Below are 48,632 nucleotides of genomic sequence, written 5' to 3'. Positions count from 1 at the left end.
GCTCGGTCAAGGCTCGTAGTTCCTGTCATTGATGAATGCGTCAAGAACATCCATCACAACAGGGCTACGGGCCCCTTCTGTCTAAAGACACGACCCGTCATTCACCACGAACCTTGGAGAGCCTGCTTACGATTGCGGCGATATAACCCAGAACCCCCACTATTAGTGGCAGCCACCCGGGGGTCCATTCGCGCATCCCGAATCCAACTGCTACCCCGAGGGCAATGCAGGCGAAAAGGCCATATATCCAAGGCTTTATCGATTTTGACGAAGTGTTGACTTGAGAAATTGATATGACTGGAGCGTATCTAAATTAACCACCGGGCAGTGATTTCCGCTGCTTGATGACGGCGTTTCGCGACCAGTATAAGGCGGCCGCTAGCCCGCCCACACCGTCCTGCAGTCGAGGGGACACAGCCTTGATGCTGGTGGCTTTGCTGGCTCTTCACAATCCGGGGTGTAGTCGATGTGTGAGCGCGGTGGGCGCGTTGGTGGCCGGATAGGGGTCGAGGCCTTCCGATGATGGAAGTTCTCACACCGCCCATCCGGAAGACCTCGACGTGTCCAACGCTACCTTCGTATCCCCTGACCTGACCACGTTCGCCCGCCTCGATGAACTGGGATTGGAGGCCGTTGGGCAGCGGCTTGAACCGGATCGGCCAACCTGTTCTTCCAACTCGTCTCGTCCCGCTACGAACACGCCTCCCTGGTCCTCACCAGCAACCTGGCCTTCAGCAAAGCGCATTTGTTCGTTTGAACATGTGTCAGGTGGTGCCGACACCAACCGTCCCCGCGGGCAACTGACTGGCCACCAACGGGATATTTCCGAGGCCGCATGTGGGCACCTTTTCATGGCCTTTGACAGCCGTGTCTGGCGCGGTAGATTACACCGTTACAGCACCGTGGTGCACGGCCCGACGATTCGAAAAGGCAGGCCTGGATTGGCGAACAAGGAGCAGATCCCTGACGAGCGCCTCTTGAGCAGTGAGGAGCTCGCCGAGTACCGGCGGATCAAGAGTTCCTGGGAAACTTACCGAGGCGGTGCGAAATGGGGGCTCATCTCTGCTGCCTGTGCCTTCGGCTTGTTTCTCGGGTGGCTGAGCAGCCAAGCTTTCAAAAGCGGAGACGAAGCCGGCTCAAACACTTTCGGGGCCATCGGCATGACCTTGTTCCTTGGTGCGATCCCGTATGGTCTGCTGCTCAACCTCATCGCCGACATCCGAAGGGGGCGAACGAATCGTGCAAACGCCGAGGAGTACCTGCGCAGCATCGACTACGGCCGACGCACTCTTCCGGAGCCGAAACGTACGGTCGACGACAGTGATGGTTCCTACAGCCCGCACTGGCACGTCCGTGGGTACGACCACTCGAGGCATGCCGGCATGTTCTCGTCATCCGACCGGTCGACGATGAATGAGTACGGGATGGACGCGGACACCTACATCTCAAACGTCCTGGAGAACGACCGAGACTAGTAGATCGTCGCTGCTAATGCTCGGGGTATAGGTGGCGGAGGTTGGTGCGCGCGTCACTGGTGGTGAAGTGGCTCTTCACAGACGAGGGTGCAGTCGGGGTCTGAATCCGCCGGCTTCCAGCAGGCTGCGGGCGATGTAGTTGGTCAGGTTCCGGAAGCCCAGGGCCGAGCCGCGGAGGTGCTCGAGCCGGCCGTTAATGGCTTCAGTGGGGCCGTTGGAGGCGCCGGGCCGGTTGAAGTAGGCCAGAATGTCGGCGGCCCGCTTCTTCAACGTGCGTCCCAGGACGGTGACCTCCCGCAGCGCGGAGGGGACGCCTTGGCCGACCGAGGCGATGAGCTTGTTCATCAGGTCCTTGCCCGTCGCGCGGTCGGGTTCGCGGTAGGCGCGGACGATGCGTTGGTAGACGCTCCAGGTGGCCTGGACCTCGACGGAAAGCCTTCAGGACAGTCTCCGACGGGGTCACCGGCGGGGTGCGCAGGTACTTGGCGACCGCGGTGTAAGAGACGGTGATACCTCGCTTTTCTGCTTCCAACGCAATACGGCGGGAGGACCAGCATTCGGTATTGGCGTCCTGCAGCAAAGCGGCCAGAGTTCGCTGGCCCCCGCCCGAAACCGGCGTGTATTCCAAAACGTCAGTCGTCATTTCAGACCACCCCTCCTAACCGAACCCCACGTAGTCCACATTCTGCCTGATCCCCGGGTTGACTCCTCCCCTTCGCTTAATTCGAATATGTGTTCTATTTTTAACCCATGGATCGGGAAGCGCTGGCGAAGCTGGCGGCCCGTTACACCAGGCGGGCCGAGCCAGTGTCGTTGACCCCGGAAGAACTGGACCTCGAGCACTGCAAGGTGACCCGCGTTGTGCCCGGCGTGCCGGTGTGGGCGTGGATCCGGTTTCCAGGATCGGCCGAGCTCGTGGCCGGGGAGGCGTTCGGTTGGACGTCTCGGGCGGTGCAGGTCACGTGGACGGACGCAGGGGTGCGTCGGGTGACCTGGGTGTGGGCGTCCGCGGTGCGGCGGCGGAACGATCAGGTACGGAACAAGGCTTTGGGAGACAGGACGGCGAAGGGCAATGACAGCGGTACAGGAACAAACAGGCCAAAGAACGCTCAATGAGCCGGTCGAGATCCGGTTCACGCCCCATGGGGTGCCGCTGGCGGTGCGCTGGCGGGGCCGGCTGTGGCCGGTAGCGGCCGAGCCGGTGCATTGGTTCAGCCGGTGGAACTGGTGGGAATCGAACCTGCGTGCCGGGAAGGGGCAGGGCAACATCGTTGACATCGAATATTGGCGGCTGCAGGTACAGGCCACCTCAACCTCGCCGCTGCGAACCTTGGAAGTCCGCAAACATCCGGGCTGGGATGGCTGGCATCTGGTTCATGTCTCTGACGCGACCTAAGCCGCACAGGGCGGCGGGTGCCCGCTCTTCGGGTTGTTTCTCACAGGCGCAGGCACCGGGCGGGAGGCTTGCGGGCCCTGCAGTCGAGCAGGCTCTGGCGACTGATCTCGAGAGCCCGCGCTAAGGACCGGCGGCCTCGTACCACCGCTCAAGCATCGCGACTTCCTCATCGTCCACAGAGCGCATCTCACCGCGCTTGATGTCAGCTTCAATCCGCTGCCAGAATTCCATGAACGCAGCCTAGTAGCGCAAGCGACGCGGCGCGATGCTTCCCGGCAATCAGCAGTATTGTCCATGCCCCCTTATAGGCTAGTGACGCCATTCATACTTAAGGGGGAACAATGACCATGCCGCAGGGCGGCCCGCCTTCGGTGCCAGCTGGCTGGTACATCGCACCAGAACATCCCGGCATGCAGCGCTGGTGGGATGGCACGACTTGGACGGAACACACACGTCCACTCCCCCAACCTGGCTTCATACCACCGGTCAAGAAGCGTTCGGCCCGCAAAACAGTCGCCATCGTCATTGGTTCCGTGGCTGGAGCCATGCTGGTAATGGCAATCGGTCTAGGAATCCTGCTATCCATCGTCTCCACCTCGCAAGCAAATCAGAGAGCTGAGGCGCAGGCTGCGGCCAGTGCAAAGGCGGAGGCCGGCAAGAAGTTCGCGGAGGCAGTTGATTCCTCAGCGGCAAAGGCGCAAGCCAAACTGGACCAAGCCATGGCGGAGGAAGTTAGAGCCATGGAAGCCAAGGACTGGACGAGCATGGGCAACCATCTCTACTACGCCGAAGTCGATGAGGTCGCTTGCGGCACCTACCACCAGTGCGCTGAGTTCGTCGTCACGACCCAGCACGTGAACGGCTGTCCGAACGGAATCTATTTCCAAGTTTCGTTCCAGACGTCAGACGGCTTGTCCGTTGGAACTGACTCGCAGATCACTGCGCCACTAAAGCAAGGCGATCAGGCGACGTTCACGCTCTATGACAGATCGGATTCCGCCGATGTCTTCGAAGTCGTTAAGATGAACTGTCGCTGATGCTCGCTCAGTTCCTGCCTGGCTTCAGAGACTTCAGGACACCGCTAGTCACGGGTTATCTGTGGCTAGCAGTCGTTTGGATTGTGACCGGTATGCAGATCCCGGACAAAACGAAAACGACCGGCATCATGGGTCTGATCAACTGGCTGAGTGGCTACACCTCGTCTGCGGCGGTGCTGGCGGTCCTAAGCTTCGTGGCTTACGTCGTCGGAATACTGCTAACTATCGACGCTAACCGCGCCACTGTGTTTATGGCTCGATTTGGTCGCAAGTTGGAACTCACCGGGCCGGAAGAGCCAGTGCAAAAGTATAAAATCGTCCCTTACTTCGGTACCCGAGACCGCGACGTCACCGTTGCAAGCCGTAATCCTCTACTGAGCAAGCTTCTCGACGCTGCACTTGATCGCGCAGAGGAACAACAAGCGGCCCACTTCAACATCCGACGGCGCCTCAAACTCCCTTTCATGGATGAAGACGACTTCAGGGCGCGCCACGACGAATCCAGGCAATACCAGTCTGAAGCTGATTTTATGGCAGAACTGCGCCAAGAAGCGCTCGAAGAAGCCCGCCCTGTGTTACTGAAAATGCTCGAAGAAGAAGTACCCAAGCTGGCTACGAAGCTGCAAAAGGATAACAAGGACCTTTTTGACTCCTACGACCGCGACAGGTCGGAAGTTGAGTTTCGTCTGAGCATTGCCTTCCCGATTGCAGTGCTGTCTGTTCAGCTGTTTCTGCTCGGATCGGCCAGCGATCAGGCATTCGCCATTATCGCTCTTGTTGCAGGCCTGGTTGCTTCGCTCGTCCTACTTCGCAAAGGCTGGCGCAAAGTCATTGATTCTACCGACGTTGTGATGACAGCTCTAGAGATAGGGGCAATCAGTTCGCACACAATCAAGGAGATCGACGCTTTGGAACCCCACAAGAAGAGCAGCGCTGCTCCGCCTCAAAAAGTTGTCTGAGGTTTGTATTGATCTCGCACTGCCGAGCCAAGGTTCAGGACCCATTCGACGCTAGATGTACCCCGGTGTTTTGTCATTGGGGCCGTGTCTACGAGGAGCCGGTCACGGCCCCCCGGCGGCATCGCTGTGTCGCGCTACTTACCGATTGCTGTTTACCTGACCGGTCTGCCCGACTTCACCGGCGCCCGCACGGGTGCAACGTTCGCCCGCCGCTTCAAGACGACCACGCTCTCGGCAATAGACGATGACGACCTCGCCTCCGCTCTCCAGCCGTTCGTGTTCGACGGCTGGGAAGTGCCCGACGACATCGGCGGGGTGATCCGGGTCTACATGGAGCCGAATGCCGTGGCGGCCACACGTCAACTGAATGGCTGCATGCTCCCCCGACCACGCTGCCCGGCGCTCCGGCCCTGGGACGCCACAGATACATATCGGAACCAAGCCGCTACGCTGTAGCCATGAGCAGTAAGAGTCTGCGCGACATTCAGCGTGTGCTCGCCGGAGACGCACCCTACGATGACCTCGATGAATATGGTCAGGCAATAGTGCGGGCGGACTGGGATGAGCAGGTAACCGAACGTCTGAACCGCCTGGATCTCGCTGCCGAATTCAGGCAGTCGGGTCGCTCCTGGTCAGAGGCGGACGAGCAAGGCTCGGTCGTCGTGCGGGGAAGAAGCAAAGCGTGATGACCCCCGATCAGCGACCAGATCTGCGCGCGTACGCGGACTCGGTCCGGTTGCCCTTCCATGAGGTGGTCTCAGGACTCCGCGACATGCTCGGAGTGCGCCTGGCCGCGTACATCGGCGGCGTGAAGTCCGCGCGGTCGGTGTCCACCTGGGCAGAGGGCACAGGAACCCCAGGCGAGGTAGACCGTGAGCGGCTGCGCCACGCTTTCCACGCCGCAGCACTCCTGAGAGAGCGCTACGACGTAGCGACAGTGCAATCCTGGTTCAAGGGGATGAATCCCGCTCTGAATAACGACGCGCCGGCCCGCGTCCTACGCGAAGCCGACCTGCTAACAGGCGCCCGGGACGTGATCGCCGTGGCAAAGGCGTTCGCGCACACCGGTTGACGCGGTCTGACCTGTAGATAGACTCCGAATCGGTCATTGATGGTAGACATGCGCAGGCCCGAAGTGCTCAACAGCCAGCAAAAACGCGAGTTGACCATCGACACCATGGCCAGCTGGGCGCTGGAGGGCATGAAGCCTGACCGCGAGACCGTCGAGGACATCAACTCATACATCGACGGCCACATGACACTCCACGAATTCATTGAGAAGTCGAAGACGCTCTGATACCTGTGGACCGCGTTGAACTGTCTGCTGGCAACGGGCTCTCGCAACTCGACCGGCAGACGTACGACGCCTCGGAACCCGAAGCGGTCGGCGCGTCGGCAGTGGCGCGGACATTTCCGATCCCCCCGTCCAGGGCATAAAGACCAAGGGGCCCGCCCCTCGCTGATAAAAGTTATCAAACACCGTCCATACCTAAGGCTAACCATATAGCCTTAGGTATGTTGGAGTGATGATCACGGATAGCCGGCAGCCCGGCGCTTGGCCGGCAACCGGATACGAAGTCCTCCCGTGGGTCTGCTCGGGTGAGGAAGTAGCCTCCCGCCGGCATATGCTCCAGGCCCGCGGTGATTACCAGGCCGCCGTCCCGCCGCTCATCGCCGACGCGCAGGTTGGACTGCCCGCCGAGACGATCGCCCTAGCTGACGATGCGAGCCAGGAGCTGGCCCGGTTCGACGCCGAGGCCGGAACGATCGCTGCCCCGCTCGCGTCGATCCTGCTTCACAGCGAATCCGCCTCCAGTTCGGAGGTGGAGAACATCATCTCCAGCGCCAAGCAGGTGGCCCTCGCGGAGATCGGCCAGTCGAAGTCGGACAACGCCCGCCTGGTCGTCGCGAACGTTCGCGCCACGGCTGCTGCTATCGACATGTCCGATCGGCTGGACGAGAACTCGATCATCGCGATGCACGATGCGCTGCTGCGGGACACTGCGCCGCAATACACCGGCCATTGGCGCAACGAACAGGTATGGATCGGCGGCAGCAGCATCTCGCCGCACGCCGCAACGTTCGTGCCACCTCACCACGCGCGGGTACCAGTGCTCGTGGCCGACGTTGTCGCCTTCGCCGGACGCACCGACGTTCCAGTGCTCATCCAGGCAGCGATCGCACACGCGCAGTTCGAGACCATCCACCCCTTCCCCGACGGCAACGGCCGGACCGGACGGGCACTCCTCCAGGGCATGCTCCGCCACGGCGGCTTGACCCGCAACATCACTGTGCCCGTGTCGGCAGGACTCTTACACGACACCAACGCCTACTTCCGCGCACTGGCCGAGTACCGGGCAGGGAAAGCGGACGCCATTGTAATCACCGTGGCCGAGGCGTCTTTTGCTGCAATCCGGAACGGCCGCCGGCTGGTCGATGACATCCAGACTGTCGCGAAACGCTGGGACCACCAGGTCGTGGCCAGAAGCGACTCCTCGGTGCACCGGGTAAAGACATACCTGCTCCGCCAACCGGTCGTGAACACCAGGACCATCGCGGCAGAGCTGAGCATCAGCGAGGTCGCCGCGCAGAACGCGGTCGACCGGCTAGTCGAGGCCGGCGTGCTCACACAGAGCACCACCGGCCGCCGGAACCGTATCTGGCAGGCGTCGGAGATCCTCGCCGCACTCAATGCATTCGGTGTACGGGCCAAACGCCGCCGCGGCTGAGATCAACCGGCACGATACTCCGGACGCGCAGTCGGTGTGCACGCACGTTCCTGCGGTCCAGAACGCTACTGCCTACAGCCCTACTCCCCCGTGATGCCGCGGCTCAGCGCGCTCAGACCCCGTTCTTTCTGCTCAGCCTCGTCTCACTTCAAGGGGTCGGTTTTTACCCCCGATAATCGCACTTATCCCGACTATCGGCGCGCAGGGTCTTTTTTCGCTTTTGAGGGCCAAGAAATGGGAATCGAACGCTAACAACCGAGCAACGAGCAGCCAGGCCGACTAGGTATCACTCTGGGTTTACCCGGGAGCGCCGGCTTGGCCACTGGCCCCATTCTGGGCAGTGCCGGAACGGCGATTGCCCCTGACGAGCGGCGGCAGAGTCATCCCGGCCAGAAGCTTCACATGCGGCGAAGTCTCCCGCCCTAACTTCTTGTCCAGCGTGATCTTGAGCCGTGCAGCGCGAATTTCCTTGCGCAGTACAGAGGCAACCTCTTCTCGGTTAGTCGGGTCGTAATTTCTGCGATAGGTCACATCAGGCCCCTCCCGTTCGACCTGACGATCGGCGGCAACTTCATCCGGGGCAGCCGTTTCACCGCGAGGGAGGGTTGGTGGCCCGCTTCCTTGCCCATGCGACCTTGCCCCGGGCTCCCTGGCTCTCGCGGGGCAGCTGTCGAAGACCTGCTCCTTGTTCGTTGGGCCGCCCGTTTTGCAAAGAGCCACTTCATCGGCGCCCTGATGCCGCCTGACGATCGGTGCCAGCTTCATCCTTGACTGGCGCATCGCCTTCGAAGGGGTGTCACGACCCAGCAGTTCGTTCATAGACACTTTCAGTCGTGCAACAAGGATCTCGCGGCGCGATGTGCCGGCGGCAGCGTCCTCGTTCGTAGAGTCGCAGGTTCTGCGATCGGCCGAATCATCGCCCTGGTAATTCCGTCTCACGATCCGCGGCAGGTCCATCGCCGCCAGAAGCTTCACCTCGTCGGAAGTTGGGCGGCCCAACTCTTGGTCGAGGATAACTTTCAAACGTGCGGCTCGAATCTCGCGGCGCAGCACGTTGGACACAGTGCCCTTGCCCATCCGGCGGTACTTCGTGGACTTCTTCATGGGATTCCTCCTCGCTGGCCCATTGTTGCCGGTTTACGGGTCATGGTCCATGTTGCGCCGCACGCGACATCGGATCCGCTGCGCGAGGCGTCACGTCCAGAGCGCGGGCAGCGGTAACTCCCCTAAGAGCTACGTGGGCACGTGGCTCCAACCGGCAACGATCCGGTGACCTTTCGAGTAAGAGTACGGCTCTTCCAAGGGTTTCTGCGGGATACCAACATCTCTTCCATCGCCCTAGTCAGCGCCGTTTCTGCTGTAATCCTCTTTCATCGGCTGTCATCGATTGTGCGGAATAGACGGAGGGTCCGGCGGCAGTCTCAGGCGCGGTCGGTCAAAGACCGCGTGCCTTGTTCGCACCCATCCCAAAGGAAATGGCATGGCCGTGAGCTCAGGGAGGGGCTTCCACATACATGAGTTCATTCAAGACCCACGTGGATGCCGGCCTTCTCTCGCTCAGCCTTCCTTCGTCGTTCCCCTCTCCTGAGACTTTCAATCAACCGCTGCACGCGTCTTTCGTGAATGAGAGGATCGAACCATGACTGCTGATCCCGCTACGGCCAGCCCATCCGAGCTGCCGAAGCCGATGGGGCTGGATACGTCCATCCTCCCCCTCGGTGAACGCTCACTGCGACTCATCCTGGACCACGTCCTAGCCGTCGGCGACGAGGCCGAGACGACCTACCTGGAGGTCAAGAGCAGCTTGGACCTCAGCAACAAGGCAGGCGTGGCCAAGGTCGCGAAATTCCTCCTGGGGGCGGCCAACCGTCGACCGAAGGAGGCTGCACGCCACTTCCGCGGCTACGCGGTGATGATCATCGGCGCGCAGAAGGATGCCGCACCGGGCGTACCCCGCGGCGTCGAGCCCCACGAGCTGGAAGACCGGCTCCGACCCTACCTCGGGCCCCAGTTCCCCGCGTTCGAGTTCGGCAGGATTGGCGTCGACGGCGCCAGCGAGGTGCTGTTCGTCATCGCGCAGCCGCCCCAAGACGGACAGCCAATTTTTCCATGCCACAAGAGCTTCCAGAGCGATGACCGCCGGGACAGTCTCGAAGACGGTGCCGTTTACGTGCGAGGAACTAGCAACACCCGCCCGGCTCGGGCCGGGGAGTTGCTGGCCCTCGTCGAGCGGGCCCGCGGCGGCGGCAAGCCGCCCATCGACCTCGAGGTTACCATCCTCGGCTCTATCGGTCGTGTCGGACGGATCGATGAAGTAATGGAGAGCCTTTACAAGCACGAGGAAGAGGAGTTCAGCAAGCTGCCAGAGCCGCCGCAGAACACCTTTGCCCCCACATCCCTACGTCTGGCATCGAGCATCTTCGGCGACCCTGAGCCGACGTCGGCTGAGCGGGAGGCACGCCTGAACTCTTGGCGGAAGGCGAGGAACGCTCATATCGCGAGGGGTCGAGAGCACTTCCTCGGCGTCGCGCTGCCCGGTACAGGAATCCGCGTCGTCAGCCGCGACAGGTTCGTCGCCAAGCCCCACCTAATCGTGACGTTCCACAATTGTTCGGTGCTCGATTTCCGCGAGGCCGATGAAGCGGACTTCGAGAAGGTGGTGGAGCCGATTGTGAGGCAGCAGAGCCGCTTCGTGCTGGGACCCGACCTCTCGGATTATGGGATGCGGTCGCGTGACTATCCCGTTCGCTGGACTAACCAGAGCGATAACGTCGAAGTCACGCTCACGCCAGAGTCGTTCCGCCCCAACGTCCCGTGGACGAGCGACCTGGACGACTACGTGCTCCTAGCACGAGACCCGCGGGCGGGTTCAGTGACTGTGACTTGGATGCTCACCGAGGACGGCAACGACGAGGTCACCAAAGGGCAGTTCGAGACCACCGCTGCAGACCTTGTCGATGCTGCTGATCTACTCAATGCGGCCTTCTTCGCTGGCAGTTGAATGGAGCTGGTTCTCAGCGCACTCCTCGCTGGTCCCAGCGCTGGCCATCAGGGGAAGATGGTCTGCGCACAATCTGATCATCAGCTTCGGCTCACCCCGCCGAAGACTTCGTAGTTTCATATTCAGCGTGGGCTGCTTAATATTTCCTCAAGATTCCCCAGAGCAGCTGCGGAGGCTCATCTACATGCATATCCGCTCGTAAATCACCTTAGATAGGACCTCGACCCGCCCTCTTGCACTTGGATGCCCTGCTCATGGGCGCACGGGAGCCAAAGTAATAGTCACTGGTTTACGAGCAAAAAACGGAAATTCTCCCGGCAACGAACCATCGGAGACGGCCCAGACCCGTTATCAGCAGCGCTGGTCAAATACAGTCTTTTAGGTCTAGGTTCCTGCCATGACCATTCAGGCGGTACCGGCAACCACTGTCATTCGGCGCGCCTATCGGCTCACACTTGATCCGACACCGCGGCAGGCCCAAATGCTTTCTCATTGGGCGGGCGCGGCACGGGCAATGTACAACCACTCCATTTCGGCGAAACAGGAAAGCCATAAGCGCTGGCTCCAGGAAGTAGCTTTTGCCACGTACGGGCCAGTTGCGCTCACCGAGGAGCAGGCCCGCAAAACCATCCGGATCCCCATCCCTTCAACGCCTGATTTCAACGCCTGGCTTACCGGAACGCGGAACTTCCACCGGGAGGCCGCCGGGAAGGGGCTGCCCGTGCCTGGTCTTCGCGATGACGGACGGGAACATGAACCGTGGCTTCATGCGGTGAACCGCAGTGCGCTGGTGGGCGGGCTGAGAAACGCCGACAGGGCGTGGAACAACTGGATGGCCTCGTTTAAGGGAATTCGTGCCGGTCGGAGAGTCGGGTACCCGCGTTTCAAGAAGCGCGGTGTTGCCCGAGACTCCTTCACCATCACGCACGACCGGAAGTCACCGGGCATCCGGCTGGCCACCACCCGGCGTCTGAGGATCCCCACGTTCGGTGAAATCCGGTTCCACGACCACGCCAAGCACCTGCAGAGGAAGATCCGCAGGGGCACAGTTGAGATCACCTCCGTGACGGTCAGCCGTCACGGACACCGTTGGTACGCCAGCCTTGCCGTCGAGGAAACGATTCCCGTGCCCCGACTGTCCAAACGCAAGCGAACGGCCGGAATTATCGGCGTGGATCTTGGCGTGCACACCCTCGCCGCACTCTCGAACGGGGACCTGATAGCTAATCCGAAAATCAAGGCATCCCACGCCAGGAAACTTGCACGCCTCCAAAAAAGACTCGCCAGATCACAGAAGGGATCCCGCACTTGGAAACAGCTCGTCCACAAGATCGGCCGGCTCGCCCACCTCGAAGCACGCCAACGCGAAGGTTACGCTCACGATTTGGCCAACCGGCTCGTCAAGACCTGGGCAGGCATCGGCATTGAGGACCTCAACGTCGCGGGCATGACCCGCTCGGCCCGCGGGACCATCGAGAAGCCCGGCAGGAACGTTCACGCCAAGGCCGGGCTCAACCGGTCCATCCTCGATGTCGCCCCCGCCCAGATACGGCGCATCCTCGAGTACAAGACAGCCTGGTCCGGAACCTGTCTGGTGGTCATCGGCCGTTTTGAGCCAACAAGCAAAAAATGTTCAGCCTGCGGCGTAGAGAAAGACAAACTGCCCCGCAAGGAACGGATATTTCACTGTGATGCCTGCGGCCTGACTCTCGACAGGGATATCAACGCAGCCATCAACATCGCCGCACTAGCAGACGTCGCCACAGCAGAGCTTCCTGTGTCCATCAGACGCGGGATAGTTCACGGGAGACACGAAACGCCCGTCGAGCCGCCCCGCGCCAACCCTTTCCCGACACGGGCAGGCAACGGGCGACGAAGAAACGTTGACAGGCCCGCAAGGGTCATCTTCGCTCAGTAATGAGCGGACGTTCCACGCAGCGTCCCGGCAGGCCAGTTAGAGTCTGGACCCCGGGCAGGCGCGAAACGGCTCAAGATCCAGGTGATTGCACTGCACCATGCACCATGCATGCACGCGCGCGAGGTCGACGAGATCATCAGAACGCCGGCCGTAGTCGCGTCCCGCCCCACGCAGACGCGGCACTCCTTGTGAGAGGCCCATGGCGAGTCATCTCTGGGCGGAGTTCGAGAGGCTGTCGTTTCTGGCCCCCTTCACCCTGGGCTGGGGCGTTCGATACGTCCTCTGCGACGATCGCGGAGGAATTGCTGACCGGAACTCGGCCAGGGAATGGACAATTCTTGCCCACACCGAAGCGTAGAGTGCGCTGTGGAATGACTGTCATGAATATCGTGGACGTTTACTGACCATGGCTGGGCCACGCGCTGGACAGTCCATGCCCACCGCCGCGAAACTGACCTCGCGAAAAGGGGGGGGACCACCTACTGGCCCAACCTTGCCCAGAACGGGGGCACTGAGTTCCCAGCATTTGCCCACATAATGGTATTCCGAGGCGGGCATGACGAGGGCGTCGAAGACACGAAGGGGCCGAAGGGCTGCGTTCGACGGCACGCACATGCAGTTATGTAGTTCTGAACTAGAACTCTCCATGCACGCGTGCGTATGGGGACTTTGGTTCCTGAACTGCACAACTGCATAGACATCCTGGAAGCCACAGCAACCGAGCCACCAGAAAAGGCGTCAAGTCGTCTGCCCTGAGCTCGTGATGGCGGTCCGTCGCGGTCCTTAGCCGGTCGCGTGCCTCTTGAGCAGGGAAGGAGAGCCTTCCTACGGAAGCGAAACCTACGCGCCGAACTCGCGGTCATCCTCGTTGTGAGCAGGCTCGTCATCACCGTCCAACACCCAGAGCAAGGAATTGCGACGCCTGCGCTCCATGCGGGCCGCGGCCGACCGCCGAGCGCCGCCGGGCTGCCCGGGCATCCCGGCGTGCAGTGACGACTCTTCTCCGACAGGCCTATCGTCCAGCAGCCCGGGCGTGCATACCTGAGGTGATTGCATCTCGCCCTGGCCCTCGTCTACCGCGGCGCCTTCCCCGGCCTCCTGGGAGGCTTGAAGGGCTTTCGTCCGCTCTTGGTACCGTTTCCGCTGCTCATCGTCGGAGAGGGACTCCCAGAACTCTCTCGCCTCGCTGATTTTTCGTGGTTCGATACCAGCCTTGTACATTGCGGCGCTATCAGCCCTGTAAATGCCGTGCTGCACTAGGCCTTCGTCCACGATCACCAGGTCAAAGAGCTCGGGATCCAGAGCCTTCGTCGCTTGTTCGGCAGCCATGGATTCGGGCTGATGCGACCGTGACGAGCCCGCGGTCGTGGCCCCGCCAAAAGTACCCGGCACTTGCTCTTCCTGGTTGCCTGTCGGATTTTCCGCTTGGGCTCCGTTTGCTTCGGCGAGCCGGTTCCACCGTTGCATAACCCGCATCTGGGCCTCATGGGATTCCGGGAGTCGGTTCAGGACGTCGCCGAACGCGATCCCCTGGTCTTGAGCCCGCGCGGCGACCCAGCGGTACAGCTCATTCTCGGCGGCACGCAATCCGCGCTCTTCGCGGGCCAACCGCGCCATGGCCTCCTGCGCGGCAGCCAACTCCTCCGCCGTTGGCCAGGCCGCCGGCCGCGGGACCCCCGCCTTCACCAGCTCGGGACGCCGGGCCCGAGGTCGGCCGTGCGCCTTCGCGTCGAGCTGCTCGAGCGCGCTGCCGTGGTCGTAGTGTCCGCCCAGGGTCTGCGCGCGCACCGGTGTCGCCATGCCGGCCAGCTGATAGCTCAGCCGTGGCACCTTCGGGGACCTGCCGCGCCTCCAGCCGGGCTCGGTGACGGTGACACCGTGCCCGGCCATGACGGCCTTCCAGGCGTCGAGATCCACCGCCCGCGGATCGTTCATCGAGGCTTCGAAGGCCTGCCTGATCCGGTCGTGGTTCGAGAGCGCGCCCTCCGTGGCCATCCGGCGATCCCGCTGGCTGCGCCTCTCCTTCTTCCGCTCGGACACCGACGGCAGGCGCTGCGGCGACAGGCCGTACTCGTGGCCGTGCTCGGCGAGGAACCGGTCGGCGCGTTCACGCATCCGGTCGATGTCGGTGAGGTCACCGGCGAGCTTCCGGCCGGCGCGGTAGAGCTTCCCGTCGACCTCCATGTCCTCGTACAGCGTGGCATTGCGCGTGACGTGCACATGGAAATTACCCCCCTTGCCTTCGGCTTGCCCAACGAACGTGGCCTGTTCCCCCGGATACAGGGCTGCGTGCCTCGCGACCACGTACTCAAACGCCCGAGCGACCTGCTCCGGATCTTCCGGATTCACGGCGTCGAGTCCAAACGATGAAATCAAGTGCCTTGCCTCTGCCTGCCGGACGACTTCACCTTCGTGACGAACGTGCGTCGCCTCTTCGCCGGTCTTCGCCACGGCCCAGTACCTGCGTCCGTTCGGCCGCGTACGGCGCACATGGGTGGCGACATTGCCCGGTTCCGGCAATGCGTATGTGGCAGGCGACTTCCGCTTCGCCCCTTGGGTGCCATGTCTGCGTCGCGTGGCCGCAAACTCGCGCTCCGCTGTCTCGGGGCGGCAATTTTGCCCGGCGATGTGCAGCACCCGCTCCCCCGCCGTCTGGCCGGGTTTCGGTTTGACGGTGTAGCGGAGCAGACGCGACGCGACAGGTGTACTTCCTGCGTACTCGACCGACATCAGAGGACCTCCCGCAGCTTCACCGTTACCGTCGCATCCCGCTTTGCGTCACGTTCCATCACCGAGGCGAGTCGGTCGAGGGCGCGCTCGACTCCACGAAGCGCGTCCGGATCGACGCGGCCTCCGGAGTTTGCGACCTTAGCGATCTGGTTCCAGTTGTTTCCGAGCTTCTGGAACAGAAACGCCTGCCGCGAGTATCGGTCAGCGACCTCGCGCAACGCTTCGCGGACATCGGCGAGTACGCTCTCGTCGGCTTCGACCACGATCGGTCTGCGGGCCGCGAGCCGCTTCACCAACGACTTCTCAGCCGCATCGATCGACGCCGCATCCGACAGCGCTTCCGCGACGATTTGCACGGCCTCGCGCACGCCGTCCGACCTGCTGCCACCGAGGTGTCGCTGCACCTCGGTAAGCGCGGCAATCCCGTCGCGGTGCATCCGCACCGTGACGACCTCGCTCGCGCCCGGGCCCGATGTGCTGCGCACCTCGTCCCTCTCGCCGTCGCGTGCGCGACGGCTCACCGACGGAAGCGAGGCATCCTCCGCTGGCGCTACAGACGCCTCGCTGGTCGGGCGCCTGCTGTTCGCTCGTTCCTCGCTCACTGGGCCCTCCAAGTCGGCTGTTGCCTGCGGATCTGTGTCGTTGACTCAAGGCTGATACCCCCAGGTGACAACCGACTGGCAAGCAACCCGACCGTATACGTTCCTCGCTTCGCTCGAACGCACAGTCGGGCCGGGCAGGACTCGTCGCTGGCGCTTCTCATCCTGTCCTTTGCTTGCGAGGAGTGGGCTGTGCCCCCTCCTTCGATCCGCCCCCAGCAACGGCGGCGCCCCGCCCAACCGGGCAGCGGGCGCAAGCTTCGCAGTGGGACGAACCGCCGCATCAGCGCAGCTCCTGCGAACCGGAACTCAGCTGCCGGCCTAGCAGTGAGCGCAGCTCACTCAACCGATCGGCATCGTCAAGGTCGCCGTCGATGGCCTCGACCCTGAACTTGCGATACAAGTCTTCGATGAACTGATCGCGGTTCTTCGATCGCCGTGCCAGAAGCTTTTCCTTGAGCGACTTGGCGCGCTCCGTGGCCTCCGCGTAAAGCTCCTTCTCGGTCTTCGGCCGACGTCGCTTTGCCGAGACGGGCGAAACGCTCGAGGCTGGGTTCAGAGTCGCTAGGTGGGCTGTCTCTGAACGCTCCGGCAGCGTCCCCTGGACGTCGTAGTGTTCACTCAACATGTGATCCTCACTTTCCTGTTTCTGTAGATGGGGCTGTGGCCAAGTAGCACGATCCGCCTGCGTGCGGATGGGCGGAGCAGGCGCCTGCATTCTGTCTGTCCAAGTGGGTCACCCGACCCACGTTTGGTCCGTAGGCTCCGCTTCCCATCCGTCCCACATACTCGGGTCCTGTGTGGGTGCGGCCACGGGCACTGCGCCGCTACTTGTGGCCGGACTCGTAGAAGTGGGCCGGGCCGGCGCGGAGGGAGCCGAGTCGGGAGCAGTGGGCGAAGTAATCACCACAACGCCACCGGCGGCTTCCACTTCGAGGCCCTCACGCACCATTCCGCGGCTCTTCTTCACAGCATTGAATCCGAGTTTGTCGAGTGCACGGCCGAAGTCGGTACGTCCCAGTCTGTGCTCACGGAAAATCCCGTCGGCGATCGACCACTCGGTGTATGCGTCGTGCAATTCCTTGGTGGTAGAGCCGCCGTTGGCCGGTGTCTCCGTGCATATCGCCTCAATGAAGCGTGACACGTTGTCCTGCGCAGCGGCGTAGTCGTTCGTGGCTACCTTCACCGCATCAGGCTCGTTGAGACCGTGCTCCCAGTAGTCGGCCAGGCCTTGCACGGCCCACGTCAGGATGCCGTCGGCTTCCTCCTCCAGCTTGACCGTGAGCTGCCTGTCGCGCTCGTGGTCCGGGATGTAGACATCGAACGGAACCACGCGGACGCGCTCCATCACGGCCGGATCGTTCGCCGGGAGTGTGGGGAGGTGATTCGTCACTAGAAGAATGAGCCACGATGCGAGGAAAGTGATCGGATCCCCGTAGAGCTTCCGCGCAGTGACCGGGTCGCCGCCCGTCAGGCTCTTCAGTAGGGCCGAGGCAATCCGCGCTGTCTTCTCCGTCTCCGACAGCGCTACGAACCGTGCGCCGCGCAGGTCGAACAGTGCCGGACTTGCCCCGTTCGCGTTGGCTTTGGTCTGCTCGAATAGGGTCGACGGCGCGAAATGCGTGTAGTCGCCGAGCGCATATCCGATGGACTCGTACGTGACACCCTTGCCGTTCCGGCCGGTGCCGGTCAGGATGACCAGAATGTGCTCGAGTTGTCTGCCCACGAGGGACAGCCCGGAGAACCGCTGGACATATGCGCGCACCTCGGCGTCCGGCAGAACCCGTTCCAAGAACGTTTCCCATTTATCGCAGCCCGCCGACTTGTCATATGCCCCACGGGTGATCTTGGTGAGGCGATCCACCGGGTTGTGCGGACGTAACTCGAAGGTCTTGAGATTGAGCGTGCCGGTAGGAGTGTTCAGCATATATGGATCGGCGTCCAGCTCGGATGCTTTTACAGCGATGCCCGGCATGCTTGCGGTAAGCTCCAGTACCCCCCTCGCGCCGCTTGCGGTCTGCGACTTCACCAGATCGCCGAGTAGGTCCTTGTCGCTAATGGCGTCCGCCGCAAGACGACGGATCGTCGCCATGACAGCGTTTCTTGCCGCTTTGTCGCCGGTGTCCACAATCCAGCGGGCGCCGTCATACTCGAACCAGCCAAGTCCGGTGACATGCATCAGCTGCAACTGGGCGTCCGCGGCCAACTCGTATGCGATGCGCATCTGGAGGCGGTGCTGTTTCGCTTGAAGTCGTAGCCACTCTGCCTGCCATTCGAGTTCAATTGCTGCAAGGTTGCTTTCGACGCCATCAAACGTCTTCGCTGTCTCAGTGCCATTCCCGCTTGGATCGTTTTCTTGTTTGCTCGTCAGGACGCCCCCTCTCCCGCGCGGACCGTGCTCTCCCGAGGTCTGAGAGGAAGCAAGGGGAAAATCGGAAGTTTCTTCGGTGGGCTGTTTGGAATCACCCGACTCGTCGATCTCAACAGTTCCCATTAGCGCACCTCCTCAGAGGTGCTTGCATACTCCCGGCTGAGCAACCAGGCGTCGACGGCCTCCGGGCGGTAGCGAACGCTTCGGCCCACGCGGATGAACTTGGGACCACGGCCCTTGATGCGCCACTCGCTCAAGCTCCGCTCCGTCGTGCCAAGTCGCTCGGCCAAGGTTGCGGGAGCGACGAGCGAGTCAAGCAGCGGAGTGCTGATGGGCGGGACGAGCAGCGGAGCGCTGATGGGTGGGACCAACGAGTCAAGCAATGCCGTGCTGACGGCGGTGGATGCCGACATAAAAAATCCTCTCGAAAGCGATGCTTTCGAGAGGACCTGTAGCCGAACCCATTAGCGGTTGCTTGGCGTATCCAACTCGACAACGAGCCTTTTGACTCTGGGCCCCTTTTCATGAATTCAGGACTTACGAACATGATACACACACTCGGACACATATACTCACAATTGATCAATAGAAGGCATACCCACGGGGGCGATATGGGCACAGTCAAGGCCTACGGCACTAAAACAAAGGGCAGGCTGTACGAAGTTTGGTACACGAAACCTGACGGCACCCGCGGGCACGAACGGGGATTTAAGCTGAAGCGCGATGCCGAAGCCCACCTAGCAACTGTGGAAGTGTCGAAACTCAAAGGTGCCTACGTCAATCGCACCGACGCAAAAGCCACCATCTCGGAACTGGGCGTCCAATGGCTCGAACAGCACAAGCCCAAGATCACAGCATCGAGCTACCACTCGGTCGAAAGCGCCTGGCGCATTCACGTCAAGCCAAAGTGGGGCAGCTACGCGGTCGGGGCAATCACCAAGCGCGAAGTGCAGGTATGGCTGAACGAGCTGGGCGAGAAGCGCTCTCACACGACTGTTGCCCGCGTTCGTGACCTCCTAGCCGGCATCCTCGACCACGCCGTCGAAGACAACAGAATCACGAAGAACCCGGCGCGAGACCTCACAATCAAAAAGAAGCCAATCCCCGATGAGGTGTTTCTGTCGCATACCCAGGTCGAGGCGCTGGCCCTTACATCGCGTCACCCCGACCTTGTGCGTTTCCTTGCCTACACAGGCCTGCGGTGGGGGGAGGCGACAGCGCTGCGGGTGCGAAACGTGGCCCCAATGAAACGAAGAGTTAACATCCGCGAAGCCGTAGCCGAGGTCAATGGAAAGGCCGTTCTGGGTAGAGTCAAAAACCACGAGAGACGCACAATCGCATACCCGGATTTCCTCGACGCTGCCGTGGCGGCTGCATGCTCGGGGAAAGGACAGGAAGACCGTCTTTGGAACTCCGAGGCGGGCGGCTTCCTCCGGCCCGGCAATGCCGTTTCCGGTTGGTTCGCGGGGGCGGTGAAGCGCGCTCAGGCCGGCGATAAGACCTTCCGGCGAGTCACCCCCCATGACCTGCGGCATACGGCTGCGTCGCTCGCGATCAGCGCCGGGGCCAACGTGAAAGTCATCCAGAGGATGCTCGGGCACAAGTCGGCCAAGGTCACCTTGGACACCTACGCCGCGCTGTTCCCCGATGACCTGGACAACGTCGTGGACGCCCTCGGGCGACAACGTCATGAGCAATTACAACCCAAGCAGATTTTTGACGTAGCCGGTGACGACGGGCAGCGACAAATGGCGACGCGTCCCTAAACAATCAATGGATGTACTATCACTATCGAGTTTCAAAGCGACCATTGGAACTGTGCCCTTCGGCAGTAAATGGCGGTCTTATCGGGTGACTACTTCGCCGGACTCTCGTGTCGCCATATTGCCCGGTCCAAGTTCCGGGGCTCAACAGTGAGCTCAGTCGCCGCCAGCTGGAGGAGCTGTCGTGTTTCTGCGGTAGTAAGTCTTTTGTCATCACCCAGAGCGCGGGCTAGGTAACGCTGCACCATCACATCTGGTTTTGTTTCAGTACTGACACCTGCATTCATGATCAGGTATGACCAGGCAAGCGGGCCAAAGCCTTTGACTGATAGCCATGCCGTCCTTGCGGAGGTACTTCTGTTGGTCGCGGCGGCTCGGAGGTGTTCTGTGCTCGTTACTGCGGGGTCCAAGGCTGCGAGCCGGGCGAGTCCCTCGTAAATTCCCTCGGGTCGCAAGCGGTTTGTGCCAGGGAGCTTGCTTTCGTTGCGCAGGATGTCACGGGCAAAGTCTGCCGGGCCACCTGCGCTGTCCATGGCCTTCATCAGGTCTGTGCCACTGTCGGTGTCCGCCGTCGGGCGAGACGCACGGTAGCGGGCAAGGACCTTCGTCGCTGCGGCCGAGGTCGCGCGCAGGGAATAGGCGGAGTTCAAGGCGCAAAGCGCGAGGGAGTCGTGAAATTCCACCGGCGCACTCCACTCCGAGGGATCGCCGAGATCCTTAGCGATGGCCTTCACGAGGAGATCTAATTGAGTCATTCCCGGATCATATCTGGCACTTAATAGCGCCGGCGGGACCCTCACGCAAAAGGACCGTTTCAGAGGCAGAAAAGCTGGATGCACCGGCCAATTAGCTATCGAATAAGCCATGGATATAGTGATGCCATGAGCGGCAGTAGGGCGAGAAAACAGCGTCAATCGAAGCGTGAGCATCCTGAATACCTGAAGAGCGCCAGTGACACCCTGCGTGCGGCGGAAGCTGTCCTCGCGGTCGACCTCGGTATGGTACCTGTGACCCGAGTCAGTCAGTTCGCTGTCGGCTGGTTGCGTGCTGCAGCCTTCGAACAGAGCCGGGTCATCGCGACACTCACAGCCTCGCAAATGGGGCATGCGGCTGCTCCAAACCGGCGCGCGTTCTGGGAACTGACCATCCGGATGCTCTGGCTCGGAGACATGCCGCAGGATGATCGCGCAAAGGCGGCTGACACGATGCTTCACCACGATCGCACTAATGAAGCCAAAACCGACGAATATATGTGAAAAAACGACCTGCCGTCGAACATTGATGTCGGCGAAATGGAGGCCTTCTTCCTAGATGTCTCCGAAGACAAACTGATCAAAGAGGGAGCGAGACTCCTTACCAAAGCTGTCAAGAACGCCGGTAGGAACCTCTGGATGGTTTACCGCCTGTGGAGGGAAGACTCGAAGTGGTCTCACGCCACGGGCTTCTTAGCTGGTAGCTACGCACCAACTGGTGGTGACGACACGATGGGTTCGGGCCAGCCTCCACATGTTGACCTCAATTTGGAGGCGCATAAACTCGCCGCGATAGTGCTTACGGCTACAGTTGCCGACATTCTCAAAGCCGAAGGGGCCGCCGACGAGTTGGCTGCTGCTCCCATGGCGGCTTACTTAGGAGCGAACTGAATCTATGACCGAGAGCCCAGGTTCGAGGGCGGCAATAGTCATTGCGCTTTATCGTCCAACTGCCGGTAGAGGGTCTGGATATTATGGTCCGCACGCACAGGCAAAGAAACAGCACCATCAAAAGCTTGATGGTGGCCGCGGATGGTGGCTCGCCAGGTACCCGACAGCGTGGAGACGTTGTGCCGGGAGATTACAACGAAATCGTCGCCGTCACTGGCCCAAGGCGTTCCGGGTCGAAGCTGATCCAACTCGATGGTGATGTGCAGATTTTCGCCGACGTTCTTCCACTTCAGGGGGTACCGCGACAATGTGGAGCTGATGCTGTTGTGATGAGACGGCGAAAATCCCAAACCATGGTCAAACGGACTGCGTTTCACTATGACCGGAGGGAAGAGTTTCTTAGGGGTGACATCGTCGGCGTCCTCGGTATTCACCCCATACGCCTCTTTGAGTCTCAGGTCGAAGCGGACCGCTTCCAAGAAGGTGGACTGGCGGTTTCCCAGCTCGATAACCAGCCCCGGTAGCGCCGCCCCGGCGATTCTTCCGAGGGTCTCCTGCCATTCGGCGCGGATCTGATTTTCCCATTCGAGGGCTTGCCGCTCGAAAGCCTCCGGCGACAGCGAAGATGGGTCCAACCCCAGCAGGATCTGCGCGTTCAACCCCGCGAGAAGCGGGCCCCCCTGAGCCGCCGCTGAAGTGGTAGGTGAGAGATGCTCGGTTCTCGCTTTTTCAACGTTGCTGACGATAAATTGATTCAGCCGTTCCGGCGTCAGGTCGAGATGGTGGGCGCCTCCCTCCAACGTCACCGTGAGTTCCGGCACGGGCAGGGATTTTTTACCGGCGCGGGTCATGAGGTCGTCAATTTCAGGAGCCGTGGCTTTCCTCGTCTGCCCCTGCGCCCTGACGTAAATGTCGCCGTTGCTGAGATTAACCTTGCTTCCCTGGAAGTTAGCACGGCAAAGATAGATGGGGTCACCGTCTTGGGGAGGGTCTACCAGAATGAAAAGGACCTCCTGGCCCGGAGTGTCCGCTGGAGCGCGTTCCAGCTCCCATTGCGGGCCGCCCGGAAGTAGAAACTTGTTGATCTTCTGCTCAATGTCCAGAACTTCCGTCCCTGCGGGAACCCCTGGCAAGCCACCCTGCTCTGCCCCAATAACCATGACTGCATGACCGCCATAGTGCCGCTCCGCAGTCGCCGGAAGACGGTTGGCAGCGCCCAGTATGAACTTGGCTATCTTTGTGGTTTCTTCCTTTGATGAGAAATCCAGCTGCCGTTTGATTTCTAGGTAATGCTTCTCGGCAGTGTCGCCTCCCGCCACAATCTCCGCCAATAGAGCCTTACGCTGGCGTTCACCGTGTGGGGGCCTGCTGGTATCCAAGAGGCAATTCCTTTCTCTACGCTGCGGTGGGGCCCCGAAAGGTCTAGAGCGGGCAATCTGATTCTCGCTCACTGAGGGCTTCACAGTGTGCTTCGACAAGCAGGCGTTCACTCAGGCGGCTCAAAGGCCCATAACTCCGCCCGCGAATGACTACCCGTGGTGCATTTTGGTGCAGGAGTACCTGCGAGAAGCCGTGAGCACCTGTGAGCAAGCGGGTCAAAATCGTTGAATTTCCGGCATATTTCGCGCATCACCTTGGACGCGATTGACCAAAGAAATGGGTTCAAATCCCACCGTCACCGCCAACTGAGAAGGCTCCGGTTCCTTTGTAAACAAAGGGAACCGGGGCCTTTGCTTTGCCTTTAAGGCTTCACAGCAGTGAGCGAGGCAAGCGGCTCAGCCGGCGCCCTCGGTGGCGGTGCCCGTGGCGAGGCCGTCTTCGATGCCGCCGAGCGAGACGGTCGCGCTGATGAGCGTTTCGGTCATCTGCTCCAGCACGGTCATGTCGACGTTGTCGATGGTGTCGCAGGCCTCGTGGTAGCACTCGTCGTACTGCTCCCCGGCCTGCCCGCCGAAGGTGAGTGCCTCGGCCTCGCTCTTGGTCCCCGCATCGCCGGTGAACAGCCCGCCGGCCGGAATGCCGCCCTTTACGAACGCGTCGTAGTCCGAGTCCTCGATGAATCCGAACGGCAGCGCCTCGATCCCTTCGCCGCGCAGGATGTCCACGAAGACCTGTTCGACGGCGCCAGATCCCTCGGGCCCGGCCTCCGCCTCGCTGTCGGAATCCTCGCTGTTGAAGCCGTCGAGGTCGGAGCCGTCGCCGTCGTAGACGAACACCACGCCGTTCGGGGAGCCCACCACGTCCACGTTCAGGTACGCCACGTGCGCGGCGGCCTCCGCGCCGGAGAGCTCCTCGACGTAGTGTTCCGAGCCGTGCATTCCGTCCTCCTCGCCGCCCCAGAACGCGAACCGGATCCGGTCCCGCGGTACCGCGCCCTGCTCCGCGAGCCGCAACGCCACCTCCAGCACCGCCGCGACGCCGCTGCCGTTGTCGTTGAGGCCGGGCCCCTCCTCGACCGAATCCAGATGCGCGCCCAGCACCAGCACGTTCCCGGAACTGCCAGCGTCGGTGTCGGCCAGGATGTTGAACGCGTCCACCGGGTCGCGCCGGCCGTAGCTGAACTCCTGCCGCCGCGGCTCGTATCCCGCCGCGCGCAACTGCTGCTCAACGTATTCCGCGGATGCTTCGTAGCCCCCGGTGGCGTCGGCCCGGTTCCCGCCGTTCGCGTCCGCCGCCGCCTGCAACGCCTCCAGATGCCGTGTTAGTCCGCTGGGCTCCACCACTTCGCGCACCACCGCCGGGTCCGGCGGGGCCTCCACGACCACCGGCGACCGCGGTTCCTCCGTACAGGCGGCAAGCCCGCCGACCAGGGCCGCGCACAGCGCAACGGTGCACCACCGTGCACTGCGACGGGGATGGTCCTGGAAACGCTGCGGAACGGACTCTGCACGTTGCATGTCGACTCCCCCAATCCTGCGTACAGGACGCTGGTCGCTTCTTTGGCAGACCCGGCCGCGGCCGTCTCCGCAACGGAACCGGCGGCCGGAGCCGTTGTTACGCCATGGTGCGGATGCTGGAATCCAGCAGGGTTGCCCGCGTCACCTCCACTGTCGGGCCGGACCATAAGAACCTACTGTGGCCAAACTGTGAAAAAGCTATGGAACAGGACGGCAACGCTGGCGGAAAATGCTCACAGATGATGCCCGCCTGGCGTTGCGATCGCATCTCCCGAAGACCTGGATCGTTCCATGCCCTTGATATCGACGCCTAAAGTTGCTCATCATGTGGCTTCAGAGTGGAAAGACCGACCGACCCAGCGGGCAAAGCGAGGCAAACGGTGAAGCAGCGTCACATCTCCGACGACGGCGCCGCCGCGACCGGCCAACGGAGTGCAGATCCCAGCGATTCATCCGGGACTCTGACGATCGACCAATTACTGCTTGAGAGCCGGATCGGACTTGAGCGCGTTCATGCTTCAGATCTTGAGCGGGAGATGGCAGCGGGCGCCCTTGTTGTTGACACACGGCCGGTCGATCAGCGGGACCGCGACGGTGAACTTCCGGGTGCGGTCGTCATTGACAGAAACGTGCTCGAGTGGCGGCTCGATCCTGCCAGCCCCCACCGGCTCCCGATCGCTGGCGATCCCGCTCGGCGGATCGTCGTCGTCTGCAACGAGGGCTACAGCTCCAGCCTCGCTGCACACACCTTGCAACGGTTGGGGCTGCCCCAGGCGACCGACCTTATCGGCGGCTTCCAAGCTTGGGCAGTACTGCGCAAGCAGTCCGGCTAGGACGTGCCTGCACTGGATTCACCCGATGGAAAGGCAGCCGCAGTTGCCTCTGGTTGAAAGCCAGAGAGCCATTCAGCGGCCTCGCTTAATACACGTCCGGGATCTGATGTCGCCGCAATCACCGAATTCTTGCCCCGCCGTGAAGTGGCGATCATTCGGGCACGAAAGCCGTCATCGATCGCTTCATGCCAGACACGGATCACCAATGTTGTGACAGTAGCTGTCGCGGGAACATCGTCGTTTGCCACGGTTTGCCGCCTCTCCCCCTCATCGCCGTCGGTCACGGAGTGTTTCCGACCTGCTGATTTCGACCGTAGGCAGTCTGACTATGAGCTGGCTGTGAGAGGTCTGTGGCTTGCATCGTCCGGGGTCCCCGTAGCTGCGGTCGGCAACGACGAGATCGAGACCGGAGTCAGTTTGCCGGTTTGATGACGTAGCCGGCACCGCGGACGGTGTGGATCATTGGCGCACGGTCGACGTCGATCTTTTTGCGAAGGTAGGAAATGTACAGTTCCACCACGTTGGCCTGCCCGCCGAAATCGTAGTCCCAGACTCGGTTCAGAATCTGCGCCTTGCTCACCACTCGGCGGGGATTCTCCATGAGGAACCGGAGCAGTTCGAACTGCGTTGTGGTGAGCTGGAGGTCCTCCCCTGCGCGGATGACTTCCCGGGTATCCAGATTCATGCTGAGATCTCCGACCACCAGCGTCGAGCTATCCGCCGCGGCTGCGCCAGAGCGCTGGACGAGCCGGTGCAGCCGGAGCATCACTTCCTCCAGGCTGAACGGCTTCGTGACGTAATCGTCAGCGCCGGCGGCCAGACCTGCGATGCGGTCAGGCACCGCATCCCTGGCGGTGAGGAAAAGCGCGGGCACGTCCGGTGCGAAGGCACGGATCCGGCCGAGCGCCTCGACTCCGTCGATACCGGGCATCATGACATCGAGCACCAGGACGTCGGGGCGGCGATCGCGGGCGAGGCGGATCGCGGTGTCGCCGTCGGACGCTACGGACACATCCCAGCCGACCATCCGCAGGCCCATGCTGACTAACTCGGCGAGACTTGCTTCATCATCCACGACCAGGGCGCGTATCGGCATTCCATCCGGGTGCTGCAGCCGGGGAAGGCTGTCCGCAAAAGAGTGTGTGGGGTTCTCGTTCATGTGCATGCCTTTCACCGTCGAGGTTCCGGATGCCGGTCTGGAGCGCCGCCCTGGTCAGGGGGTATCCGGCAGGATTGTGGACCGGGGACCCGGTTCGGGACCGGGAAGACGGATGGTGAATTCGGTGTCACCCGGGCTGCTGCGCACACCAAGGTGACCACCGTGCGCAGCGACAATCGCCGCAGCAATCGACAGCCCCAGTCCGTGCGTTCCACCCGAGCGGGACGCATCCCCCCTGGTAAAGCGCGCAAAGATCCGGTCGACGAAATCCGGCGCGATGCCGGGTCCGTTGTCGGCGACGGTGACGACCGCTCCACCGCCCGGATCCTGGGACAGTGAGGTGACCACTGCGGTTCCGGGGTCGGTGTGCCGGTGCGCATTCGTCAGTAGGTTGATGAGCGTCTGCCGGAGCTGGCCCTCGTCCCCGCGCACGGTCACCGGCACTTCGGGCAGTTCCAGCCGCCAGGAATGGGCGGGCGCGGTGACCTGGGCGTCGCTGACGGATTCGATCACGAGCTGGGTCAGATCGACCTCGCTTTCCCGCGGCGGATGGCCCTCATCCAGTCGCGCCAGCAACAGCAGGTCTTCGACCAGGGACGTCATCCGTCTGGACTCGGACTCGACTCTTTCCAAGGACAGCCGGCCGTCCGGGCTGAGCGTCTCGGTGAGCCGGAGCAGCTCGGAGTAGCCCCGGATCGAGGCCAGCGGTGTCCGGAGTTCGTGGCTGGCATCGGCCACAAACTGCCGTACGTTGGTTTCGCTCTGTTGGCGTGCCGCAAGGGCGCTGCCGACATTGTCCAACATGAGGTTGAACGCCTGACCCACCCGGCCCACTTCCGTCTCCGGAAGGGCTGCGTCCGGGGGAACACGTACGGCCAGTGCAACTTCGCCCTTGTCCAGCGGGAGCTCCGAGACCTGGGTGGCGACGGCGGACAAATCCTCCAGGGGTCGCAGCGTCCGCCGGATGATGACCATGCCCAGCAGCCCCGTGGCGATCAGCCCTGCACCGGACACAATCAGGGTGGTGGCCGTCAGGGAAGCCAGGATGTTCTCCTTGCCCGCCAGGGGCAGTCCGGTGATGATGGTGCTCCCGTCTTCAGGGTCTCTGTCCGCTACCAGACGGTAGTCGCCGACGGAGAGCGTGCGGTTAACCGCCGGCGCATTGACCGTCAAAGTGGTGAGGATCGCAATATCCCTCGCAGGCAGGTTCTGCCTGCGCCCTTCTGCGGTGAGCAGCGCCGCGCGTCTGACCTCACCATCACGGATCCGGGCGTTAAGGGTGCCGGCTCCCTGTGCGGGAATGTTCATCATGTCCCGGGAGTCCGCCTCGGGCGCTCCACGAAATATCATCCCGAAGCGGATGGCCCGGTTTGAAGCTTCCTCGAGCTGCTGGTCCAACTGACTGGTCAGATAGACACTCATGACCCCATACCCGACAACGCCCACCGTGGCGGACATGATGGCCAGGAGGGTCAGCGTGGCCAGCAGAAGTTTGCGGCGCAGGGGCCAGGATTTCAGCAGGCCGCCCCGGTGCTGTCCATGTCCCCGACGCTGCGCTTCGCCGGATTCAGCCGCAGACCGGCCAGTGTCGTCTCCCGCCCAGGACCACGCCGTCTGGGATGACCCGGTCGAGGCCAACTGCGGAGCCGTCGCCGGGAAGGGCGGTACTTTGACATTCCGCATCGGCTGTTTCTCTCACAGGTCGTCGTTAAACGGGTAGGACATGGCCCGGCTGCGAAACCAACAGCCGTTCTCCTGCGGCCTGACTCGAATAGTACCTGCGCGGCAGCGGTGCCGGAATGGGTACAGCGGCGCCTGCACCTATCATTGGGGCGGGCTGTTGCGAGAAGCTGTGACCAACCTGTGATTCAGCTGTCAACAGCTGGCGGCACGCCCCACCGCCGATTGCAGCCCGAGGGGCCGTTCTCCGGCCGTGCGAATGAACGAGTCGGCGGCGATGACAACTCCTTCTTGGCTGGTTACGCCGTAGTGGACCAGTGCGCCGACGCCGAGCGTGGCGCCTGCGCAGGAGCCCGGGCGCTGAGCCGGCACTAGACTCTCGAGCATGAACGCTCCGATGACTTTCCCTGATGCCTCGTCAGAGTCACCTGCGCACGCCAATTCGCCCCGGCCGCGGGCCAACGTGACGGCCCGCGCGGCAGTCGCCTGCGCACTGGTCGCGGTGGTGCTCACCTGGTTCACGACATTCGCCGCGCCCTTGGCCGCGCAGCGGGCGGCGGCCAGACTGGACTACGGCAACATTTTCACGTTCTGGGCCGTCGCCTGGGCCGTCGTGCTCGTGCTGAACCTGCTGGCCCTTGTCCTGGGAGCCAGAGGAGCGCGGCAAGCAACAGGAAAGGTGCTCTCAGGCGTCGCGATCGGGATCGGCGCCACGGGCGCGCTCGGGGTGCTGGTGTACAACCTCGTGACCTTCCAGGTCATGCCTTTCATCCGCTGAGAGCCGGACGGGCACCCGCCCATTGAGTTCCCCGGGCGGCGGGCATACAGTCGGCACCAGCCACCATTGGCACGGCAGAGACCGGGGGCAGCATGGATTCGGCGGGCTCGAACAGGCCGGAGGACGGCCAAAAGCGTTTCGTCATCGATCTGGCCGAGGTTGGGCCAGGGCTGCTGCCGGCTGTCGGCGGCAAGGGGCTGAATCTTGGCATTCTCGCTGCCGCCGGGCTGCCGGTGCCAGGCGGATTCTGCCTGACGACGGCGGCCTCCCGAGCGGTGGCCGAGGATCTGGAAGGGCTTTCCGCCGCGCTGGACTCCATGCGCCCGGAGACGACCCCGGACCTGTTCGAGGCTGCCGCAAGGGTACGCGCCTTCATTCTGGATACTGCGATTCCAGAGCCTGTGGCCGAGGCGCTCCGTGCCGCCTATGCGGAGCTGGGCGACGACGAACCGGTGGCCGTCCGATCCTCCGCGACGGCAGAAGACCTGCCCGAAGCCAGTTTCGCCGGACAGCAGGACACCTTCCTGAATGTGGCCGGTATGGAAGCACTGCTGGATGCTGTCCGCCGCTGCTGGGCGTCACTGTGGACGGACCGTGCGGTGGCCTACCGTGCGGCAAACGGGATCGGCCAGCGGGAGGTGGGCATCGCCGTCGTCGTCCAACGGATGGTGCAGGCCGAGGCAGCCGGTGTCCTGTTCACCGCGGACCCGGTAACCGGCACCCGCGGGCAGACCGTGATCGACGCCGCCCGGGGGCTCGGGGATGCGGTGGTGTCCGGCTCCGTTAACCCCGACCATTTTGTGCTGGACACGGCAAGCGGCCGAGTGCTGGAGCGACGGCCCGGAAACCAGCCGGAAGCGGGGCAGGGACCGGCTCCCGGGAAATCCGGTGTGACGGACGCGCAGCTGCGTGAGCTGGCCGCGCTGGGCGCCGTTGCCGAGGACGTTTTCGGCGCTCCGCAGGACGTGGAGTGGGCGGCGGACGCGGCGGGAAAGATCTGGCTGACGCAGTCCCGGCCGATCACCACGTTGTATCCAGTGCCCGAGGGCGTCGACCCGGCCGCGGGAACCCGCGTGTTCCTGTGCGCCAGTCTGGCCCAGGGACTCGTCCGGCCGATCACCCCCATGGGCTTGGCACTGTTGCAGCAGCTGAGCAGCGCCAACGACAGCGGATGGCAGATGCGGGCCGCCGGGATGCGCCCTTACATAGATCTGACCCCGGTGGTCCGGAGCAAAAGCGGCCGGCGGACCGTGCTCAGGATGTTTCAGGTGGCGGAGGCACGGTCCGCGGAACTGCTCAGCACCCTCTATGAGGATCCGAGGTTCTCCGTGGTGCCGGGATCCAAGTCGCCAAACTTATTCGCCGCCAACGGCGTCAAGCTGCTGATCCAGCTGGCACCCCGGCTGGCCGAGGCCGTCTGGCGTCCCGAGGCGGCGCTTCGACGTGTGCGGAGCTTTGCCGAAGAGTTGGACAAGCTGCTGGAATGCAGCGAGCCCGCGACCGCCGTTCAGCGGATGGACTACGTGGAGCGCATCATGGGCGGGGCTTTCTTGAACGTGGTGCCGCGCGTTATCCCGGTCCCGGGCACCGGCTTCGCGCTGCTCGGCGTGGCCCGTTGGCTGCTGCGCGGAATAGCCGGCCCCGGGGAACTGCAGACAGTGTTGCGTGGGCTGCCCAACAACGTCACCTCGGAGATGGACCTGCAACTGTGGCAGCTGGCCTCCGAGGTGCGCTCAGATCCAGCCGCCGCGCAGGTCCTGGCAACGGAGCCTGCGGATGAGCTGTCCCGCCGGTACGCCGCGGGCGCACTTCCGCCGGTCCTGCAGGAGAAGCTCGGTGAGTTTCTGGCGCGCTTTGGCCACCGGGCGGTCGCGGAGATCGATCTGGGTATGCCCCGCTGGGGCGAAGACCCGGCCCATCTTCTGGGCGTCATCACCAACTACCTGCGTGTCACCGATCCGCAGCAGGCACCGGACGTCCAGTTCGCGCGCGCCGCCGCGCAGGCCGAGGAAAAGGCCGCGGACTTGGTGGCCAGGGCTGCCCGGCACGGCAGACTGCGGGCGGCGATAGTTCGGTTGGCGCTGCGGCGGGCCCGGCAGCTGTGCGGGCTGCGGGAACAACCGAAGTACTACCTGGTCGTCATCCTGGCGGCCCTGCGGCGGCAGCTGGCCGCCGTAGGTGCGGAGCTTGCCCGCTCGGCCCGGATTGCCGGGGCCGGCGACATCTTTTTCCTTCAGCCGGACGAGGTGCGGGTGGGGCTGCGCGGGGTGGATCTGCAGCAGCTGGTGGCCGACCGCCGCCGGGTCTACGAGCGGGAGTTGCGCCGCCGGCTCATTCCGCGGCTGTTGCTTTCGGACGGCACGGATGTGGAGGCCGCTGTGGCCCGCGACTCCGGAGCGCCTGCAGGTGGCGGAGAGCCGGGACGGCCGGTGCTCGCCGGCAGCCCCGCCTCGGCCGGCACCATCACCGGCAAAGCCCGGGTGATCCTTGATCCGGTCGGAGCGCACCTGGAGCCGGGCGAAATCCTGGTGGCGCCGTCGACGGACCCCGGCTGGACTCCGCTGTTCCTGACCGCCGGGGCATTGGTCATGGAGATGGGCGGGATCATTTCACACGGAGCGGTGGTGGCCCGCGAATACGGCATCCCGGCCGTGGTGGGCGTTCCGGAGGCCACCATGCGGCTGGTCACCGGTCAGACCATCAGAGTGGACGGCGCCGCCGGAACCATTACCCTCGCCGACGAGGTTAATGACTGAAGCTTTGAGCTTGACCGTAGGTTGCCCTCGTGGTCAGGCCTCCCACCCGATAGGTCGCTGCGGCTTGGCCGATGAGTGTCAGCCCGTGGTCTGCCCCTCGCGGGCCACTTCCGCCAAAATCCGGGCCGCCCCGGTCGCGTGAATCCCTGCACTGAGAAACTACTTGCCTTAAGGAAAGTAGTTTCTGTATGGTTGGACTTAGCAAGCCAGCACCGCACCCGCCACCAGGCCACATGAGGAGCTTCCATGACCGGCATTCCGTCCGACGAAACCCACCACAGCCTGCATGAGCAACTTGCGGCAGCCGAATCCGGCGGGAGCGGGGGAGAACGGATCTCACGCTTCGCGGACCTGGCCGGAGGCCGCTATGCCTGTGCCATGGCGGCTCTGATTTCGCTGTACTTGCTGGTGGTTGTCTACATCCACCCACAGGAAATTTTGTGGCTGGATATCACCACCACAGTGGTCTTCGTCGCCGGCATTGTCGGCACCTGCATGGGGTACGGGCGCCGGCGGCGCGCTTCCAGCCTCGGCTGGTCCAAGCGCTATTCGGCCGGCTTCGCGCTCAGCGTCGGCTTCTTCGCCGTCGGCGTGGCCTTGCTGGATTCCGCGGAAGCGCGGCCTGCCTGGTTCTGGATTCCTTATGCCGCGCTGACAGGACTGCCCTTGCTGGCCACCGCCCTCACCCGGAACAGCCGATGAGCGCCGATAGTGCCTCGACACACCCCAGGCTGCTGCTCGACGAATACCTGAGCCTACCCGTCCGGCTGAGCATTGCCGCAGCGCTGGCGAAGGTTGAAGATGTCGAATTTGGAACGGTGCGCGACGCCATCGAGGTGAGTGATCCCGTCCTCAGCAAACAGGTAGCAGTCCTCGAGGCAGCCCGCTACGTGGACGTCAGGAAGGGATACGTTGGCAAACGGCCCCGCACCTGGCTGAGCCTCACCGATACGGGACGCGCTGCCCTGCAACGACATCTGCAAGCCCTGCACACCCTCATTGCAGATCTGTGAGTTGCTCCAGCCAAGTGCATTCATGGACCACCACTACTCTGTGAAGAAGTGCTCACACCTGCTGCCGTCGAAGTGCTGACATCCCGGAACGCTTCCGTCAGCCGCGGCTAAACTGGCACCGTGGTTTCGGAGTCGAGCACCTTCACCGGGACGCTGGACCGCGCGGTTGCCGCACTGGCGCCGGGATACTTCGCCTTGGTGATGGGCAGCGGAATCGTTTCCATCGGCTTGGACTTTCAAGGCTTCGACGTCGCATCCTGGGTGCTGCTCGCCATCTGCGCCGCCGGCTACGTGCTGATCCTTGCCCTGCACATCCTGCGCTTCGTTCGCCACCGGCGGCAGTTCTTTGACGATTTCACCGACCCCCGCCGCGGATTCGGATTCTTCACCTTTGTGGCTGGCACCAACGTCCTCGGCATCCGGCTGGCCTCAGAAGGCCAGGTTTTCTGGACCGTCATTCTGCTGGCACTGGGCTTCGTCGCATGGCTGCTGTTGGGCTACGTGGTTCCGTGGACCGCTGTGCTTGGCCGAACCGCCCGGCCCGTAGTGGCCACGGCGAACGGCACGTGGTTCATTTGGGCCGTCGCCAGCCAGTCATGCGCGGTGGCGGCCGCAACCTTGGAACCGATGCTGCCTCCCTTCCGAGACGAACTCGCGGTGGTCGCCGTCTTCTCGTGGTCCATCGGAATCTTCCTCTACGCTGCAGCGGGAGTCTTTGTTGCTCTGCGCATGATGCTCTACGAACTCAAGCCCATCGATCTCACCCCGCCTTACTGGGTGTCGATGGGTGCCATGGCCATCTCCGTCGTCGCAGGGGCGCGGATAGTGGAGATGGAAAGTACCCCCATGGTCGACGCCACCCGTGGGCTGGTGGCAGGCGTCGCCGTGGTCTGCTGGGCGTTTGCCACCTGGCTGATTCCCCCGCTGGTCGCCGCGGGTTTCTGGCGGCATGGTGTTCGGAAAGTGCCGCTGCGCTATGAGGCGACCTGGTGGAGCATCGTTTTCCCTTGTGGCATGTATGCAGTCGCCTGCCTCACGTTGGGGCAGGCTGACCATCTACCCATCGCCAGTGCGATCGGTGCCGCATGGCTTTGGGTGGCCTGCGCGGTTTGGCTGCTGGTCTTTGCTGCCATGTGCCGCAACCTCTGGCGTACGCTGGTCCGGACCCGGCGGGCGTAGCCTTGGTCCATAAAAGTCCGCGGGTACAGGAGGTAACAGTGGCCAACCTAGCCAAGACGTTGAAGCCAACCGCTATAGGCCGGGTCGTTTCGGTGACTACCGCCAACGGCGAAGAGTACGTGGGCGCCCTCGCTGCTTTCCGCGGGAGCGAGGACGGCGAGTCATTCCTGGTCTACCTTCAGGGGGTTGCCCAACCCGTTGAAGTGACGGCCGAAGGAACCGTCTCCCTTCACCAGCGGGTCTAGCGGGCACAGCCGCCGACCACTCGCCCCGCCGCCGTAGAGGTCGGCGGGGTTTGTTGTGCCGGCAACCGGAAAGCATGTGCCGGCATCCGGAAAACCATCTGCTCTCCCCTGCGGGGGCCAAAGCCCTCGGACAGGTAGGGGCAGAGCTGTTGCATTAGTGTGCGTCACACACTATCGTGTGACGCATGGATTCCGATGACGCCGCCACCCTTGCCCTCCATGAACAGGAACTGCGGCGCGGCACCATCGTCCTGGCAAGCTTGGCTGCCTGCCGGACACCGCGTTACGGGTACGCACTGCTCAGCACCCTTGCCGACGCGGGATTCCAGATCGAAGCGAATACCCTCTACCCACTGCTGCGCCGCTTGGAGAAGCAAGGCCTCCTCAAAGCCGAGTGGAACACCGACGAGGTCAGGCCGCGCAAGTACTACACGCTGACCGACCTCGGGAGCCAGATGGCTGATTCACTACGCAGCGAATGGGACACCCTTACCCGAAGCCTGACCACACTGTGGAAGGAAGATTCCGCATGAGTTCGCTGACCGAAAAGTACGTCGCGCAGGTGGTGCGCCGCCTGCCCGAGAACAACCGGGCAGACATTGCCCGCGAGATCACCGCCACCTTGTCGGACATGGCCGACGCCCGGCTGGCCGCGGACGAATACCCGTCGCCGGCCGCGGCCGCAGCGGCCGAACGGGCAGCCCTTGAGGAACTCGGCGACCCCTCCCGCTTAGCGCTGCGCTATAGCGAATCACCGCGGTACCTGATCGGCCCGGAACTCTTTCCAGTCTTCACCCGGCTCACGGCATGGCTGCTGCCGATCGTGGCGGTATCGGCGCTGGCGGTGAACGCCCTGGTCTATGTCCTGGCGACTCCGGAGCCGGCAGTCGGCGGCATGATCGGCAGGATGGTCGGCAACAGCATCCTTGCGGTTCTCCTCGCGGTCGCCGTCGTCACTGTCTTGCTGGCGCTGGCCGAGCGACTCTTGTCAGAGAAGGACAAGGCCCAAGTGGCAGCACCCGCCACCCGGTCCGGATGGAGCGTCGATGACTTGCTCCGCGAGCCGCCCGTCCGGGAGATCGCGCGTCCGGAGCCGATCGCTTCCCTGGTGATCCTGGCGGTCATGGCACTGGTGCCGTTCCTGCCGACATCCTTCTTCTACGTGGGCCACCTCAACGCTGGCGGAGGGTTCCTGAACCCGGATCTGTGGGACGGCTGGATTCCGGCCTACCTCGGCTTTCTGGCCGCGTTCGCACTGATCGAAATCTGGCGGTTGGCCTCCGGGCGATGGTCGACGGCGATGCTCGCCACCATGATGGCCGCCGACGTGGCCTTCGCCGCCTTCTTGACCGCTGCCTTCCTCAGCCAGGATGTGCTCGACCCTGCATTGTTCACGGGTTCCGGAGGCGAGCCGGGCTGGTACCAGGGCGCCGCCGTCGTGCTCATCTGGGTGGTCACCGTGTGGGACCAACTGGCCACCGTCAAGGCCTACCGCGAGGCCCGATCGCTTCGACCGGCGAGACCGCGCTAGCCCGGACCAACCCTCGCCGACAGGGGCGCCGCCCATAGTACCGGGCAGCGCCCCTGTCAATATTTTTCGACCCCAGAGGCGCTTTCACATCAGTCACAGAAGTTAACTTCCGTCACATTTCTGTAGCGATTGCAAACCGCCCGAAAAAGGGGTTGCGGCAGGGCTATTAAGCCGTACGCTAAGACCACCTCTCTGGATGCGGCGGCATACACCAAGCGGCTTCCCGGAGGTAATTCGTCGGCAGGTTGGGAACGGTGACGTTGGGGGACGTCCGCGACCTGCTTAGGGGGACGGAGGACCGCAGGTGGACGAAACAATTGGCGATCCGGGGAGCGACGACGCCAGTCGGGACGGAGCGGCCGCTGCTGGCGGGCAACCGCCGGCGCCGCCGGATCTGGATACCGCACCCTTACGCAGCAGACGGAAACCGTGGTGGCGGCGCCGGAAAGAGACGCTGGGTCTGGACGACCTGATGGCACCCGCCCCGGCGGAGCGCCGGCACGGCACTGCAGCCCGTGTAGCGGCCTGGACCGGCGCGGTCGCCGTGGTGGCACTCAGCGCCGGCTCCCTGGTCGCTCCGGGGGCCATCGCCTTCTCGGCAGCCACCGATTCCGTCCTGGATCTATGGGAGGAACTGCCGGCCGACTTGCCGTTGGACACCGCCTTGCCGCAGCATACGGTCCTGTTGGACAAGGACGGCAAGGAGTTCGCCCGCTTCTACAGCGAGAACCGGATCGATGTTCCTTTGGACCACGTCTCGGCAACATTTCGGGACACGCTGCTGTCCACCGAGGATTCCCGGTTTTACGAACACCACGGCGTGGACCCGATGGGTGTCACCCGGGCCATGGTGACCAACTCCGTGGGCGGCGAGCGCCAGGGCGGCTCCACTATCACCCAGCAACTGGTGCAGAACATCCTGGTCAACAACGCACGGGACGAAACCGAACAGTCGGTGGCGGTGGGTGAGACCTACAACGCCAAGATCCGCGAGGCCAAGTACGCCGTGCAGCTGGAAAACCGGCTGAGCAAGGACCAGATCCTGAACATGTACGTCAACGCCGTCTACTTCGGCCACCGCGCCTACGGAGTACAGGCGGCGGCCCGGATCTATTTCAATACGACGGCGGACAAACTCAATCTGGCGCAGTCGGCGCTGCTGGTGGGTCTGCTCAAGGGGCCGGTTTACTACGATCCGATGACATACCCGGAGCGTGCGCTTGCCCGCCGCAACACCGTGCTGAACGTGATGGAGGGCCGCGGGGCAATCACCCCAGATGAAGCCGCAGCGGCACGCCAGAGCGGTCTGGGCCTGGACCCGGGCTCCATGCCGTCCGGCTGCGCCGACTCCGACTACCCGTTCTACTGCGACCTGGTCCGGGACGAAATCCTCTCCGATCCGGCCTTCGGCAAGACCCAGGAAGAACGCGCCGACCGGCTCTCCCGCGGCGGGATGACCCTGACCACGGCCATGGACCGTAAGGCGATGGCCGCGGCGCAAAAAGCGGTGAGCAAGGCGATGGGCAACAAGAACCGCGTGGCGCTGGGCACCGCCGTGGTGGAACCCGGCACCGGGCATATTGCCGCAGTGGTGCAGAACCGTGCGTGGGGCGAGGGCAAGGGCAAGACCGAAGTGGTCTTCGCCGACAGCCCCTTCCAGGTGGGGTCCGCGATGAAGCCGATTGTGCTGGCCACGGCGCTGTCGCAGGGAATCTCGCCGCGGATGAAGCTGCTGGCCAACGGCCCCTACTACTCCCGCCTGGACAACCCGCCGGGCGGTTTCCACAACTACGGCAACAAGAACTACGGCAACATCGATGCCTACCAGGCCGTCCGCGCGTCGGTGAATGTTTACTTCATTCGGCTGATCGAGCGGACCGGTGTGAAGGAAGTGGCCGAGCTCGCCGAGAAGCTGGGCATCACCACCATCCCCACCAAAAAACTGCACGGCAAGGAGGCCTCGCTGGCTCTGGGCGCGTACGAGATATCGCCGCTGCAAATGGCCAACGCCTACTCCACGTTCGTCAGTGGCGGGGTGCTCTGCCGGCCGGTCACCATCACCGAAGGCATCCGCAGCGACACCGGGGAGAAAATCCCGGTTCCCGAGGCCGGCTGCCACCAGGCCATCGCCCCCTCGGTGGCGGCCACGGTAGCCGACGCGCTCAAGGAACCGTTCAACCCCGCCGGCACGCTGGGCGTGCTGGGCATGCCGAAGGGCCGCAAAGCCGGCGCCAAGACCGGTACCACCAACGACTTCGCCGCCAACTGGATTGTGGGCGTCACGCCGCAGTATGCGACGGCGGTGTGGCTGGGTGATCCGCGCGGCGGCGCGCAGCACCCGTTGACCAAGGTGAGGGCCTACGGGAAGACCTTCCGCGACCTCACCGGCTCCGAACTGGCCGGCCCGGTATGGAAGGACACCATGGAGGGCCTGCACAAGGGCCTGCCCGCTGAGCCGATGCCCGAAGCCGATCCGCTGACCAGCAGCGTGGCCGCATCGCGGTCCATGCCCGATCTCCGCGGACTGGGTGTCAACGAGGCCATCACCGTGCTGCTGCGCAACAACTTGGTACCCGTGATTGCACAGAAGACCACCAAACCGAATCCACGCATCGGCAAGAACGTGGTGACGAAACAGTCGGCCCCGCCGGGCAGCATCCTGACCTTCCGGCAGGAAGTGACCATCATCCTCAGCGCCGGCAGCAACACTGCCATCACGGTCCCCGAGCAGCCGTAGGAGCCCCGATGTCCATCTTCGAGAAGCATCCGGCTGTTGCCCTCGCCACCGGCGTCCTCTGCCTGACGTCCGTCACCGCCTCCGGACTGGTGGCACTGCAGATGTCCGGCATGCCCATGGTCCTCCCCCGCGACCCGGCGCCCGCGGTGGCCGAGGCTGCGACCCCGGTGGCAATCAGCGCCGTGCTCGCGGACAGCCCGGCGTCCACCTCGCTGACCGCGCTGCTGGAGGACCCCCCGGAAAAATGGAAGCCGGACGGCCCGCTGCAGAGCGCGGTGGCGCTGCCGGTGCCCTACTCGTGCGACATCGGCGCTGCTCCGTCCGTCGCGCTGGCCCGTTCCTTCAAGGCGGGCAAAGTCAGCGTTCAGGTGGTCAGCGCGGCCTACACCGCCGGCCTCGGCGCCGAAGCAATGGTTGAACTGCTGGACAACGCGTCCGACTGTGCCGGAAGCTCGGTCGACGTCGATGGCGAGGACCTGGACACCCCGGGTGTCGAGGCGCATCGGGATTACACAACCAAGAGCGGGCGCACCATGCAGGTGGTCACGTTCCGGCGCGGGGACGTGCTGACCTTTTTGGTGGGCAAGGCCGATGAACGGCTGCGGAAGCTGGCCGGACAGCTCGACAAAAAACTCACCGGGACGCTCAATGGCGTCTGCGCCGACCAGAAGTCCGACGCCGACGACGCCGCCCGCTCCCCCTGGTCAACGGAGGACTACAAGCCCTTCACCCGCACCAGTACAGTGGCCATCCGCGCTGTCTCACCGCCGCAGGTACCGGCAGACGCCGGCTACCAGGCCGTGCCGATGCCCGCCCCAAAACTGAAGGTCAAAGCTGCACATCCGGCGGCTGAGCCGAGCTATCCGGTCTGGCCGCTGATGCCGGAGGCCCGAAAGGTGCCCAAACCTCCCAAGAGCCCGGTGGCCCAGCCCGCCACCTCCAGCAAGGTCAGGGTGCTGGCCGAAGACGCCGCGGGACCGGGCTGCGGCTGGGCTTTCACCGGAATGGCTCCGGTGCCTTACGACGCCGAGGAGGCTGCGGCCGCCAACCGGGAACGTACTCACGCCGCGGAGGAGAAACTCGCCACCGGCGTCGAAAAGTGGCAGCAAAGCGTGCTGGACTACTGGGCCGCGTACGCCCGATACCAGCGGGAGGTTAAGGAGTACAAGGACTATGCCGCCACCGTGGCGAAGGTGAACAAGGCCTGGGACAAGATCGCGGCGCAGTGGGACGACTACTGGAAGGAATATGACGTTTACCAACAGGCGTTGGCCGAACGCTCGGCCTTCTTCTCCCGGCGGGACAACGCGCGGGCCAATTACCGCAATGCCCTGGCAGCATGCGAAGCGGACAACGTTGCAGCAGAGCAGGACTACCGCCGAGCGAGGCAGGACTACCAGGACGCCGTGGACCAAGCGGAAGAGGACGACGAGGATCCACCGGCACCGCCCACAGAGCCCACGCCGGTCAACTGCGAAGCCGTCATCGGTGTGCCGGCCATCCTGGACTGGGCACCGCCGGCCGAACCTGTGGCCCCGGCGACCCCGGCCGATCCCCGTCCAAAGGACCAGCGCTGAGACGGTTGAGCCCGGGTCCTCATCGACGACAGAGCCCGGGCGCCCATCGGGGCCTGGGATCCCGGGGCCATCGGGGCCTAGAGATCCCGGGGCCATCGGGGCCTTGGGATCCCGGGCGGCCTTAGGTGCCTGGGGATTTAGTTAGAGTGGTGGCATGGTCGATTCCACTGCCACAGCCGCCGTCGAGCACTTGGGTGCCGACGGGAGTGCGGTCCCGGACGCTTACTACGTCCGTCTGGACGGCGGACGCTTTCATTCCACGCTGCATTCCCAGGGCGCGTGGAACGACCACGAGCAGCACATGGCCCCGGCTTCCGGGCTGATGGTGCACGAGCTTCTGCGCAACCACCCCCGCGCCGAAATGGTGATGAGCCGGCTCAACTTCGAGATCCTGGGCATCATCCACGGCGGCGAGTTCGAGATCCATACCCGGGTGCTTCGTCCCGGCCGGACGATCGAACTGCTGGAGGCCACCTTCATGGCGCAGGGCCGCGCCGCCATCCGCGCCCAGGTTTGGCGGCAGCTCGCCGGCGATACCGCAGCCGTCGCCGGTCCCGCGCATCAAGGCTTGCCGCGGCCGGAAGGTTGCCCGCCGGCGCCGATGCAGAGCGTCTGGGACGGCGGGTTCATCCGTGCCACGGAGTTCCGCACGGTCGCAGACGGCGGGCCCGGCAACCGAACGGTGTGGGCGCGGCCGTTGCACCCGTTGGTCCTGGGCGAGGACATCCACCCGCTGGCCCGCTTCGTCAGCATTGTGGACACCGCGAACGGGGTTGCCGTGCGGCAGGACCCGCGCGAATACATGTTCCCCAACCTGGACCTGACCATCCACTTGTTCCGCCAACCGCACGGAGACTGGACCGGCTTGGACACCCGGGTCACCTTTGGCTCCGGAGGGGTGGGCATGACCGATACCGAACTGTTCGATGAGCAGGGTCCGGTGGGCCGCGCCGCGCAAATCCTGACCGTCCGTAAGTTCCCGGCAGCCGACGGATGAGCCTGCGCATCCTCACCATCGGACGCAAGCACGAGTCATGGGTGGCGGAGGGAATCGACCGCTACGAAAAGCGGATGAAGAAGCCGTTCGACGTCAGCTGGCAGCCCATCCCGCACTCCTCCCGGGAACATGACGCCGCGCGCCGGGAAGAATCCGAAACCCTGCTGGCCAAGCTCGCCGGCAAGCATGCCAACGACTTCGTCGTCCTGCTGGACGAGCGCGGCAAGAACATCGATTCGCCCACGCTGGCCCGCACCTTGCAGCAGCCCTTGGACAGCTCGCGCAATGTCACCCTGATCATCGGCGGTGCGTACGGCGTGGACGACTCGATCCACCGCCGCGCAGACTTTGTCTGGTCCCTGTCCAAACTGGTCTTTCCGCACCAACTGGTCCGGCTGATCCTGATCGAGCAGCTCTACCGGGCCCAGGAGATCGCCGGCGGGCGGCCCTACCACCATGAATGACCATGGGTAGCGCGCTGCGCTTCGGCCGGTCGGCCGTCGTCGCCGCCGCCGTGCTCTGCCTCGCCGCCGGCGCACACACCGCCGCCGGCGGCGCCATGCCGCCCGCCGCCGTCGTACTGGCACTGGGCGCGCTCACCTGGCTGCCGGTCATGGTGCTGGCCGGGCGCCGGCTGGGGCCGGCCACCGTCCTGGCGGTGTTGTCCTTCGGTCAGCTGGCGCTGCACCAGGCCTTTGAACTCTTCGGAACGGTCCAGTGCGCGCCGGCCAGCCCGCTGGCCGAACACGCCGGCCATGCCGGCCACCTTGGCCATGCCGGGCACGCGGCAGTGGCGCTCGACTGCGTGTCCGCGTCGGCGCACACCGGCAACTCGCCGGGCATGCTTGCCGCCCACGTGCTGGCGACCATGCTGACCGCGCTGATGCTGGCTCGCGGCGAGGCTGCCCTGTGGGCGCTGGCCGGCTGGCTGCGGCCGCTGGTCCAACTGCCTACCGCCATCGCGGCGCCCGTCCGCGTGTCCCTGCCGATCAACACCCAGGGTCCGCTGCCGCTGCACACCGCGTATCTGGTCAGACTGGTGCCGCTGCGGGGACCGCCGGCGGGAGTGAACATTCCGCTTCCGGGCTAACCCCCGATGTGAATTCCCACTTCTTCCGGTGCTGTGGCTGCAACCTGCCCAGCGCCCCCTGAAAGGCACCCTAGTGAAAACCATCAACCGCATTACCGTCCGCACCGCCCTTGCCGCCGGGGCCACTGCCGGCCTGCTGGCCGTCGGCGCCGGCGCGGCCTCAGCGCACGTCCACGTGACGCCGGAGGACAACGCCGCCGGCGGCAGCTCGGTGCTGACCTTCGCCTTCGCCCACGGCTGCGAGGGCTCTCCGACCACCAAGATCGGCATCTCGCTGCCCGAACAGCTGGTGGACGCCACGCCCACCGTGCACCCCGGCTGGGACGTTGAGAAGGTCAGCGAAACCCTGGATACACCGAAGACCCTGGCCAGCGGCGCCACCGTCACCGAGCGGGTCAGCCAAGTTGTCTTCACCGCCAAGGAACCGGTGGCCGACGGGCTGCGCGACACACTCCAACTGCAGGTGCTGCTGCCCGAGACCGCCGGCGAAACCCTGGCCTTCCCCGTCCTGCAGACCTGCGAGAAGGGCGAGACGAATTGGGCCGAACTCCCCGCCGAGGGCCAAGACCCGCATGATCTGGAATCCCCGGCTCCTTCGTTCGTGATCGGCGAAGCCGCCGCAGACGGCCACGGAGAGCACGACGGCGGTGCCTCCGCTGGTGCCGAGGCCACCGGAGCGCCGGGCGCCGAGGGGTCGGGCATTAGCGCGGCGGCGATCGCTGGCTGGACCGGGCTCGGTGCCGGCGTGCTGGGGCTGGCAGCGGGCGTGACCGCGCTGGCCCGGACACGCCAGAAGGGCTGATCTTCCCGATCCGGGGCCGCTACCGGCCGGTGGGATGTTCACTGCGGACAGACCACCGGCCGGCGGTGTTTAATGTGAGCATGATGAATCGTTTCCGGCTGAGGCCGGCCGCCGCGGCCCTCTTCGTTGGCTCCGCCCTGCTGCTGGCTGGCTGCGGCCAACCGGGTCAGGAGCCCGGCGCTGCGCCGGCGTCCGCCGGTCCCGAGGACAGCGCACCGCCGTCGTCCGCTGCACCGGCCCCGGAGACCGAAAGCGCCACCGGCAGCGAAAGCACCGCCGCGGCACCGGAGACCAGCAGCAGCGCCGGTGACGGTGACAGTTCCTGCAGCGCCGGCCAGCTGGCCGCTTCCATCAAAACAGAACCGGGCGCCGGCGCCGCCGGCAGCGTCTACCGGACGCTGGTGCTCACCAACACCGGCGACTCGTCCTGCACCCTGGCGGGCTACCCCGGCGTCTCCTACGTCGACGCCAAGGGCAAACAGGTCGGCGCTCCGGCCGACCGGGACTCCGCGGCCAAAACGGTCACCGTCACGGTGGCGCCGGGCGGCACCGCCGCGGCACAGCTGCGCCAGACGAATGCACAGAACTACGGCGACGAATGCGGCCTGACCGACGTGGCCGGTGTGAAGATCTACCCGCCGAACCGCAAGGACTCGCTGATCGCCGAGCAGGAAACCGTCGGCTGCTCGGATGATTCAGTGGTGCTGATGACGGTGGGCACGTTCCAGGCCCCGTAGCCCCCGTTCCGCTGCCGCGGAACTGCACGCTGTCGGCGCCGGGGGTTAGGCTCAGACCATCGGTATGACGACGTCTGTGCTCGAACGCTTCAGCCCGGCCACCCGCGAGTGGTTCGCCGGCGCTTTCAACGCGCCCACCGACGCGCAGGCCGGCGCGTGGAATGCCATCTCCGCCGGGTCGCATGCCCTGGTGGTGGCGCCGACTGGTTCCGGAAAGACGCTGGCCGCCTTCCTCTGGGCGCTGGACACCTTCATCGCCGCCGCGGAAGCAGAGCCGACGCTTCCGCTGGAGGTGCCGGAGCCTGCACCCAAGCGGGGACGAGGACAGGCGGAATCCAGGGGTACCCGTGTGCTCTATATTTCTCCGCTGAAAGCGCTGGGCGTGGACGTGGAGCGCAACCTGCGGGCGCCGCTGATCGGCATCACCCAGACCGCCAAACGGCTGGATATGCCCGCCCCGTCCATCAGCGTGGGCGTCCGCTCCGGCGACACTCCGGCCAACGAACGCCGCCGGCTGCTCACGCATCCGCCGGACATCCTGATCACCACTCCGGAATCGCTGTTCCTGATGCTGACGTCCAAGGCACGGGAGACCCTCGCCTCGGTGGACACCGTGATCATCGATGAAGTGCATGCCGTGGCCGGGACCAAACGCGGCGCGCATCTGGCGGTCACGCTGGAACGACTGGACGCCGTGCTGAACCGGCCGGCCCAGCGGATCGGCCTCTCCGCCACGGTGGAGCCGCTGGACACTGTGGCCCGGTTCCTGGGCGGCAACGCCCCGGTGGAGATTGTTGCCCCGCCCGCGCAGAAATCGTGGGACCTGACCGTCACGGTCCCGGTGGAGGACATGACGGCGCTGGCCTCGCCCAGCCAGGAAGAACTCGGCCCCGGCGCGCAGCCCGCGTCCATCTGGCCGCACGTCGAAGAGAAGATCGTCGACCTGATTGCCGAGAACCAGTCCACCATCGTCTTCGCCAATTCCCGCCGCTTGGCCGAACGGCTCACCGCGCGGTTCAACGAAATCTGGAGCGAACGCCAAACCCTCTCTCTCGCCGGCGATGATGTCTGGGACGCAGCCCCCAGCCAGGGCCCGGGTGTCGGCTCGGGCACCGGCACGGACATGGGCACCGGAACGGGCACCGGAACGGGCACCGGCATGGGCACGGGCACACAGACCAAGCCGCCGGCCCAGATCATGGCGCAGGCCGGGTCGATGTCCGGCGCGGACACCATCCTTGCGCGCGCCCATCACGGCTCGGTCAGCAAGGAGGCCCGCGCCGAGATCGAAGACGACCTCAAGACCGGCCGGCTGCGCTGCGTGGTGGCCACCTCCAGCCTGGAACTGGGCATCGACATGGGCGCCGTGGACCTGGTGGTGCAGGTGGAATCACCGCAGTCGGTCGCTAGCGGCCTGCAGCGGGTGGGACGTGCCGGGCACCAAGTCGGTGAAACCTCCCAGGGCGTGCTGTTTCCCAAACACCGGCAGGATTTGGTCAACACCACGGTCACGGTGGAGCGGATGCTCGCCGGTCGAATCGAGCCGCTGTTCATTCCGGCCAATCCGCTGGACATCCTCGCCCAGCAGACGGTAGCGGCCACAGCGCTCGGTGCCGTCGATGTGGAGGAATGGTTCGACGTCGTGCGCAAATCCGCGCCCTTCGCCACGCTTCCGCGCTCCGCCTACGAGGCCACTCTGGACTTGCTGGCGGGGCGCTACCCCAGCGATGAGTTTGCCGAACTACGCCCGCGCATTGTCTGGGACCGGCTGGCCGGGACCATCACCGGTCGCCCGGGCGCCCAGCGGCTGGCCGTGACCTCCGGCGGCACGATTCCGGACCGCGGGCTGTTCGGCGTCTATCTGGTGGGGTCCGAGGACGAGAAGAACCGCGGCGGCCGGCGGGTCGGCGAGCTGGACGAGGAGATGGTCTACGAGTCCCGGGTGGGCGACGTCTTCGCGTTGGGTGCGACCAGCTGGCGGATCGAGGACATCACCTACGACCGGGTGCTGGTCTCGCCGGCCTTCGGGCAGCCCGGCAAGCTGCCGTTCTGGAAGGGCGATTCACTCGGCCGGCCGGTGGAACTGGGGCGGGCGCTGGGCCGTTTTGTCCGGGAACTTTCGGGGGCGGCAGAAGAACCGGCGCGCGAGCGGCTGGCGGGCGCCGGGCTGGACGATTGGGCCGCGGGGAACCTGCTGGCCTATCTGGCCGAACAGCAGCAGGCCACCAACGACGTTCCCAACGACCGCACGCTGGTGGTGGAGCGGTTCCACGACGAGCTCGGCGACTGGCGGGTGGTGCTGCACAGCCCGTTCGGCATGCCGGTCCACGCTCCGTGGGCGCTGGCCGTCGGCGCGCGGCTGCATCAGCGTTACGGCCTGGACGGGTCCGCGATGGCCGCCGATGACGGCATCGTGCTGCGCGTGCCAATGATGGAGGACGAGCCGCCCGGCGCCGAGTTGTTCCTCTTCGATCCCGAGGAACTGGACCAGATTGTCACCGCGGAGGTGGGCGGTTCGGCGCTCTTCGCGTCCCGCTTCCGCGAATGCGCCGCCCGCGCGCTGTTGCTGCCGCGGCAGAACCCCGGCAAGCGCAGCCCGCTCTGGCAGCAGCGCCAGCGCTCGGCCCAACTGCTGGATGTGGCGCGCAAGTATCCGACGTTTCCGATCATCCTGGAGACGGTGCGCGAGTGCCTGCAGGATGTCTACGACCTGCCCGCGCTCAAGGACATTGCCGCCGGCATTGAACGCCGCGAGCTCCGCTTGGTGGAGACCACCACGCAGCAGCCCTCGCCGTTCGCCCGCTCCCTGCTCTTCGGCTACGTCGCCAGCTTCCTCTACGAGGGCGACTCCCCGCTGGCCGAACGCCGGGCCGCCGCGCTTTCGCTGGACCCGGGGCTGCTCAACGACCTGCTGGGCCGCGCCGAACTGCGCGAACTGCTCGACGAGGGGATCATCGCCCAGACCGAGCTAGAACTGCAGCGGCTCACCGAGGACCGCAAGGTCAAGGGCGCGGAAGGCATCGCGGACCTGCTGCGCCTGCTGGGGCCGCTCACGACGGCGGAGATCGCCGCCCGCGTCCAGCCCCCCACCCCGGTGGTCGACCAAGCGAGCGCCAGCGAGCGCGCGGAGACCGGGTCTCTACTCGGCGCTGGCGCGCCTCCTTCGACCACCGACGACGCCGACCCGGTGGTCGACCAAGCGAGCGCCAGCCACCCGGTGGTCGACCAAGCGAGCGCCAGCAACCTGGTGGTCGACCAAGCGAGCGCCAGCGAGCGCGTGGAGACCGGGTCTCTACTCGGCGCTGGCGCGCCTCCATCGACCACCGAAGACTCTGACGCGCCTCCATCGACCACCGACGACGCCGCCGCCATCTCCCACGTTGAACCTTTGCTCGCCGAATTGGCCAAGGCCAACCGTGCCTTGAAGGTGGGCGTCGCCGGCGTCGAACGCTGGGCCGCAGTGGAAGACGCCGCCCGGCTCCGCGATGCCCTCGGCGTCCCGTTGCCGGTGGGAGTGCCGCTGGCCTTCATCGAGCCCGTGGCCGACCCACTGGGTGACCTGGTCAGCCGCTACGCCCGCACGCACGGGCCCTTCACCGCCGCCGAGTGCGCCCGCCGGCTGGGGCTTGGCCCCGCCGTCGTCCATACCGCGTTGCAGCGCCTGCTCAAGGACGGCCGCGTGGTGGAAGGCGAGTTCCGCCCGGGCGGTGCGCCCGATGCCGACGACGGCGGGGCCTCGGGCAACGCCGCCACGGTCGACGGAGACCGCGCTGTGACCCTCGCTCCGGACCAGCGCCAGACAGAGTGGTGTGACGTCGAGGTACTGCGCAAGATCCGCCGCCGGTCGCTGGCGGCGCTGCGCAGGGAAGTCGAACCGGTGGACCCTGCGACCTACGGGCGGTTCCTTCCGGCCTGGCAGAATGTCGGGGCCAAGCTGCGGGGACTGGACGGCGTGGTCACGGTAGTGGACCAGCTGTCCGGGGTTCCCATTCCCGCGTCGGCCTGGGAACCGCTCATTCTGGCGTCTCGCGTGTCCGACTACGCGCCGTCCATGCTGGACGAGCTCACCGCCACCGGCGAAATCCTGATCGCCGGCGCGGGCTCGATGCCCGGCAACGACGGCTGGATCAGCCTGCATCTGGCCGACACCGCGCCGTTGACGCTGCATCCACAATCCGATTTCGAACCCAGCGTCCTGCAGTACGAACTGCTGAACGCACTCTCTGGCGCCGGAGGCTACGGCGGCGCCTACTTCTTCCGGCAACTCTCCGACGTGCTGGCAGCCAACGGCACCCAGCCGGGGGACGACGCCGTCGTCAGCGCCCTGTGGGACCTGCTCTGGGCCGGCCGGATCACCAACGACACGTTCGCCCCGGTGCGTACGCTGCTGGCTGGCGGCACCACCGCACACCGGCAGCGCAACGCACCGCCCCGGGCACGGTCGGCGCGGTTGGGGCGGATGGGCCGGATGCACGGATTGGGCGGGGCCGGTCTGCGTCCGGGTGCCGGTGCGGGCGCGAGCTCCGGCACCGGCCTGCCCCGGATGGCACCGCCGAATGCCGCCGGCCGCTGGTCCCTGCTGCCGGCCCCGGAAGCCGATCCCACCGTGCGGGCTCATGCTACCGCCGAACTGTTGCTGGACCGCTACGGCGTGGTCACCCGGGGATCGGTTGCCGCCGAGTCGGTGCCGGGCGGCTTCGGCCTGATGTACAAGGTGCTGGGCAAGCTGGAGGAGACCGGCCGCTGCCGCCGCGGTTACTTCATTGAACATCTGGGGGCGGCCCAGTTCGCCGTTTCCCCCACGGTTGACCGGCTGCGGTCCTTCAGCCGCGACGCCCAGCTGGGTGAGCAGCCGCCGACCGCCGTGGCCTTGGCCGCGACCGATCCGGCCAATCCCTACGGTGCGGCACTGGCCTGGCCGGCGCAGGAGTCCGGCCACCGGCCGGGGCGCAAGGCAGGCGCCCTGGTGGTGTTGGTGGACGGCGAGCTGGCCCTGTATT

43 protein-coding genes and 1 pseudogene (1 of these 44 running past the window's edge) are annotated in these 48,632 nt (G+C 64.5%); 31 read left to right on the top strand and 13 right to left on the bottom strand.

The window, feature by feature from the left end:
• Positions 1-560: 560 nt before the first annotated feature.
• Complete coding sequence (locus E4J89_RS19905) at positions 561-1,475, top strand: hypothetical protein (RefSeq protein WP_276606351.1); 915 nt, start codon at positions 561-563, stop codon at positions 1,473-1,475.
• A gap of 75 nt (positions 1,476-1,550) precedes the next feature.
• On the opposite strand, the pseudogene E4J89_RS15815 reads toward E4J89_RS19905, so the two are convergent.
• A pseudogene (locus tag E4J89_RS15815) lies at positions 1,551-1,904 on the bottom strand (transposase); the annotation flags it as partial.
• Between the two features lie 643 nt (positions 1,905-2,547).
• Between E4J89_RS15815 and E4J89_RS15805 the strand changes: the two are divergent.
• From E4J89_RS15805 to E4J89_RS15775, 8 genes are all read left to right on the top strand, one after another.
• On the top strand, positions 2,548-2,871 hold the full coding sequence (locus E4J89_RS15805) for a hypothetical protein (RefSeq protein ID WP_136787128.1): 324 nt from the start codon (positions 2,548-2,550) through the stop codon (positions 2,869-2,871).
• 341 nt (positions 2,872-3,212) lie between these two features.
• Positions 3,213-3,908, top strand: a complete 696-nt coding sequence (locus E4J89_RS15800; RefSeq protein ID WP_136787126.1) for a DUF2510 domain-containing protein — start codon at positions 3,213-3,215, stop codon at positions 3,906-3,908.
• Positions 3,908-4,867 carry a hypothetical protein gene (locus tag E4J89_RS15795; protein WP_136787124.1) on the top strand — a complete coding sequence of 320 codons (960 nt, stop codon included), beginning with the start codon at positions 3,908-3,910 and terminating at the stop codon, positions 4,865-4,867. The genes E4J89_RS15800 and E4J89_RS15795 overlap by 1 nt, the downstream gene beginning before the upstream one ends.
• A gap of 84 nt (positions 4,868-4,951) precedes the next feature.
• Positions 4,952-5,323 carry a hypothetical protein gene (locus tag E4J89_RS19585; protein ID WP_205754514.1) on the top strand — a complete coding sequence of 124 codons (372 nt, stop codon included), beginning with the start codon at positions 4,952-4,954 and terminating at the stop codon, positions 5,321-5,323.
• Between the two features lie 2 nt (positions 5,324-5,325).
• Positions 5,326-5,553 carry a hypothetical protein gene (locus E4J89_RS15785; RefSeq protein ID WP_136787122.1) on the top strand — a complete coding sequence of 76 codons (228 nt, stop codon included), beginning with the start codon at positions 5,326-5,328 and terminating at the stop codon, positions 5,551-5,553.
• A complete protein-coding gene (locus tag E4J89_RS15780) occupies positions 5,553-5,939 on the top strand; it encodes a hypothetical protein (protein ID WP_136787150.1) in 387 nt (128 codons plus the stop codon). Before E4J89_RS15785 ends, E4J89_RS15780 begins: the two co-directional genes overlap by 1 nt.
• Positions 5,940-5,987: 48 nt before the next feature.
• A complete protein-coding gene (locus E4J89_RS19440; protein ID WP_205754512.1) occupies positions 5,988-6,164 on the top strand; it encodes an antitoxin VbhA family protein in 177 nt (58 codons plus the stop codon).
• A 229-nt stretch (positions 6,165-6,393) separates the two neighbouring features.
• Entirely contained in the window at positions 6,394-7,596 is a 1,203-nt protein-coding gene (locus tag E4J89_RS15775) for a Fic family protein (protein WP_136787120.1), read from the top strand.
• A 297-nt stretch (positions 7,597-7,893) separates the two neighbouring features.
• On the opposite strand, the gene E4J89_RS15770 is transcribed toward E4J89_RS15775, so the two are convergent.
• Positions 7,894-8,700, bottom strand: coding sequence for a hypothetical protein (locus E4J89_RS15770; protein WP_136787118.1), 807 nt, complete (start codon positions 8,698-8,700; stop codon positions 7,894-7,896).
• 535 nt (positions 8,701-9,235) lie between these two features.
• Here E4J89_RS15770 and E4J89_RS15765 point away from each other — a divergent pair.
• Positions 9,236-10,597 carry a hypothetical protein gene (locus E4J89_RS15765; RefSeq protein ID WP_205754511.1) on the top strand — a complete coding sequence of 454 codons (1,362 nt, stop codon included), beginning with the start codon at positions 9,236-9,238 and terminating at the stop codon, positions 10,595-10,597.
• 397 nt (positions 10,598-10,994) lie between these two features.
• Positions 10,995-12,515, top strand: a complete 1,521-nt coding sequence (locus E4J89_RS15760; protein WP_136787117.1) for an RNA-guided endonuclease TnpB family protein — start codon at positions 10,995-10,997, stop codon at positions 12,513-12,515.
• Positions 12,516-13,355: 840 nt separating this feature from the next.
• Here the strand turns inward: E4J89_RS15760 and E4J89_RS15755 are convergent.
• The 5 genes from E4J89_RS15755 to E4J89_RS15735 form a co-directional block, all read right to left on the bottom strand.
• On the bottom strand, positions 13,356-15,152 hold the full coding sequence (locus E4J89_RS15755) for a hypothetical protein (RefSeq protein WP_136787115.1): 1,797 nt from the start codon (positions 15,150-15,152) through the stop codon (positions 13,356-13,358).
• A gap of 92 nt (positions 15,153-15,244) precedes the next feature.
• A complete protein-coding gene (gene mobC / locus E4J89_RS15750) occupies positions 15,245-15,847 on the bottom strand; it encodes a plasmid mobilization relaxosome protein MobC (RefSeq protein ID WP_136787113.1) in 603 nt (200 codons plus the stop codon).
• Positions 15,848-16,127: 280 nt separating this feature from the next.
• Positions 16,128-16,469, bottom strand: coding sequence for a hypothetical protein (locus E4J89_RS15745; protein ID WP_136787112.1), 342 nt, complete (start codon positions 16,467-16,469; stop codon positions 16,128-16,130).
• A 111-nt stretch (positions 16,470-16,580) separates the two neighbouring features.
• Entirely contained in the window at positions 16,581-18,338 is a 1,758-nt protein-coding gene (locus E4J89_RS15740) for a phage/plasmid primase, P4 family (protein WP_136787110.1), read from the bottom strand.
• Positions 18,338-18,628 (bottom strand): helix-turn-helix domain-containing protein, encoded by a 291-nt coding sequence (locus tag E4J89_RS15735; protein ID WP_136787109.1) that lies wholly within the window; start codon positions 18,626-18,628, stop codon positions 18,338-18,340. The genes E4J89_RS15740 and E4J89_RS15735 overlap by 1 nt, the downstream gene beginning before the upstream one ends.
• Before the next feature lie 198 nt (positions 18,629-18,826).
• On the opposite strand from E4J89_RS15735, the gene E4J89_RS15730 reads away from it, so the two are divergent.
• Positions 18,827-19,981, top strand: coding sequence for a site-specific integrase (locus tag E4J89_RS15730; RefSeq protein ID WP_136787107.1), 1,155 nt, complete (start codon positions 18,827-18,829; stop codon positions 19,979-19,981).
• Between the two features lie 89 nt (positions 19,982-20,070).
• Here the strand turns inward: E4J89_RS15730 and E4J89_RS15725 are convergent, their stop codons facing one another.
• Positions 20,071-20,733, bottom strand: a complete 663-nt coding sequence (locus tag E4J89_RS15725) for a hypothetical protein (RefSeq protein WP_136787105.1) — start codon at positions 20,731-20,733, stop codon at positions 20,071-20,073.
• Between the two features lie 126 nt (positions 20,734-20,859).
• On the opposite strand from E4J89_RS15725, the gene E4J89_RS15720 reads away from it, so the two are divergent.
• Together E4J89_RS15720 and E4J89_RS15715 are read left to right on the top strand one after the other, a co-directional pair.
• A complete protein-coding gene (locus E4J89_RS15720) occupies positions 20,860-21,234 on the top strand; it encodes a hypothetical protein (RefSeq protein ID WP_136787103.1) in 375 nt (124 codons plus the stop codon).
• Positions 21,235-21,270: 36 nt separating this feature from the next.
• A complete protein-coding gene (locus E4J89_RS15715) occupies positions 21,271-21,621 on the top strand; it encodes a hypothetical protein (RefSeq protein WP_136787102.1) in 351 nt (116 codons plus the stop codon).
• A 38-nt stretch (positions 21,622-21,659) separates the two neighbouring features.
• Here E4J89_RS15715 and E4J89_RS15710 read toward each other — a convergent pair whose 3' ends face one another.
• Both E4J89_RS15710 and E4J89_RS15705 read right to left on the bottom strand, forming a co-directional pair.
• Entirely contained in the window at positions 21,660-23,000 is a 1,341-nt protein-coding gene (locus tag E4J89_RS15710) for a hypothetical protein (protein ID WP_136787100.1), read from the bottom strand.
• Positions 23,001-23,396: 396 nt separating this feature from the next.
• Positions 23,397-24,518 carry a M20/M25/M40 family metallo-hydrolase gene (locus E4J89_RS15705; protein ID WP_240691929.1) on the bottom strand — a complete coding sequence of 374 codons (1,122 nt, stop codon included), beginning with the start codon at positions 24,516-24,518 and terminating at the stop codon, positions 23,397-23,399.
• Between the two features lie 380 nt (positions 24,519-24,898).
• Here E4J89_RS15705 and E4J89_RS15700 point away from each other — a divergent pair, with 380 nt between their 5' ends.
• Positions 24,899-25,351, top strand: coding sequence for a rhodanese-like domain-containing protein (locus tag E4J89_RS15700; RefSeq protein WP_205754510.1), 453 nt, complete (start codon positions 24,899-24,901; stop codon positions 25,349-25,351).
• On the opposite strand, the gene E4J89_RS15695 is transcribed toward E4J89_RS15700, so the two are convergent.
• From E4J89_RS15695 to E4J89_RS15685, 3 genes are all read right to left on the bottom strand, one after another.
• On the bottom strand, positions 25,348-25,599 hold the full coding sequence (locus E4J89_RS15695; protein WP_136787098.1) for a hypothetical protein: 252 nt from the start codon (positions 25,597-25,599) through the stop codon (positions 25,348-25,350). The genes E4J89_RS15700 and E4J89_RS15695 overlap by 4 nt on opposite strands.
• Positions 25,600-25,763: 164 nt before the next feature.
• Complete coding sequence (locus tag E4J89_RS15690; protein ID WP_136787096.1) at positions 25,764-26,510, bottom strand: response regulator transcription factor; 747 nt, start codon at positions 26,508-26,510, stop codon at positions 25,764-25,766.
• 54 nt (positions 26,511-26,564) lie between these two features.
• Positions 26,565-28,193, bottom strand: a complete 1,629-nt coding sequence (locus tag E4J89_RS15685; RefSeq protein ID WP_136787094.1) for a HAMP domain-containing sensor histidine kinase — start codon at positions 28,191-28,193, stop codon at positions 26,565-26,567.
• Positions 28,194-28,575: 382 nt separating this feature from the next.
• On the opposite strand from E4J89_RS15685, the gene E4J89_RS15675 reads away from it, so the two are divergent.
• The 16 genes from E4J89_RS15675 to E4J89_RS15600 form a co-directional block, all read left to right on the top strand.
• Positions 28,576-28,968, top strand: coding sequence for a hypothetical protein (locus E4J89_RS15675; protein WP_136787091.1), 393 nt, complete (start codon positions 28,576-28,578; stop codon positions 28,966-28,968).
• A 92-nt stretch (positions 28,969-29,060) separates the two neighbouring features.
• Entirely contained in the window at positions 29,061-31,724 is a 2,664-nt protein-coding gene (locus tag E4J89_RS15670; protein WP_136787089.1) for a PEP/pyruvate-binding domain-containing protein, read from the top strand.
• A 246-nt stretch (positions 31,725-31,970) separates the two neighbouring features.
• Entirely contained in the window at positions 31,971-32,426 is a 456-nt protein-coding gene (locus E4J89_RS15665; RefSeq protein ID WP_136787087.1) for a hypothetical protein, read from the top strand.
• A complete protein-coding gene (locus E4J89_RS15660; RefSeq protein WP_136787086.1) occupies positions 32,423-32,737 on the top strand; it encodes a transcriptional regulator in 315 nt (104 codons plus the stop codon). Before E4J89_RS15665 ends, E4J89_RS15660 begins: the two co-directional genes overlap by 4 nt.
• Before the next feature lie 120 nt (positions 32,738-32,857).
• Positions 32,858-33,916 carry a tellurite resistance/C4-dicarboxylate transporter family protein gene (locus E4J89_RS15655; protein WP_240691928.1) on the top strand — a complete coding sequence of 353 codons (1,059 nt, stop codon included), beginning with the start codon at positions 32,858-32,860 and terminating at the stop codon, positions 33,914-33,916.
• A gap of 38 nt (positions 33,917-33,954) precedes the next feature.
• On the top strand, positions 33,955-34,161 hold the full coding sequence (locus E4J89_RS15650; RefSeq protein WP_136787084.1) for a hypothetical protein: 207 nt from the start codon (positions 33,955-33,957) through the stop codon (positions 34,159-34,161).
• Positions 34,162-34,346: 185 nt separating this feature from the next.
• Positions 34,347-34,694, top strand: a complete 348-nt coding sequence (locus E4J89_RS15645) for a PadR family transcriptional regulator (protein WP_136787082.1) — start codon at positions 34,347-34,349, stop codon at positions 34,692-34,694.
• Positions 34,691-35,692 carry a hypothetical protein gene (locus tag E4J89_RS15640; RefSeq protein WP_136787081.1) on the top strand — a complete coding sequence of 334 codons (1,002 nt, stop codon included), beginning with the start codon at positions 34,691-34,693 and terminating at the stop codon, positions 35,690-35,692. Before E4J89_RS15645 ends, E4J89_RS15640 begins: the two co-directional genes overlap by 4 nt.
• A gap of 304 nt (positions 35,693-35,996) precedes the next feature.
• Positions 35,997-38,429, top strand: a complete 2,433-nt coding sequence (locus E4J89_RS15635) for a transglycosylase domain-containing protein (RefSeq protein WP_240691927.1) — start codon at positions 35,997-35,999, stop codon at positions 38,427-38,429.
• Positions 38,430-38,437: 8 nt separating this feature from the next.
• Positions 38,438-40,006: a hypothetical protein gene (locus E4J89_RS15630; RefSeq protein ID WP_136787079.1), complete on the top strand. Its 1,569-nt coding sequence runs from the start codon at positions 38,438-38,440 to the stop codon at positions 40,004-40,006.
• A gap of 154 nt (positions 40,007-40,160) precedes the next feature.
• A complete protein-coding gene (locus tag E4J89_RS15625; RefSeq protein ID WP_136787077.1) occupies positions 40,161-41,003 on the top strand; it encodes a thioesterase family protein in 843 nt (280 codons plus the stop codon).
• Positions 41,000-41,467 carry a 23S rRNA (pseudouridine(1915)-N(3))-methyltransferase RlmH gene (gene rlmH, locus E4J89_RS15620; RefSeq protein ID WP_205754509.1) on the top strand — a complete coding sequence of 156 codons (468 nt, stop codon included), beginning with the start codon at positions 41,000-41,002 and terminating at the stop codon, positions 41,465-41,467. The genes E4J89_RS15625 and rlmH overlap by 4 nt, the downstream gene beginning before the upstream one ends.
• A gap of 2 nt (positions 41,468-41,469) precedes the next feature.
• Complete coding sequence (locus E4J89_RS15615; protein WP_136787076.1) at positions 41,470-42,093, top strand: hypothetical protein; 624 nt, start codon at positions 41,470-41,472, stop codon at positions 42,091-42,093.
• Between the two features lie 73 nt (positions 42,094-42,166).
• Complete coding sequence (locus E4J89_RS15610; protein ID WP_240691926.1) at positions 42,167-42,895, top strand: YcnI family protein; 729 nt, start codon at positions 42,167-42,169, stop codon at positions 42,893-42,895.
• Between the two features lie 80 nt (positions 42,896-42,975).
• Entirely contained in the window at positions 42,976-43,632 is a 657-nt protein-coding gene (locus E4J89_RS15605) for a DUF4232 domain-containing protein (protein WP_136787075.1), read from the top strand.
• Positions 43,633-43,696: 64 nt separating this feature from the next.
• Positions 43,697-48,632, top strand: the 5' portion of a protein-coding gene (locus E4J89_RS15600) for a DEAD/DEAH box helicase (RefSeq protein WP_136787073.1). Its footprint extends 218 nt past the window's final position; the window shows 4,936 of its 5,154 coding nt (coding positions 1-4,936); it begins with the start codon at positions 43,697-43,699; its stop codon lies beyond the right edge, outside the window.

Origin of the sequence: Arthrobacter sp. CAU 1506 (assembly GCF_005047635.1) — a bacterium.
In the GTDB taxonomy this organism is placed as follows: Bacteria; Actinomycetota; Actinomycetes; order Actinomycetales; family Micrococcaceae; genus Crystallibacter.
The sequence above is the reverse complement of the archived record's forward strand: the minus strand, read 5'-3'. Positions and strand labels throughout refer to the sequence as shown.

What these genes read in the sequence shown, in the direction of transcription:
- E4J89_RS15800 (WP_136787126.1), top strand. Translation starts at nt 3,213, where the DNA reads ATGACCATGCCGCAGGGCGGCCCGCCTTCGGTGCCAGCTGGCTGGTAC.
- E4J89_RS15730 (WP_136787107.1), top strand. Translation starts at nt 18,827, where the DNA reads ATGGGCACAGTCAAGGCCTACGGCACTAAAACAAAGGGCAGGCTGTAC.
- E4J89_RS15705 (WP_240691929.1), bottom strand. Translation starts at nt 24,518, where the DNA reads ATGCAACGTGCAGAGTCCGTTCCGCAGCGTTTCCAGGACCATCCCCGT.
- E4J89_RS15765 (WP_205754511.1), top strand. Translation starts at nt 9,236, where the DNA reads ATGACTGCTGATCCCGCTACGGCCAGCCCATCCGAGCTGCCGAAGCCG.
- E4J89_RS15640 (WP_136787081.1), top strand. Translation starts at nt 34,691, where the DNA reads ATGAGTTCGCTGACCGAAAAGTACGTCGCGCAGGTGGTGCGCCGCCTG.
- E4J89_RS15720 (WP_136787103.1), top strand. Translation starts at nt 20,860, where the DNA reads ATGAGCGGCAGTAGGGCGAGAAAACAGCGTCAATCGAAGCGTGAGCAT.
- E4J89_RS15615 (WP_136787076.1), top strand. Translation starts at nt 41,470, where the DNA reads ATGGGTAGCGCGCTGCGCTTCGGCCGGTCGGCCGTCGTCGCCGCCGCC.
- E4J89_RS15735 (WP_136787109.1), bottom strand. Translation starts at nt 18,628, where the DNA reads ATGTCGGCATCCACCGCCGTCAGCACGGCATTGCTTGACTCGTTGGTC.
- E4J89_RS15770 (WP_136787118.1), bottom strand. Translation starts at nt 8,700, where the DNA reads ATGAAGAAGTCCACGAAGTACCGCCGGATGGGCAAGGGCACTGTGTCC.
- E4J89_RS15605 (WP_136787075.1), top strand. Translation starts at nt 42,976, where the DNA reads ATGATGAATCGTTTCCGGCTGAGGCCGGCCGCCGCGGCCCTCTTCGTT.
- E4J89_RS15630 (WP_136787079.1), top strand. Translation starts at nt 38,438, where the DNA reads ATGTCCATCTTCGAGAAGCATCCGGCTGTTGCCCTCGCCACCGGCGTC.
- E4J89_RS15675 (WP_136787091.1), top strand. Translation starts at nt 28,576, where the DNA reads ATGAACGCTCCGATGACTTTCCCTGATGCCTCGTCAGAGTCACCTGCG.
- E4J89_RS15785 (WP_136787122.1), top strand. Translation starts at nt 5,326, where the DNA reads ATGAGCAGTAAGAGTCTGCGCGACATTCAGCGTGTGCTCGCCGGAGAC.
- E4J89_RS15760 (WP_136787117.1), top strand. Translation starts at nt 10,995, where the DNA reads ATGACCATTCAGGCGGTACCGGCAACCACTGTCATTCGGCGCGCCTAT.
- E4J89_RS15775 (WP_136787120.1), top strand. Translation starts at nt 6,394, where the DNA reads ATGATCACGGATAGCCGGCAGCCCGGCGCTTGGCCGGCAACCGGATAC.
- E4J89_RS15740 (WP_136787110.1), bottom strand. Translation starts at nt 18,338, where the DNA reads ATGGGAACTGTTGAGATCGACGAGTCGGGTGATTCCAAACAGCCCACC.
- E4J89_RS15660 (WP_136787086.1), top strand. Translation starts at nt 32,423, where the DNA reads ATGAGCGCCGATAGTGCCTCGACACACCCCAGGCTGCTGCTCGACGAA.
- E4J89_RS15670 (WP_136787089.1), top strand. Translation starts at nt 29,061, where the DNA reads ATGGATTCGGCGGGCTCGAACAGGCCGGAGGACGGCCAAAAGCGTTTC.
- E4J89_RS15795 (WP_136787124.1), top strand. Translation starts at nt 3,908, where the DNA reads ATGCTCGCTCAGTTCCTGCCTGGCTTCAGAGACTTCAGGACACCGCTA.
- E4J89_RS15805 (WP_136787128.1), top strand. Translation starts at nt 2,548, where the DNA reads ATGACAGCGGTACAGGAACAAACAGGCCAAAGAACGCTCAATGAGCCG.
- E4J89_RS15715 (WP_136787102.1), top strand. Translation starts at nt 21,271, where the DNA reads ATGGAGGCCTTCTTCCTAGATGTCTCCGAAGACAAACTGATCAAAGAG.
- E4J89_RS19440 (WP_205754512.1), top strand. Translation starts at nt 5,988, where the DNA reads ATGCGCAGGCCCGAAGTGCTCAACAGCCAGCAAAAACGCGAGTTGACC.
- E4J89_RS15665 (WP_136787087.1), top strand. Translation starts at nt 31,971, where the DNA reads ATGACCGGCATTCCGTCCGACGAAACCCACCACAGCCTGCATGAGCAA.
- E4J89_RS15725 (WP_136787105.1), bottom strand. Translation starts at nt 20,733, where the DNA reads ATGACTCAATTAGATCTCCTCGTGAAGGCCATCGCTAAGGATCTCGGC.
- E4J89_RS15780 (WP_136787150.1), top strand. Translation starts at nt 5,553, where the DNA reads ATGACCCCCGATCAGCGACCAGATCTGCGCGCGTACGCGGACTCGGTC.
- E4J89_RS15645 (WP_136787082.1), top strand. Translation starts at nt 34,347, where the DNA reads ATGGATTCCGATGACGCCGCCACCCTTGCCCTCCATGAACAGGAACTG.
- E4J89_RS15690 (WP_136787096.1), bottom strand. Translation starts at nt 26,510, where the DNA reads ATGAACGAGAACCCCACACACTCTTTTGCGGACAGCCTTCCCCGGCTG.
- E4J89_RS15625 (WP_136787077.1), top strand. Translation starts at nt 40,161, where the DNA reads ATGGTCGATTCCACTGCCACAGCCGCCGTCGAGCACTTGGGTGCCGAC.
- rlmH (WP_205754509.1), top strand. Translation starts at nt 41,000, where the DNA reads ATGAGCCTGCGCATCCTCACCATCGGACGCAAGCACGAGTCATGGGTG.
- E4J89_RS15685 (WP_136787094.1), bottom strand. Translation starts at nt 28,193, where the DNA reads ATGCGGAATGTCAAAGTACCGCCCTTCCCGGCGACGGCTCCGCAGTTG.